The following is a 55,551-nucleotide window of genomic DNA, read 5'->3' on the forward strand; positions in this document are numbered from 1 at the left end:
TGGGCGGTGGGGTCCCATCACGAGTCGCGCCACAGCTCTTGCTGCATGCAGGTAGGGGTGTCAACTCGACACGCCTTTCGTCGAGTTGACACCCCTACCTGCATGTGGCCCGCTCTTGGTGCGACTCGTGATGGGACCCCACCGCCAACGCAACCAAACAACTCAACAGGCAGCCGCTCAAAGCAACAGGCGTGCCATCAACCCGCGAGCAGCGCTGGCCCCCTGATCAGATTGCCGGGGGTCTGGGGGCAGAGCCCCCAGGGAAAGCACTCAAGGCAAAGGTGGCCGCCCGCAAGGTGACCCACGCACAGGTCGCCCCACGCCAAGGCAGCCCACCGCAAAGGTCAGCCCCACGCAGACGTCAGCCCCACGCAGACGTCAGCCCCACGCAGACGTCAGCCCCACGCAGAGGTCGACCGAAGCAAGCTCAGTCCAAGCAGAGGTCGCCCCACGCCAAGCCACCCACCAAGCCCACCCGCCCAGAAAACGCCAAAGGGCCCCGAGGCAAAGCCTCGAGGCCCTTCAGACAGCTAACGCAGAACCGCGTCAGGAAGCCACGGTGGAAGACCCACCAGCGGCAGCCAACTTCTCCACAGCGGTCTTGGAGAACTTGTCAGCCGTGACGTCCAGCTTGACGGAGACGTCTCCGTCGCCCAGAACCTTGACGAGCGAGCCCTTGCGGACCAGCCCGGCCAGGACCAGTGCGGGAACGTCCACCGAGCCGCCCTCCGGGAAGGAGGCAGCGATGGCGGAGACGTTCACGACCTGGTACTCGGTCCGGAACGGGTTCTTGAAGCCCTTGAGCTTCGGGAGCCGCATGTGCAGCGGCATCTGGCCACCTTCGAAGCGCGGCGAGACGTTCTTGCGAGCGCCCGTGCCCTTCGTACCGCGGCCGGCGGTCTTGCCCTTGGAGCCCTCACCACGACCGACGCGGGTCTTGGCGGTCTTGGCGCCGGGGGCCGGACGCAGGTCGTGAATCTTGATGGTCACGACTGGACCTCCTCAACAACCACCAGGTGGCGCACGGCGTTGATCAGGCCGAGAACCTGGGGGGTGTCCTCACGCACGACCGACTGACGGATCTTGCGCAGCCCGAGGGTGCGCATCGACTCGCGGTGGTTGTGCTTGGTACCGATGGTGCTGCGGACCTGGGTGATCTTCAGCTGAGCCATGATCAGACCCCCTGGCCCGCGCGAGCGCGGATCATGCCGGCGGGGGCGACGTCCTCGAGGGGCAGGCCACGACGGGCCGCGACCTCTTCCGGACGCTGCAGACCCTTGAGGGCCGCCACGGTCGCGTGCACGATGTTGATCGCGTTGTCGGAGCCGAGAGACTTCGACAGCACGTCGTGCACGCCGGCGCACTCGAGGACGGCGCGGACAGCGCCACCCGCGATGACACCGGTACCGGCCGAGGCCGGACGCAGCAGGACCACACCAGCGGCCTTCTCACCCTGGACCGGGTGGGGGATGGTGCCGGCGATGCGGGGAACGCGGAAGAAGTTCTTCTTCGCTTCCTCGACACCCTTGGCGATGGCCGCGGGAACTTCCTTGGCCTTGCCGTAACCGACGCCGACCATGCCGTCGCCGTCACCCACCACGACGAGCGCGGTGAAGCTGAAGCGACGACCACCCTTGACCACCTTGGAGACGCGGTTGATCGCAACCACGCGCTCGAGGTGGGGGGTCTTCTCCTGGGCCGCGCCGCCGCGGCCGCCGTCACGACGGTCGCGGCGCTCTCCGCGCTCGCCCCCGCCGCCTTCGCGACGCGTACGTCCTGGCATCAGGCGTCCCTCTCAATTCCAGTGATGATCATTGTCAGAACTCCAGCCCCGCCTCGCGAGCGGCATCCGCCAGAGCAGCGATCCGGCCGTGGTACGCGTTGCCACCGCGGTCGAACACGACCGCCGTGACGCCGGCGTCCTTGGCGCGGGCCGCGGCCAGCTGGCCGACCTTGGCCGCACGGGCCTTCTTGTCGCCGTCCAGGGCACGAACGTCGGCCTCCATGGAGGAGGCGGCCGCGATCGTGTGGCCCTTCAGGTCGTCGATGATCTGCACGGTGATGTGCTTCGACGAACGGTGCACGGCCAGGCGCGGACGCTCGGCGGTGCCGTTGACCTTCTTGCGGAGGCGGAAGTGGCGACGGGCCTTCGCAACACGACGCCTGGTGGAGATGTCCTTGCCCACCGGCTTGCGCTTCGTAACAGTCGACTCGCTCATGTCACTTACCCGTCTTTCCGACCTTGCGACGGATCTTCTCGCCCGAGTAACGGACGCCCTTACCCTTGTACGGGTCGGGCTTGCGCAGCTTGCGGATGTTGGCGGCAACCTCACCGACCAGCTGCTTGTCGATACCCGAGACGGAGAACCGGGTCGGGGTCTCGACCGCGAAGGTGATGCCCGCGGGGGCCTCCACCTTGACGGGGTGCGAGTAACCGAGCGCGAACTCGAGCTCAGAGCCCTTGAGCGCGACGCGGTAACCGACGCCGTGGATTTCCATCTTCTTTTCGTAGCCCTGGGTCACGCCGACGACCATGTTGTGCACGAGCGTGCGCGACAGGCCGTGGAGCGCGCGGTTCCGGCGCTCGTCGTTCGGGCGCTTGACCTCGAGAGTGCCGTCTTCGGCCTTCTCGACGATGATCGGCTCAGCGAGCGTCAGCGTCAGGAGGCCCTTGGGGCCCTTGATGCTGACGTCCTGGCCGGCGATGTTCACGTCGACCCCGGAGGGGACAATGATCGGCTGCTTACCGATGCGCGACATGTCTACTCCCCCTTACCAAACGTAGGCGAGGACTTCTCCGCCCACGCCTGCCTTGTTGGCCTGACGGTCGGTCATGAGACCGCCAGAGGTCGAAATGATCGCCACGCCGAGGCCACCGAGAACTCGGGGCAGGCCAGTGGACTTCGCGTACACGCGCAGACCGGGCTTGGACACGCGGCGGAGGCCGGCGATGCTGCGCTCACGGTTCGGGCCGTACTTCAGCTCGACGACCAAGTTCTTGGCCACCTCGCCGTCCTCGTCGCGGTACGAGGCGATGTAGCCCTCGCGCTTGAGGATCTCGGCGATGTTCGCCTTGATCTTGGAGTGCGGCATCACGACCTTGTCGTGGTAAGCCGAGTTCGCGTTCCGCAGACGAGTGAGCATGTCTGCGATGGGATCGGTCATCGTCATGGTGACCTGGTCAACCTTTCTCGCTGCGGTTCACCGGCTCAGGGTCCAGACCCGCCCTCCCCGTGAAGGGAGGGCAGGACGGTCGTGTGCGGGCCTACAGCGAAGTAATGAAGCTTGGAATTACCAGCTGGACTTGCTCACGCCAGGCAGCTCACCGCGGTGAGCCATCTCGCGCAGGCAGATCCGGCAGAGGCCGAACTTGCGGAACACCGCGTGGGGGCGGCCGCAACGCTGGCACCGGGTGTAACCCCGGACCTTGAACTTCGGCTTCTTCGCGGCCTTGTTGATCAACGCCTTCTTGGCCATCGAGTCAGTTCTCCTTGAACGGGAAGCCCAGGTGCTTCAGCAGCGCCCGGCCCTCCTCGTCGTTCGTGGCGGTGGTGACGACGGTGATGTCCATGCCGCGAGGCCGGTCGATAGCGTCCGGGTCGATCTCGTGGAACATCGACTGCTCGTTCAGACCGAACGTGTAGTTGCCGTTGCCGTCGAACTGCTTGCCCGAGAGGCCGCGGAAGTCGCGGATTCGGGGCAGCGCGATCGTCAGCAGACGGTCGAGGAACTCCCACATGCGGTCGCCGCGCAGCGTGACGCGCGCGCCGATCGGCATGCCCTCGCGCAGCTTGAACTGAGCGATGGACTTGCGGGCCCGGCGGACCTCGGGGCGCTGGCCGGTGATGATCGAGAGGTCCTTGACGGCACCCTCGATCAGCTTGCCGTCACGGGCGGCGTCGCCGACACCCATGTTGACGACGACCTTCACGACGCCCGGGATCTGCATGACGTTGTCGAAGGAGAACTGCTTCTGCAGCTCGCCCTTGACCTCGTCGCGGTAGCGCGTCTTGAGCCGCGGGATGATCTTCTCTGCGGTAGTCATGATCAGATGTCCTTCCCGTTACGACGGGAAATGCGGACCCGCTTGCCCTCGTCGTTCGTCCGGTAACCAACACGGGTCGGCTTGCCGTCCGAGTCGACCACCATCACGTTGGAGACGTTGATCGGGGCTTCCTGGGTCACGATGCCACCAGACTGCGCGCCCCGCTGGGTCTGCGTGATCTTGGTGTGCTTCTTGATCCGGTTGACGCCCTCGACCAGGACCTTGCCGGTCTCCGGGTAGGCCTGGATGACCTTGCCCTTCGCGCCCTTGTCCTTGCCGGCGATAACGACGACCGTGTCGCCCTTCTTCACCTTCATGGTCAGAGCACCTCCGGAGCCAGCGAGATGATCTTCATGAACTTCTTGTCGCGCAGCTCACGGCCGACCGGGCCGAAGATGCGGGTACCGCGGGGCTCGTTGTCGTTCTTGATGAGCACGGCGGCGTTCTCGTCGAAGCGGATGTACGAGCCATCCGGACGACGACGCTCCTTGACGGTGCGGACGATGACGGCCTTGACGACGTCACCCTTCTTCACACCGGCACCGGGGATCGCGTCCTTGACGGTCGCGACGATGATGTCGCCGATGCCCGCGTAGCGGCGGCCGGAGCCACCGAGAACACGGATGCAAAGGATTTCCTTCGCACCAGTGTTGTCGGCGACACGAAGCCGCGACTCCTGCTGAATCACTTAACTTGCTCCTTGACCATTCCTGGCCCGCCGGATTTCCGACCCGACGGGCTCGGTCTGTCTAGAAAGGACTTACTTGGCCTTCTCGAGGATGGCGACGAGACGCCAGCGCTTGGTCGCCGACAGGGGCCGGGTCTCCATGAGCTGGACGCGGTCGCCGATGCCCGCCGCGTTCTCCTCGTCGTGCACCTTCACCTTGGTGGTGGAGCGCATGATCTTGGAGTAACGCGGGTGCTTCTTGCGGTCCTCGAGCGCCACGACGATCGTCTTGTCCATCTTGTCGGACACGACGAGGCCCTCGCGGACCTTGCGGTCGTTGCGCTTCTCGGTCTGGACTTCGTTGCTGTCGGTCATGCCGCACCCTCACCAGTGGAATCCGGCGTGACGGAGAGCCCGAGCTCCCGCTCCCGCATCACGGTGTAGATCCGGGCAATGTCGTGCCGGACCGTGCGCAGACGCCGGTTGTTGTCGAGCTGGCCCGTGGCCATCTGGAAACGAAGGTTGAAGAGCTCTTCCTTCGATTCCTTCAGACGCAGCACGAGCTCTTCCTCGGTGAGCTCACGCAGCTCGGAAGCGGTGGTACCCGCTGCCATCAGAACTCACCACCCTCACGCGTAACGATGCGGCACTTCATCGGGAGCTTGTGGATCGCGCGGCGGAGAGCCTCGCGAGCGACCTGCTCGTTCGGGAACGCCATCTCGAAGAGGACGCGACCCGGCTTGACGTTGGCCACCCACCACTCCGGCGAACCCTTACCGGAACCCATGCGGGTCTCGGCCGGCTTCTTCGTCAGCGGACGGTCCGGGAAGATGTTGATCCAGACCTTGCCGCCACGACGGATGTGGCGCGTGATGGCGATACGAGCGGACTCGATCTGCCTGTTGGTGACGTAGGCGGGCTCGAGAGCCTGGATGCCGTACTCACCGAAGGTGACCTTCGTGCCGCCCTTGGCAGCGCCCGACCGCTTGGGGTGGTGCTGCTTGCGGTGCTTGACCCTACGAGGGATGAGCATTACTCAGCTCTCCGTCTTCTCTGCAGAAGCCGGGGCCTCGGCCGACGCCGAAGCGTCGGCGGCAGCACGGCCGGCCTCGGTGCTCGTCGCCGTGGTGCCGCTGGCACCGGAACGACGGGCACGGTTCGGACGCTCGCCACGGTCGCGGCGCGGGGCGCGGTCAGCCTGCGAAGGCGCAGCCGCGTCGAGCGCGCGCTTGGCGGAGATGCCACCGACGATGTCGCCCTTGTAGATCCACACCTTCACGCCGATACGGCCGAACGTGGTGCGGGCCTCGAAGAAGCCGTAGTCGATGTTCGCGCGGAGCGTGTGCAGCGGCACGCGGCCGTCGCGGTAGTGCTCCGAGCGGGACATCTCGGCGCCGCCGAGACGACCACCGCACTGCACGCGGATGCCCTTGACCTGCGGCGAACGCATGGCCGACTGGATGGCCTTGCGCATCGCGCGCCGGAAGGCGACGCGGTTGGACAGCTGCTCGGCGACACCCTGTGCCACGAGCTGCGCGTCCGACTCGGGGCTCTTGACCTCGAGGATGTTCAGCTGGACCTGCTTCTTGGTGAGCTTCTCCAGCTCACCGCGGATGCGGTCCGCCTCGGCACCACGACGGCCGATGACGATGCCCGGCCGGGCGGTGTGGATGTCGACGCGCACCCGGTCACGGGTCCGCTCGATCTCCACCTTGGAGATGCCGGCACGCTCCATGCCCTTGCTGAGCAGGCGGCGGATCTTGACGTCCTCCGCCACGTACTCGGCGTACTGCTTGTCTGCGTACCAGCGGGACTTCCAGTCGGTGGTGATCCCCAGCCGGAAGCCGTGCGGGTTGATCTTCTGGCCCACTACCGCGTTCCCTTCACGCTGGTCTTCTTGGGACGAGACTCCACCTCGATGGTGATGTGGCTCGTCCGCTTGCGGATCCGGTACGCGCGGCCCTGGGCACGCGGGCGGAAACGCTTGAGGGTCGGACCCTCGTCCACGTAGGCCACCGACACCCAGAGGGTGGAGGGGTCCAGGGACAGGTTGTTCTCGGCGTTGGCCATGGCGCTGGCGAGCACCTTCGCGACCGGCTCAGAGGCGGCCTGGGGCGCGAACTGGAGCACGGCCAGGGCCTCGCTTGCGTTACGACCCTTGATGAGCTCGATGACGCGACGCACCTTCATGGGGGTGTCGCGAACGTAACGAGCCCGAGCCACGGCGCGCGGAAACTCCGCTGCCTCAGCGTCCTTACGGGCGTTCATCGCTGCTGTTCCCTTGCTCTTCTCAGTTCGACGCCTAGCGGCGACGAGACTTCCGGTCGTCCTTGATGTGGCCCTTGAAGGTGCGGGTCGGGGCGAACTCGCCCAACTTGTGCCCGACCATCGCCTCGGTCACGAACACCGGGACGTGCTTGCGACCGTCGTGCACCGCGATGGTGTGGCCGAGCATGTCCGGGATGATCGTGGACCGGCGGGACCACGTCTTGATGACGGTCTTCTTGCCCGCTTCGTTCTGAACGTCCACCTTCTTGAGCAGGTGGTCGTCGACGAAGGGACCCTTCTTAAGGCTGCGAGGCATCCTTCACTCCCTCCCTGCTCAGCGCTTCTTACCGGTGCGACGACGCCGGACGATGAGCTTGTCGCTTGGCTTACGGCGGCGGGTGCGACCCTCGGGCTTACCAGCCGGGTTGACCGGGTGGCGACCACCGGAGGTCTTACCCTCACCACCACCATGCGGGTGGTCAACGGGGTTCATGGCGACACCGCGGACGGTGGGCTTCTTGCCCTTCCACCGCATGCGGCCGGCCTTGCCCCAGTTGATGTTCTGGTGCTCCTTGTTGCCGACCTCGCCGAGCGTGGCGCGGCAGCGCACGTCCACGTTGCGGATCTCGCCCGAAGGCATCCGCAGCTGGGCGTACGGGCCGTCCTTCGCCACGAGCTGCACCGAGGCACCGGCGGAGCGGGCGATCTTCGCGCCGCCGCCGGGGCGGAGCTCGATCGCGTGGATCACGGAACCGACCGGGATGTTGCGCAGCGGCAGGTTGTTACCCGGCTTGATGTCGGCCTTGGGGCCGTTCTCAACCGTGTCACCCTGCTTGAGCTTCTCCGGGGCGATGATGTAGCGCTTCTCGCCGTCCGCGTAGTGCAGCAGCGCGATGCGAGCGGTGCGGTTGGGGTCGTACTCGATGTGAGCGACCTTGGCCGGCACGCCGTCCTTGTCGTTGCGACGGAAGTCGATCAGGCGGTAAGCCCGCTTGTGACCGCCACCCTTGTGCCGCGTGGTGATCTTGCCCGAGGCGTTGCGGCCACCCAGCTTGTGCAGCGGGCGGATCAGCGACTTCTCCGGAGTCGACCGAGTGATCTCGGCGAAGTCGGAGACGCTCGCACCGCGACGACCGGGAGTCGTCGGCTTGTACTTGCGAATGCCCATCTCTACGCAGTCCTCGTCATCAGGCGGCAGGGCCGCCGAAGATCTCGATCGCCTTGCTGTCAGCCGACAGCGTCACGATCGCGCGCTTCGTGTCCTTGCGCTTGCCGAACCCGGTGCGGGTGCGCTTGCGCTTGCCCTGCCGGTTGATGGTGTTGACGCTGACGACCTTCACGCCGAAGACCTTCTCCACGGCGATCTTGATCTGGGTCTTGTTCGAACCCGGCGCCACCAAGAAGGTGTACTTGTTCTCCTCGAGAAGCCCGTAGGACTTCTCGGAGATCACCGGCGCGAGCAAGATGTCCCTGTGGTCGGGGATCACTTCGAGGCCTCCTCGTCCACCACGACCGCCGTGGCCTCAGCCGAGCCAGAACCCTGCTGGGCCTTGCTGGCGAGGAACACGTCGAGCGAGTCCTTGGTGAACACCACGTCGTCGTTGACGAGCACGTCGTAGGTGTTGAGCTGGTCCGGCGCGATCACGTGCACGTGCTGCAGGTTGCGCACGCTGACCCACGCGACCTCGTCGGTGCGGTTGAGCACCACGAGAACGCGACGAGCCTGGGTGACCGACTCCAGGACCTTGCGCGCGGTCTTGGTCGACGGGGTGTCCCCGTCCACCAGGCCGGACACGACGTGCACCTGGTTGGCGCGGGCCCGGTCGGAGAGGGCACCGCGCAGAGCGGCGGCCTTCATCTTCTTGGGCGTCCGCTGCGAGTAGTCGCGCGGCTGCGGGCCGTGGACGACGCCACCGCCGGCGAACTGCGGCGCACGCGTCGAACCCTGGCGGGCACGGCCGGTGCCCTTCTGGCGGTAAGGCTTCTTGCCACCGCCGGACACCTCGCCGCGGGTCTTCGTGGAGTGCGTGCCCTGGCGCGCGGCGGCCTGCTGGGCCACGACGACCTGGTGCAGCAGCGCCACGTTGGCCTGCGCGTCGAAGACGGAAGCCGGCAGCTCGACCGAGCCGGCGGACTTGCCGTCCGGGGTGCGGATCTCAACAGTCGACATCAGGCACCACCCTTCGCTGCAGTCCGGACGAACACCAGACCACCCTTGGGGCCGGGAACCGCGCCCTTGATGAGCAGCAGGCCGTTCTCGGCGTCGATCTTGTGCACCTTCAGGTTCTGGGTCGTGACGCGCTCGTGGCCCATGCGGCCAGCCATGCGCAGACCCTTGAAGACGCGACCCGGAGTGGCACAGCCACCGATGGAACCCGGCGAGCGGTGCTTGCGCTGGGTGCCGTGGCTGGAGCCGAGGCCCCGGAAGTTGTGGCGCTTCATGACACCCGCGGTGCCCTTGCCCTTGCTGGTGCCGGTGATGTCGACAACAGCGCCGGCCTCGAACACCTCAGCGGTGATCTCCTGGCCGACCGTGTACTCGCCGGCGTCCGCCGTGCGCAGCTCCGCCAGGTGGCGACGGGGCGTGACCCCGGCCTTGGCGAAGTGACCCGCGACGGGCTTGTTGACCTTGCGCGGGTCAATCGCGCCGGCCGCCAGCTGGACGGCGGTGTAGCCGTCCTTCTCTTCGGTGCGAACCTGGGTCACGACATTGGGCTCAGCCTTGACGACGGTCACCGGGACGACCCGGTTGTTCTCGTCGAAGACCTGAGTCATGCCGAGCTTGGTGCCCAGGATGCCCTTCATCTGCCTGTCAGACATTGGTCCGTTACTCTCCGCGCCCAACGCTTACTGGATGTTGACGTCGACGCTGGCCGGCAGGTCGATGCGCATGAGCGCGTCAACCGTCTTCGGCGTCGGGTCGAGGATGTCGATCAGCCGCTTGTGCGTGCGCATCTCGAAGTGCTCGCGCGAGTCCTTGTACTTGTGCGGCGAGCGGATGACGCAGTACACGTTCTTCTCAGTGGGCAGCGGCACAGGCCCGACAACCCGAGCGCCGGTGCGCGTCACGGTCTCCACGATCTTGCGCGCAGACGCGTCGATCGCTTCGTGGTCGTAGGCCTTGAGCCGGATGCGGATCTTTTGTCCCGCCATAATGGCTTGCCGTTCCTCTGCTTCTCGTAACCGCTGCGGTGCGGTGCCTCGGATGAGGCCTTTTACAGCCTCTTGGCGCGCTCCGCCCCTGTTGAAGTGTCATGGTGCCCGGTCCACGCGGTCGGGCGTGTCGCGCCCGCTACGCATACCGGTCCCACTCAAGGTCTCCCCGGTGGGATTGGGCCTACCACACAGCCCATGCACCCTGATGCCCATCTCCGCAAGGAGGCGTTCACTAACAGGGCGCGGACGCTCGATCGAAGGACTCAGGCACGCACGAGTGCGACCCGTGCCTTCATCGAGCAACCCGTAAAGGATGCCACACGGGCGTGGGGCACTCCAAATCGGGGTGGGCGACTTGGACCCAGATCACGTGCGGATCTTGGCCGGTGAGCCGCCATGTCCGTCGCATGTGGAGCGACAGCCGTGCCGGTTTCATTGCCCGGCAACGGAATCGCGGCGGCACTCTGTCGCCCGCGCGCCTGCGGCAGCTCGACGTGAGCTGACGCACAGTTCGCTGCTGAACGACGAAAGCCGGGCCAACGAAAGTCGTTGGCCCGGCTTCACGCCGAACTGGTGCAGCTAGATCACTTGATGATCTTGGTGACCGAGCCGGCGCCGACGGTGCGGCCACCCTCGCGGATCGCGAAGCGGAGGCCCTCGTCCATGGCGATCGGCTGGATCAGCTTGACGTCCATACCGGTGGTGTCACCCGGCATGACCATCTCGGTGCCCTCGGGGAGCGTCACAACGCCGGTCACGTCCGTCGTCCGGAAGTAGAACTGGGGACGGTAGTTGTTGAAGAACGGCGTGTGGCGGCCACCCTCGTCCTTGGACAGGATGTAGACCTGCGCCGTGAACTCGGTGTGCGGGGTCGTGGTGCCCGGCTTGACGATGACCATGCCGCGCTCCACCTCCTCGCGCTTGATGCCACGGAGCAGCAGCGCGGCGTTGTCGCCGGCGCGGCCCTCGTCCAGGAACTTCTTGAACATCTCGATCGAGGTGACCGTCGTCTTCTTCGACGTCTCCTTGATACCAACGATCTCGATTTCCGAGTTCACGTTGATGATGCCGCGCTCGATACGACCGGTCACCACGGTGCCGCGGCCGGTGATCGTGAAGACGTCCTCGACGGGCATGAGGAACGGCTTCTCGGTGTCGCGCTCCGGCTCCGGGATCGCCGTGTCAACGGCGGCCATGAGCTCGAGGACGGACTTGCCCCACTGCTCGTCGCCCTCGAGCGCCTTCAGCGCCGAGACGCGCACGACCGGCAGGTCGTCGCCCGGGAACTCGTACTCGGAGAGCAGCTCGCGGACCTCGAGCTCGACGAGCTCCAGGATCTCCTCGTCGTCCACCATGTCGGCCTTGTTCAGGGCGACAACGATGTAGGGGACGCCGACCTGGCGGGCCAGGAGGACGTGCTCCTTCGTCTGCGGCATGGGACCGTCGGTCGCCGCCACAACGAGGATGGCGCCGTCCATCTGCGCCGCACCCGTGATCATGTTCTTGATGTAGTCGGCGTGCCCGGGGCAGTCGACGTGCGCGTAGTGACGGTTCTCCGTCTGGTACTCGATGTGCGCGATCGAGATCGTGATGCCGCGCTGCTTCTCTTCCGGCGCCTTGTCGATCTGGTCGAACGCGAACGAGGCGTTCACATCGGGGTACGCGTCGTGCAGAACCTTGGAGATCGCCGCGGTCAGCGTGGTCTTGCCATGGTCGATGTGACCGATGGTGCCGATGTTGACGTGCGGCTTCGTCCGCTCGAACTTCGCCTTGGCCACTGGATTGTCCTCCTGGACTTCTTTTTGCTGGTCCGGCGGGCATCTGTGGCCACCCGCCGGACTTACACGTCAGGGTCTGAAAGTAGCGGACCCCAGGGATTCACCCCCGGAGAGCCCGCGGTGGAACTGCGGTGCTCCGGTTGGGGAATTACTCCCCGGTCGCCTTCGCGATGATCTCCTTCGAGACGTTCGCGGGAACCTCTGCGTAGGAGTCGAACACCATCGAGTAGTTGGCACGACCCTGGGTCTTGGACCGCAGGTCACCCACGTACCCGAACATTTCCGACAGCGGAACCAGTGCCTTGACGACACGGACGCCGCTGCGCTCCTCCATGGCCTGGATCTGGCCACGGCGGGAGTTCAGGTCGCCGATCACGTCACCCATGTACTCCTCGGGCGTCGTGACCTCGACGGCCATCAGAGGCTCGAGGATCGCGGGAGACGCCTGACGGGCGGCTTCCTTGAGGGCCATCGAACCAGCGATCTTGAACGCCATTTCCGAGGAGTCGACCTCGTGGTAGGCGCCGTCGAGCAGAGTCACCTTCACGCCGACCAGCGGGTAACCCGCCAGCACGCCGTACTGCAGCGCGTCCTGCGCACCCGCGTCGACCGACGGGATGTACTCGCGGGGGATGCGACCACCGGTGACGGCGTTGACGAACTCGTAGAGCGCGCCGTCTTCCTTCTTCTCCAGCGGCTCGACGGTGACGAGCACCTTCGCGAACTGGCCGGAGCCACCGGTCTGCTTCTTGTGGGTGTAGGAGTACTTCTCCACCGCACGGCGGATGGTCTCCCGGTACGCCACCTGAGGCTTGCCGATGTTGGCCTCGACCTTGAACTCGCGGCGCATGCGGTCCACCAGGATGTCCAGGTGGAGCTCGCCCATGCCGGCGATGATGGTCTGGCCCGTCTCCTGGTCGAGGTTGACCCGGAACGTCGGGTCCTCCTCGGCCAGCTTCTGGATCGCGGTGCCGAGCTTCTCCTGGTCCGCCTTCGTCTTGGGCTCGATGGCCACCTGGATGACGGGCTCGGGGAAGGTCATCGACTCGAGCACGATGGGGTGCTGCGGGTCGCACAGGGTCTCACCGGTCGTGGTGTCCTTCAGACCGATCACGGCGTAGATGTGGCCCGCGATGGCCTCGGTGACCGGGTTCTCCTTGTTGGCGTGCATCTGGAAGATCTTCCCGATGCGCTCCTTGCGGTCCTTGGTCGCGTTGACGACCTGGGTGCCCGCGGCGACCTTGCCCGAGTAGACCCGGATGTAGGTCAGCTTGCCGAAGAACGGGTGCACGGCGATCTTGAACGCCAGCGCGGAGAACGGCTCGTCCGTGGACGGGCTGCGCTTCACGATGGTCTCGCCGTCCTGCAGCGTGCCCTCGACCGGCGGGAGGTCGAGCGGCGACGGCAGGTAGTCGATCACCGCGTCGAGCATGGGCTGAACGCCCTTGTTCTTGAACGCGGAGCCGCACAGGATCGGGTACGCGGTACCCGCGGCGACGATCTTGCGGAGGCCGGCCTTGATCTCCTCGACGGACAGGTCGCCCTGCTCGAAGAACTTCTCGGTCAGGTCGTCGTCGGTCTCGGCGACGGCCTCGAGCAGCTGCTCGCGGTACTCCTGCGCCTTCTCGAGCAGATCCGCGGGGATCTCCTCGATCGCGTAGTCCTCGCCCTTCTGGACTTCGCCACGCCACGTGAGAGCACGCATCTCGATCAGGTCGACGACGCCGATGAAGTCGCTCTCGGCACCGATCGGGATCTGGAGCGGCAGCGGCTTGGCGGCCAGCCGGTCCTGGATCGTCTTGATCGTGAAGTAGAAGTCCGCGCCGAGCTTGTCCATCTTGTTGACGAAGCAGATGCGCGGGACGTCGTACTTGGTCGCCTGCCGCCAGACCTGCTCGGACTGCGGCTCGACGCCCTCCTTGCCGTCGAAGACGGCGACGGCGCCGTCGAGGACGCGCAGGTTGCGCTCGACCTCGACGGTGAAGTCGACGTGGCCCGGCGTGTCGATCAGGTTGATCTGGTGGTTCTTCCAGTAGCAGGTCGTCGCGGCCGACGTGATCGTGATGCCGCGCTCCTGCTCCTGCTCCATCCAGTCCATCACGGCCGCGCCGTCGTGAACCTCGCCGATCTTGTAGCTGATCCCCGTGTAGAAGAGGATCCGCTCAGTCGTCGTGGTCTTGCCCGCGTCGATGTGCGCCATGATCCCGATGTTGCGGACCATGGAGAGATCAGTGAGCACGTCCTGTGCCACGGGTCTTTCCCCTGTCTTGAGCTTGTGAGCTCACTAGGGCTGGGAGCGCCCGGCTCCTGGTGAAGCCGGGCGGCACATCACCAGCGGTAGTGGGCGAAGGCCTTGTTGGACTCGGCCATCTTGTGCGTGTCCTCACGGCGCTTGACGCTCGCACCGAGACCGTTGCTCGCATCGAGCAGCTCGTTCATCAGACGCTCGACCATGGTCTTCTCACGGCGCTGCCGGGAGAAGGTGATCAGCCAACGGAGCGCCAGCGTGGTGGAACGACCGGGCTTGACCTCGATCGGCACCTGGTAGGTCGCACCACCGACGCGGCGGCTCTTGACCTCCAGCGACGGCTTCACGTTGTCGAGCGCGCGCTTCAGCGTGACGACCGGGTCGGTGCCGGTCTTCTCGCGAGCACCCTCGAGCGCTTCGTAAACGATCTTCTCGGCCACCGAGCGCTTGCCGTCGACCAGCACCTTGTTGATGAGCTGCGTGACGAGGGGCGAGCTGTAGACCGGGTCAGAGATAAGCGGCCGCTTCGGGGCCGGTCCCTTGCGGGGCATTAGCTCTTCTCCTTCTTCGCGCCGTAGCGGCTGCGAGCCTGCTTGCGGTTCTTGACACCCTGCGTGTCGAGAGAGCCACGGATGATCTTGTAGCGAACACCCGGCAGGTCCTTCACACGACCGCCGCGCACGAGCACCATCGAGTGCTCCTGGAGGTTGTGACCCTCACCGGGGATGTAGGCCGTGACCTCGATACCGCTGGTCAGCTTCACGCGAGCGACCTTGCGCAGTGCGGAGTTCGGCTTCTTGGGGGTGGTGGTGTAAACGCGGGTGCACACACCGCGCCGCTGCGGCGAGCCCTTGAGGGCCGCCGTCTTCTGCTTGGCCACCTTGTCCTGGCGGCCCTTGCGGACCAGCTGCTGGATCGTTGGCATTCGCCGGCTGCTTCTTCCGTCTTTGAGGGTTCGCCTTCCGGTTCACCCTCGTGTTTCTTGATCCCTCTCTGCACCCGAGGTCGGGCGTGTCGCCCGCTCCCAAGGTCCGCAAGCAACAGTTCAACTGCCACTGCGAGTGGAGGACACCGCTGCCTCACGGGCACGCGGAGCGGCCCGACATGGGTCGGGCACAGGTAGCAAAGATACCCGCCCACGTCTACCTGGGTCAAAACGGGGGTACCGCACCCGCGCCTGCAGTAGACATGTCTCCGCAGGTTGCTCCTGGACAGGAGGCTCGGAACGGTGTGGCGGCAGCGAACGACGTGGTCCGGACGCACGGCCGGGCACGTGGCGGGTCTCACAGTCCTCACGGCTCTGACACTGGTGCTGGCCGGGTGCTCCGGCTGGCACGAGCAGGCCGGCGTGGGTGAGTGCGCGAAGCAGGTCGACGTCGCCGACACGAACGTTGACATGGCCGAAGTGGACTGTTCGTCACAGGAAGCCGTGTACCGCGTGTCCTCCCGTGAGCGACGCACGATGTGCCCGACCGGCGACTACCTGACCGAGTCCTCGGGGCGTTCGCGGACGAACGGCAAGACGCGGCTCTGCTATGTCCTCAACGTGCAGGAGGGCGAGTGCCTCAAAGCGGTCAACCAGTACTTCGAACGGGTGGCGTGCGGCACCGGGACGCGCAAGGTCACCAAGGTCGTGGACGGCAAGTCGGACAAAGCGCTGTGCAACGGTGACGACGCGAAGACGTACTCGCAGCCGGTGAGGACGATCTGCATCACCAACTGAGCCGTTCGGCCGACACGAGTTGATCGACTTCGGTACGTTTCCGGGGTGCTCGACGACGATCAGCTAGCAACTCGTAACGCAGAGTTGCGCGGAACCCTCGACAACCTGATGCGGGAGCTCAAGGACCGCACCGACGGGTTGCGGGACGCCCAGGCTGCGATCGCGGCGATGACCGGGGTGGCGTCCTCCCCCGACGGCACCGTCGTGGTGACCGTGGACTCGACGGGTGTGCTGGACCGGCTCGAGCTCGGCTCCCGCGCGTTCGACCGGGTCACCCCCGAACAGCTGGCGCAGACGATCACGCAGGTGACCCGCCGTGCCGCGCAGAACGTGCGCGAGCAGGTCAACGCCCACATGGCTCCGCTGACCTCGGAAGAGGGCACCGTCGACCTGCCGGACGTCGTGCCGGGCGCGCCGTCGATCAGGGACATCTTCCGGGTCGAGCAACGCGAGGAGCCCGCCCCGCCTCCCCCGCCGTCCGATGAGGACTTCGGTTCCTCGGTGCTGCGCAAGGAGGCCCGCCCGGTGCAGCGCGCGACCGGCACCGAGGAGGACGAGGACTTCGGCGGCAACTCGATCATGGGCAGGGGGAACCGCTGGTGAGCGCCGGTGGCCACACGTACATGGAGGCCGCCGGGGTCCGTTCGGCGGCGGCGAAGATGGTGAGCACCGGCGAGGACATGGCGACCAACGCCGCCGCGCTCGCCCGCGGCCTCGACGCCGAGGGCCACTGCTGGGGTGGTGACGAGGCGGGTCAGAAGTTCGGCACCGACTACGCACCCGCGTCCGACGGCGTCCGCAAGGTGATGGCGGAGGTCGCGAAGACGTTGCAGGACATCGGGAAGAACCTCGAGGAGTCCGCGAACCTGATGGAACAGCAGGACGCGTTCAACGCACGCGCCATCAGCGGCTAGCAGTCTGGGGGGATTGCCGCACATGGGCATCGAGATGCCCGCCGAGGTCCGCTGGCTCATCCCGATCGTGGTGGGTGACAGCTGGCCGGAAGGCGACGAGACGGCGCTGCAAAGGCTCGCCGAGGTCTGGAAGCAGGCCGCCACCGACGTCGACGACGCCATGCGCGAGGCCGAGAAGGCGGTCGAGCAGGCGTCGTCCAACATGGACGGTGAAGCGGCCGAGGCGTTCAAGAAGTACTGGGAGAAGTTCGTCAAGGGCGAGGACGCCACCCTCCCGAAGATGAGGGACGTCTCCGACAAGCTGTCGACGGCGTGCCGCAACTGCGCGATGCAGATCGAGTACGCCAAGCTCTCGATCATCATCGCCCTGGTCATCCTGGCCATCCAGATCGCGGTGATGATCGCGTCGGCCGTGGCTTCCTTCGGCGCCTCCACCGCGGGCATCGTCCCGGCCCAGCTGGCCACGCGCGCAGGCGTGCAGATCGTCTTCCGCCAGCTCGTCGGGCAGCTGACGCAGCAGGTGGGCCGCAACCTGATCGGCAAGCTGGCCCTCCAGGTGGGCATCGAGGTGGCCACCTCCGTGGCCACCGACCTGGCCGTCCAGGGCATCCAGCTGGCCAAGGGCACCCGCGACACCCTCGACACGGCCATGACCCTCGACGCGGCCAAGTCGGGCCTGATCTCCGGCGTGGTCGGTGCGGGTGTCGGTGCCGGCACGGGCAAGGCCCTGGGCGACGGCGCAGGCGACTCGATCGGCCGCTCGATCGGCCGCAACGCCGCCGAGGAAGCCGTCATCGGCGCGGGCTCGGCCCTGGCCGAGGGCGCGCTGAGCGAGGAGGGCATCAAGGCCGAGAACGTGCTCTTCGGCGCCACCTCGGGCGCGGCGAGCGGCTCGGTCTCGGGCACGAAGTCGGGCATCGAGGGCTTGAACGCCGACGTAGACGTCCCGAGGGCAGGCGACATGCCCCGCCCCACCTCGGGCGACATGCCCCGCCCGACTTCAGGCGACATGCCCCGCCCGGACGCCGCCCCGCGCCCGGACGGCCCGCCGGCCGACCCCACGCCGGATGCCCCGCCTCGCCGCACCGACGCGACAGCGGCCTCCTACGCGGCCCCGCCGACCGAACAACCGCAACACCGCGCCACCCCGGACTCCGCTCCCACGCCACCGTCTTCCCAGCAACCACAGGGCTTCGGCCAGGCGCCTGGCCAGTCGGCACCGTCGACAGCTCCAGCCGCGGCGAACGCACCGCGGGCCGCGATGCCCACGGGCGGTCCGGCACCGTCGGGCGGAGGCTTCTCGCCGAACGCCGGTGGCCACAGCGGACCGGCACCGAGCGGTCCGTCTCCCGCCGGAAGCGGTGGCGTCGCGCACGGAGGCGGCCCCGCGAGCGGTGGCCCCACGCCGAACCACGGCCCTTCTCCGGCTGGCAACGGTCCCGCTCATGCCGGCACCTCGTCGCCGGCCCACGCGGGCCCGTCGCCCGCAGGCGGCGGCCCTGTCCCTCACAGTCCGACCTCTGGCGGGCCCACGCCCGCCGGCCCCACTCCCAGCGGCCCCACTCCCAGCGGCCCCACTCCCGGCGGGCCCACTCCCGGCGGCCCCGCAGCAGCAGGCCCGCCCTCCGGTGGACCGACGCACAGCGGCCCCGCCCACAACGGCCCCACCCCAGGCGGAGCTGCCCCTGGCGGTCCCACCCACCACGGTCCCGCAGCGGCAGGCCCGCTCCCCAGCGGCCACTCGCCTGCCGGACCGACGCCCAGCGGTCCCCCACCCCTGAGCCACCACCCGGCCGGACCGCACCACCCTCCCGCTCCGAACCCCACGCCTGCGCAGCGGCCGGCGGACGTCGTCCAGCAGGCAGCGACGTCGACGCCGTTCGCGCCGCCCTCAGCTCCTTCGCCGAACCGACCCGGCAACGACGCTCCTCCCGCACACCAGTCGCAGGCGCCCACGCACTTCCCGGCGCAGCAGAGCCACACGTCTGCCGCGCCGCATCAGCCACCACCGCGCCACCAGCAACCTCGGCCGCCCGTCCAGCAGCACCATCCGGCGCCGCCCCGGCAACGCCCGCCACACCAGAGCCCGCCCCACAGCGCTCCGCCGCACAGGGCTCCGCAGCACGGCGCTCCGCAGCACCGTGCGGCCCCTCCGCACCCGGCGCCACCGCAGCGCCCGGCACCACCGCAGCACCCGGCGCCGCCGCAGCACCCCGCCCCCGGCCAGCACCCGCCGGCGGCCGGCCTGCCGCGTCCGCTCGCCGCCACCGACGCACCCACGCCCCACGAGCGCCCGACGCGCACTCCGTGGGAGGAGCGCAAGAGGCTCGACGCTCCGGTCAGGCTGCCGGACGGCCTCCGGCACCTGCAGAACGACGTCAAGCACACCAAGGCCGGCTTGTCGTTGCACGACAACAACTTCAAGGCCTTCCCGCAGTCCGCGGCGATGGTCGCGCCCGACCCCCACCGCTACACCGTCGACCTGCACGGTTCCGCTGACGACGTCCGCGTCGGCGACACGAGGCTGTCCCCGAAGGACCTCGCCGACATCATCCGGTCGAGCGGCGACTGGGACGGCAAGCAGCCGGTGCGGCTGATCTCGTGCCAGACCGGCACGAAGGCGGACGGGTTCGCCGCACAGCTGAGCAAGGAACTCGGCGTCGAGGTCGTCTCTCCCACCAAGGACGCGTGGGTCGACGACATGGGCAACGTCTTCGCGAGCTCGACGGAGTTCGACCACCGGCGAGGCGACTTCTCCCCCGGCTGGCCTCCGAACGGCGACTGGGTCACCTTCAGGCCGGACGGCACCAGCACCAGGCACGACAGGTCCACACCTCCCGGCTCCACGCCGACGTGGGGCGACAGCACGCCGGAGAGCCGTCCGCGAGCCTGGCGCCGCGGCGAGGACGGCACGTGGGTCGCCGACGCCAACGACAACTGGCACTACGTCCCGGCGCGCAACGCACCATCGCCGCATCCGATCCGGGGCAACGACCAACCTCAGTGGACGCCGAACCAGGGCCAGCCCCATCACCGCCAAGGCCCTCCCCCTCCGCAGGGGTGGGTTCCGCAACGACCCCAGCAGGGTCCGCCGCCACGGTTCCCCCAGGGCGGTGCTCCGCGGCCGAACCCGACGAGGCACGACCCCCGGCAGCAGCAACGCATGCCGCAGCCCGATCCGCGCCGCTTCCCGCAGCAGCAGCCGACGGGCCCACGCGGGTTCGACCCCAACCAGAACCGGCAGGTCCCGCCAGGCCAGAACCATCCCCCGCGTCAGGCGCCCGGCTTCGTCCCCAACCAGGACCAGCGACCGCCGGCCCCGCCACGGGGCCCTGACGGTCGTCCGCTGCAGCCCGCACCGCAGTCGTTCGGCCCGGACCCGCGCCACACCGCACCCGACCACCGGCAACAGCCTCTCGGCGACGTCTCGCCGCCGCGGCACGAGCCGGCGCCCGCACACCAGCCCGTCGCTGAGCAGCCGACGGAGACGCGGCGCACGGAGCAGGGCCTCGAGTGGGTGCCGCTCGAAGAGCAGCTCACCGCGACCCGCGATCGCCCGATCACGGAGACCGAGCGCGTGCTCCGCGCTCGGGCGCTCGAGCTGTACGCGATGAAGACCGGGCGCTACCACTTCGGCTACGACCAGGCGAAGTTGAAGGCCGAGGTCGTGCACTACAAGGTCGGCCTCGACGGCAGGTTCATCGAGAAGCCACGCGAGATCCCGACGCTGCAACGCCCGGACAGGCTCACGCCGGAGTACCTGAGGGATCTCGCCGAGCACGTCGCGACGTATGGCCAGCCCCAGACCCCGGCGCACTCGTTCACGCCACGGTCCGATGACCTGCCCCCTGGACGCACCGCGCAGATCCCACCAGGCGCGTACGCGAACACCGTGGTGCCGGTCCACCCCGCGCAGCTGCACTTCAACACCAGCGGCACCGGCGACCGGCTCATCCACCGCAACGAGCCGGACTTCCTGAACAAGAAGAACGCGATGTTCCGCCGGATGGACCACAACATGGCAGGGGTCTACCGCGGTGACGGAATTCCTCCTCGCGGCACCAGTGGCAACGCCGAGGCCCACATCACCGGCACCACCACCGGCAGCATCTACACGTCGTTCACGGACAGCATCGAGCACGCGATCGGCCGCAGTCCGTCGAGCACCCCTCCGTCCGGAACCAAGGGGCGCCACGTCATGACGGACTACGTCGTCGAGGCCTACCACCCGTTCGGCATCGACTCCGACGCCAGCTTCCACGACGCGGGGGCGCGGTCCCCTCACCGGGAGAACGAGTACCTCTTCGCCGGTGGCATGCCCGACGAGAACATCTTCAGGGTGTGGAGACTCGAAGTGACGTTCGAAGGCGACACCGTGATCTCCACCGAAGTCAAGGACGTGGGGATCAACCCCCGGTTCAAGTACCTGGCCCAGATGGGAGACCGCTGATGCACATCACCGAGACGAGCCTCGACGCGCACCTGCCGGTCACCGCTCCGGCCGAGGGCCACCCGGACAAGTACGACTACCCGTTCGACGCGGCGATCTGGAAGACCCTGCACGGCCACGCCCCGCTCTCCGTGCTGATCTCGGCGCTGGGGGCCCACAACCTCTACGCCGCTGCCAATGAACAGCAGGAGCTCGAGATCAGCAGGGACGAGGCCGGGACGCGGACTCTCGACCTGTACACGGACGTGGGTTACAGCCCCTTCACCCGGAGCAGGGACCAGCGCGTCGACATCCGCGGGTGGGACGTGGTCGACTTCGTCTGCGCCGACCCGGAGCTGACCATCCGCTTCAACCGCGGCTCGGACCTGGAGATGACGATCGAGTCGACGCTGCTGCGCCGACTCGGTCAGGAGATGTTGCGCGCCCACACCCAGGTGCCCACCACCACGCACGAGACCACCTCCGTGGGCACCGCGACGAACGAGAACACCGGGGCACAGTCATGAAGGCGGTTCTTCCCGAGGTCCTGCCGCAGGGCTTTCACGCCGTGCACAACGGCGAGGTCGAGCAGACGATGCCGGGCTCCAGGACGTCGAACGGCTGGGGCTACCTGCTGCGCCTGAACGGGGCCGAGAGCCTGACGACGCTGCCCCTCGTGGAGTCGTGCTTCGACCTCCGCGTGGTCGGGATGGCGGGTGAGCAGGCGCTGTACGTGGACGAGGTGCGCGCCGACGGGCTGCTGGTCCGCGCCGCCACGCCGCGGACCGCGAACCTCCCCCGGCACACCATGCCGATCAGCGCGTTCGACCGGATCGGCCTGGTGCGGTTCGACGAGCTGGAGGAGCTGCAGCCCGGAACGGTCCCGTTCCTGGAGGCCACGCCCAGCCCCCACGAGAAGCCGCGCACCTCCGCGGACGAGATCGCGGACAGGATCACCGCGCTGTTGTCCGAGCACGCGCCCGGCGGCTGGGCGGAGATCCGCGTCGAGTGCGACGCACTCGCCGGCTGGCAGCTGCTCACGACGTCCGCGGTCACCGAGGCCGGCGACGAGGTCCACTGGCTGCCGCCCGTGGAGGTCAGCCAGTGGTTCCACCGGCTGCGCTCGGCAGGGTTCCACGCCCCCGGCGGCGCCTGGTACCGGGCGAACTTCGTGCTGGCGCGCGGTGAGTCGCCGACCCTGCGCGTCGACTGGGCGGTGGAGCCCTGCTGGAAGTCGTTCTTCCCCGTGCCCCGGCGCGGTGGTCCCCGCTACCGGCACATCCGCGACGAGCTCGCGTACTTCCCCCGGTCCCTGTCGCAGACGCCGGACTGGCTGGTCCTGGCAGCCGCGCAGGACCACGACATGTGGGGCCCGTTCCACCCGGAGGACCGCGACCCCGAACCGGTCTCGCTGGTGCGCACCTTCGACGGCATCACGGCCGATGGCACGCCCAAGCTGTTCCGCCCGGCCATGTCCGGCTCCGAGTTCACCGCCGTCCTGGCCTACCTCGACAACGCTCCAGTCGTGCTCGCCTCTCGCGAACTCGTGCCCGACCTGCTCGACCCCGCGCGCCCGCGGCAGGTGCCGATGGCCTACCAGACGGACGGTCGCTGGGTGTGGTCCAGCTCGGTCGCCTACTACCTGCGCACTCACCGCGTGTGCCCCGATGTCGCCTTCCTGGCCCACGTCCGGCTGCACCGGTACGAGCTGCCGGCCCGCGTCCCGTCCGCCCTGCGGGCACGGGCGCTGTCCTCGGCCACCGACCAGATCGCGCTCATCGACACGAGCTGGAACCTGCTCGAACTCATGGAGCCCGGACTCGCGGACGAGTTCGAGCAGGCGAGCAAGGCCGTGCTGGCCGTCGCGGAGCACCTGAACCTGGACCCGGCGAGCTACTCGCTGCGGGACAGCGTCGACGGTGCGCTGTGCCTGGTGCGCGAGGGCGACCGGTACGCCGTGTTCTGGCTGCACGACGAGGATCGCCGGTTCTACGCGGAGTTCGACAGCCCCGGTGACGCGGCGACCTACCTGATCGGGTTCTTCTACTCCTACGCCGGGTCGTTGCAGCGAACGTGATCAAGTACCTCGTTGGCCTCGTGCGGATGCACGCCTGATTCACTTGTGCGCGTGGACGACCTGATCGCGGCGATGGCCTCGCTGACCGGCTCTTCCGCCGACCCGGAGGTGCTCGGCGGCGATCGTGGTGACGTCGTGGTCGTGCGCGTCGGCGACGTGGTGGCCAAGGCGTTGCCGGCCGACACCGACGTCGAGGCTCTCGGGCAGCGGCTGGAGATCGCGGCGGCGCACCCCGAGCTGTTCGTGCCGCCGGTGAAGCCCCTGCAGTTCGTGGACGACCGGCCGGTGACGGTGTGGCCGTACGGGACGCCGGTGAGTCAGGAAGACCCGGACAAAGCGCCGTGGGAGGAGAGCGCGGCACTGCTGGCGAAGCTGCACGCATTGCCTGTGCGGGGGCCTGCGGCCGGTACGCCGGAACGGATCGTGCGCGCTATTCAGGCGTTGCCGCCGGATTTGCCGTACGCCGATGTGGTGCTTCGCGCGTATGAGGTCTTGCCGCCGTTGGACATGAACGGACGTGCGCTGATCCACGGCGATTGGCACCTCGGGCAGTTGGTGCACAGGGGGTCGTGGCGGCTCATCGACGTGGACGATCTCGGGGTCGGCGATCCCGTGTGGGACCTGGCGCGACCTGCGGCTTTGTTCGCCGCGGGGGTGCTGCCCGACGACCTGTGGGCGCGGTTCCTCAACACCTACCGTGAAACGGGTGGTGTGGCGCTGCCGACATCTGAATGGGAAGCGCTCAACATCCCGGCTCAGGCGTACGTTGTGCAGATGGCGGCCCGGGCACTCATGTCCGGGTTGCAGGCAGTGGAACCGCTGGTTGAAGCCTGTCGTCGGATCGTCGCGACGCACGAGAGCAGTGACCGCGGCTAATATCGTTTTTGTCCGGTCCCACCGCAGGAGGCTCACCACGATGCAGTGTCCCAAGTGTCATGCGAACATGCGCACGTTCGACCGCATGGGCGTTCACATCGAGCAGTGCGACGGCTGCCGCGGGGTCTTCCTCGACTACGGCGAGCTCGAGTCGATCACCCGCCTCGAGGCCCAGATGCAGGCCCCGCCGCCGCCCGTCGCGCCGCCGCCCGCCGCCTACCCGCAGCCGGCCCAGCCCGCCTGGGGCGCGCAGCCGCAGCAGATCCACCACCACCACGGTGGCGGTCACGCCGGCTACGGCTACGGCCACCGCAAGCACCGCGGCCTCGGCGGACTCTTCTTCTCCTCCTGATCGCGCGCAACGGCCCCGGATCCCTGCTCCGGGGCCGTTGACGACTACCGAAAAAGTAGTGGATAATCGGTAGTCAACGGGAGGAGTAGCCATGTCTGTCGCGACCGAGGCCGCCCACATCCGCGACCTCTTCGACACGATCGAAGAGCTGGAAGCCGTCGCGTCATCCCTGTCAGAAGACGACGAACGCCGCGCCCGCCTCGACGGCGTGGTGGCGAAGACCCTCCGCCAGGCCCCGCCGGTACGTCCCGTGGTGGCAGGCGAGCTCCTCGACCTGACCGAGAAGACCGTGAAGGCCTGGGCCCGCGAGGGCGTGCTGGCCATCCACAGCCAGGAACCGCGCATGCTGCTCGACACCGTGCGCCTGCACGAGGTGCTCCACCTCGTCTCCGACCTCCGCCGCGCCGGCAAGACCCGCGGCCTGATCGACGAAGTCCACCGCCGCCTGAGCGACCAGTCACTGCTGGACCGCCAAGACCTCGCCAACTCCCTGGACGAGATGCGCAGCGGCAGGGGACGCGTGGTCCGCCCGGTTTGATCGAGGTAGTCGAGACCCCCACTGCTCACGCCCAGGCGAACGGCCTGCGCGGCCGGGCCCGCGTGGCCTACGAACGCTTCCTGGACGAGCTCGCCCACTCGGGCTGCGCCGCCCTCGGCTACCGCGTCACCGGCCCGGAACCCCTGCCACGCCTGTGCGTGAAGCACCTGCGCGGCGCCGACCGCGTCGTGGTCGCCTTCCCGTCCCCCGAGGTCGTGTGGGTGCTCCTCGTGGGCCCGCACGACGACGATCCGGGCCTCGACCTCTACGAGGCCCTGTACGAGATGGCCGGCGTGCGTCCTCGCATGTCCGAGAAGCGCACCAAGCCCCGTTGCTGCACGGACGAGAGCGGCATCCCGCCCCTGGTGGACGAACACCTGGTGGACGACCTGGTGATCCGGGCCAGAGCGCTGGCCCGCGCCCGCCGCCGTTAGCCGGGCTCCCGGTCGAGCACGAACCCGTCTTCGACCCTCGCCGACAAATTTTCTTGTCAAGACAGGGATACTTGTCCTAGGCTCTGGTTCACCAGACGAACGGAGAGCGCGATGTCCTTCCAGGCCTACCTCGACGGCGCGGAGAAGAAGACCGGCAAGACCCCGGCCGAACTGCTGACGGCGGCCCGCGAGCAGGGTTACGATGCCACGACGAAGGCGGGTGTGTTCCTGGAGTGGCTGAAGACGGACTACGACCTGGGCCGCGGGCACGGGATGGCGTTGTTCCACGTGCTGAAGAACGGCGCACAGATCAGCGACAAGCACGTCGGCACCACGGGCAGTCACCGCGACGACTCGGCCACACTTCGCCTCGACGGAATCGCAAACCGCTGAATCCGAAGCTTCGTTCCCGCATATTCCCAGGTCAGCACCTTGCTGGTGCTGTTGACCCTGGGGACTCGGATGCACACGGTGAGCAAGCGGTCGCTGGCGCCTGATCTGGCGCGCGGCTTGATGTTGATGCTGATCGCGCTCTCACACGCGCATCAGTTCATCCGCGGGCACCCGACCACCCACCGCAACTACCCCACCGACGGCAGCACGCTCGACCTCGCCGTCGCCGGGGTGCAGATGGTCTTCGTCGACGGACAGCCGCTGCCGCTGTTCGCGGCCCTGTTCGGCTACGGGCTGGTCCAGATGGCGGGCCGCCAGCCCACGTGGCCCGCGGCGCGCTGGGCCGTCATCAAGCGCTGCTTCTGGATGATCGTGCTCGGCGGCCTCCACGCGCACTTCCTGTTCGAGGCCGACATCCTCGGCACCTACGGCCTGCTCGGGCTGATCCTGGTCGGCACGATGGTGTGGCGCGACCAGTCGCTGCTGGCGCTCGCCGGTGGCTGGATGGTCGTCTACCTGACCTACGTGATCCTGTCCGCGTTCCAGGTCATCAAGGACGACGGGGTGTTCCCCGAGGGCATCGAGACGTGGGCTCTGCACTCCGTGCTGTGGCCCGTGAAGGTGCTGGTCCCGGTGGTGCTGGGCATGTGGGCCGCACGCCACAAGATGCTCATGGAACCGGAGAAGCACGTGCGCTTCCTGCGCAACGTCGCGGTCTGGGGCATCGGGTTCATGATCGTCGGCAGCCTGCCGCTCGCCCTGGTCGTCGCGCAGGTGATCCCCGGCGTGCCGATGCCGTTGATCATCTTGCACTCCGTCAGCGTGCTTCCCGGTGGCCTCGGCTACGCGGCCCTGATGGGCTGGATCTCGGCCCTTGTGAAGAAGCCGAACCTGCTGATGGAGGCGATCGCCGCGACAGGTGAGCGGTCGCTGACCAATTACGTCCTGCAGTCCGTGTCGTGGCTGCTGGTGTTCACCATCGGCGGCCTCGGCTACCAGATCGGCGTCGCGCAGGCGTCGCTCGTCGGCCTGCTCACGTGGCTCGCCACCGTCGTGCTGTCGTTCGGCATGCACCTCGCGGGCATCCGCGGCCCGCTGGAAGTGCTGCTGCGCTTCCTCACGTACGGACGGCGCAAGAAGAAGCCGGCGCCTCCCGTGGCTCCGCCGCCGCCACCCGTGATGGCCGAGCAGTACCGCTAGAGCCCCAGCGCGGGCAACAGTGCCTCGTTCACGATCGCCGCGAACCTCCTCCACCGGGTGCGCGGCGGCCTCCGGTATCGCGCCGTGCTCACCTGGCTGGCCACGGCGGTGTTCGCGGAAGTGTTGCGGCGCAACGACGTACAAGGTCCGGCGGAGACGCTGCTGCGCAGGCTCACCTACCGCTGAAACGCCGAACGGCCCCCGGAGCGCGAAGCTCCGGGGGCCGTTCGAAGACACCGACTAGCGGTAGTCGCGACCGAAGTCGTAGTCGTCCAGCGGCACCGCGGCACCAGTGCCCGTGCCGAAGACGTCGGGGGTGTAGTACCCGTCGTCGTACGAGGGGATCGCGTACGCAGCGGCACGCGCCTCCTCGGTCGGCTGGACCTGGATGTTGCGGTAGCGGTTGATGCCCGTACCAGCCGGGATCAACTTACCGATGATCACGTTCTCCTTCAGACCGATGAGCTTGTCCGAACGCCCGTTGATGGCGGCGTCGGTCAGCACACGAGTGGTCTCCTGGAACGACGCCGCGGACAGCCACGAGTCGGTCGCCAGCGAGGCCTTCGTGATACCCATCAGCACCGGACGGCCGGCGGCCGGCTCGCCACCCTCGGCGACGACCGCGCGGTTGCCCGACTCGAAGTCGGCACGCTCGACCAGCGAACCCGGCAGGAACTCGGTCGCGCCGGAGTCGATGATCGTCACCCGGCGGAGCATCTGCCGGACGATGACCTCGATGTGCTTGTCGTGGATCGCCACACCCTGGGCGCGGTAGACCTTCTGCACTTCCTGGACGAGGTGCAGCTGCGCCTCGCGCGGGCCCATGACACGCAGGACCTCGTGCGGGTCGGGAGTACCTTCCAGCAGCTGCTGGCCGACGGACACGTGGTCGCCGTCCTGCAGCGGGCCGGTGGCCGTGTTGGCGAGACGCTGACGCTTGGACAGCTTCTCGAACACGATCTCCTCGGAGCCGTCGTCCGGGATGAGCGTGATCTTCCAGAAGCGGTCGCCGTCCTCGATGCGCACGCGGCCATCGACGTCGGCGATCGGCGCCTTGCCCTTCGGGACGCGGGCCTCGAAGAGCTCCTGGACACGGGGCAGACCGGTCGTGATGTCGTCACCGGCCACACCACCCTGGTGGAACGTACGCATCGTCAGCTGCGTGCCGGGCTCACCGATCGACTGGGCGGCGACGATGCCAACGGCCTCGCCGACGTCGACCAGCTGGCCGGTGGCCATCGAGCGGCCGTAGCAGGACGCGCACACACCGACCGCGGACTCACAGGTCAGCACGGAGCGGACCTTGACGCGGACGATGCCGGCCTCGACCAGCGACACGAGTGCCGGGTCGCCGAGGTCGTCGCCGCGGTTCAGGACCAGGTTGCCCTGCGCGTCCGTGATGTCGTCCGCGACCGTGCGGGCGTAGACCGACGTCTGCGCGAACTCGTGCAGGCCGACCTTGTCGCCCAGCTGCTCGCCGACGGTCATCTGCACACCACGGGTGGTGCCGCAGTCGACCTCGCGGATGATGACGTCCTGCGAGACGTCCACCAGACGACGGGTCAGGTAACCCGAGTCGGCGGTACGAAGCGCCGTGTCGGCCAGACCCTTGCGGGCACCGTGCGTCGCGATGAAGTACTCGAGCACCGACAAGCCCTCGCGGAACGAGTTCTTGATCGGGCGCGGGATGTACTCACCCTTCGGGTTGGTGACGAGACCACGCATACCCGCGAGCGAACGGACCTGCGTCATGTTGCCGGCGGCGCCGGACTGCACGATGACGCGGATCGAGTTGTCCTCGGGGAAGTTGTCTTCCATGATCTCGTGGACCTGCTCGGTGGCCTTCGTCCACACCTTGACCAGCTCGGAGTTGCGCTCCTCATGGGAGAGCTGACCGCGCTGGTAGCGCTTCTCGACGGCGTCCGCGAGGCGCTCGTGCTCCTCGAGGATGTCCTGCTTCGCCGCCGGGACGAGGACGTCCGAGATCGCGACCGTGACACCGGAGCGGGTGGCCCAGTGGAAACCGGCGTCCTTCAGCTTGTCCAGCGTCCGGGCGACGGTGACCATCGGGTAGCGCTCGGCCAGGTCGTTGATGATCACGGCCTGCCGCTTCTTGGGCATGACCTCGTTGATGAAGGCGTAGTCCTGCGGCAGGATCTCGTTGAACAGCACGCGACCCAGCGTGGTCTCCGCGAGCCACGGCTGACCGGGCTCCCAGCCCTCGGGCTCCTGGCCCTTGGGCGGGTTCTTGTCGGAGACGCGGATCTTCACCATCGACTGCAGGCCCAGGACCTTGCGGTCGAACGCCATCAGCGCCTCGGCGGGCGACGAGTACGAGTGGCCCTCGCCCAGGTCGCCGACCTTGTGCCGGGTCAGGTGGTACAGGCCCGTGACCATGTCCAGACGCGGCATGGCCAACGGCTTGCCGGACGCCGGCGACAGGATGTTGTTCGACGACAGCATCAGGACGCGGGCCTCGGCCTGCGCCTCGGCGGACAGCGGCAGGTGGACTGCCATCTGGTCACCGTCGAAGTCGGCGTTGAACGCTTCACAGACCAGCGGGTGCAGCTGGATGGCCTTGCCCTCGACCAGCTGGGGCTCGAAGGCCTGGATGCCGAGGCGGTGCAGCGTGGGTGCGCGGTTCAGCAGCACCGGGTGCTCGGTGATGACCTCTTCCAGCACGTCCCACACGGCCGGGCGCGCACGCTCGACCATCCGCTTGGCGGACTTGATGTTCTGCGCGTGGTTGAGGTCCACGAGCCGCTTCATCACGAACGGCTTGAAGAGCTCCAGGGCCATCTGCTTGGGCAGACCGCACTGGTGCAGCTTGAGCTGCGGGCCGACCACGATGACCGAACGGCCGGAGTAGTCGACGCGCTTGCCGAGCAGGTTCTGGCGGAACCGGCCCTGCTTGCCCTTCAGCAGGTCGGACAGCGACTTCAGCGGGCGGTTACCGGGACCGGTGACCGGGCGACCGCGGCGGCCGTTGTCGAACAGCGCGTCGACGGCCTCCTGCAGCATCCGCTTCTCGTTGTTGACGATGATCTCGGGCGCGCCGAGGTCGATCAGTCGCTTGAGGCGGTTGTTGCGGTTGATCACGCGGCGGTACAGGTCGTTCAGGTCGGACGTCGCGAAACGGCCACCGTCGAGCTGCACCATCGGGCGCAGGTCCGGCGGGATGACCGGGACGCAGTCCAGCACCATGCCCTGCGGGTTGTTGCGGGTCGCCTGGAAGGCGGCAACGACCTTGAGGCGCTTGAGCGCACGGAGCTTCTTCTGGCCCTTGCCGCTGCGAATGGTCTCGCGCAGGATCTCGGACTCGGCGTCGACGTCGTAGTCACCCAGGAGCTTCTGGATGGCCTCCGCGCCCATGGCACCGGTGAAGTAGTCGCCGTAGCGGTCGTACAGCTCGCGGTAGAGCAGCTCGTCCGCGATCAGCTGAGCGCGCTCGAGCTTGGTGAACGTGGACCAGATCTCGTCGAGGCGGTCCAGCTCGCGCTGGGCGCGGTCGCGGAGCTGGCGCATCTCACGTTCGCCACCCTCCTTGACCTTGCGGCGCACGTCGGACTTGGCACCCTCGGCCTCGAGCTCGGCCAGGTCGGCCTCGAGCTTCTGGGCGCGGGCCTCCACGTCGGCGTCGCGACGGTTCTCGACGCGCTTGCGCTCGACCTGCATCTCGCTCTCGAGCGTCGGCAGGTCGTTGTGGCGCAGCTCCGCGTTCACGCCCACGATGACGTAGGCGGCGAAGTAAATGATCTTCTCGAGGTCCTTGGGGGCCAGGTCGAGCAGGTAGCCCAACCGGCTGGGGACGCCCTTGAAGTACCAGATGTGCGTGACCGGAGCGGCGAGCTCGATGTGGCCCATGCGCTCACGACGCACCTTCGCACGGGTCACCTCGACGCCGCAGCGCTCACAGATGATGCCCTTGAAGCGCACGCGCTTGTACTTGCCGCAGTAGCACTCCCAGTCCCGGGTGGGACCGAAGATCTTCTCGCAGAACAAGCCGTCCTTCTCAGGCTTGAGCGTGCGGTAGTTGATGGTCTCGGGCTTCTTGACCTCGCCGAAGGACCACTGGCGGATGTCGTCCGCCGTCGCGAGTCCGATGCGGAGCTCATCGAAGAAGTTGACGTCGAGCACGTCTACTCTCTTCCCCTTTTTAGATCGGTGGCAAAGGAGCTGGTCGGAGGGCCGGTGAAGGGGACGCGGGAGGCATCCCCTTCACCGACCGGCGAGGTGACTAGTTGACGACGTCGTCCACGGAGGGCGACTCGGACCTCGACAGGTTGATGCCGAGGTTCGCGGCCGCGCGCTCCAGGTCCTCGTCGTCGCCGTCGCGCATCTCGATCGCGGCACCGTCCGAAGACAGGACCTCGACGTTGAGGCAGAGCGACTGCAGCTCCTTGAGCAGCACCTTGAAGGACTCCGGGATACCGGGTTCCGGGATGTTCTCGCCCTTGACGATGGCCTCGTAGACCTTCACGCGGCCGAGCACGTCGTCGGACTTGATGGTGAGAAGCTCCTGCAGGGTGTATGCGGCGCCGTACGCCTGCATCGCCCAGCACTCCATCTCACCGAAGCGCTGACCACCGAACTGCGCCTTACCACCCAGCGGCTGCTGCGTGATCATCGAGTACGGGCCGGTCGAACGCGCGTGGATCTTGTCGTCGACCAGGTGCAGCAGCTTCAGGATGTACATGTAGCCGACGGACACCGGGAACGGGTACGGCTCGCCGGAGCGGCCGTCGAAGAGCTGCGCCTTCCCGTTCTCCTTGACCATGCGCTCGCCGTCGCGGTTCGGGATCGTCGAGCCGAGCAGGCCCGTGATCTCCTCTTCCTTCGCGCCGTCGAACACGGGGGTCGCGGTCTTGGTGCCGGGCTCGACCTCCAACAGGTCCTCGGACAGGTTCTTCGCCCAGTCCGGGTCCCCGTTGATGCTCCAGCCCTGCTTGGCGATCCACCCGAGGTGGGTCTCCAGCACCTGGCCGATGTTCATACGACGCGGCACACCGTGGGTGTTCAGGATGATGTCGACCGGCGTGCCGTCCTCGAGGAACGGCATGTCCTCCGCGGGGAGGATCTTGCCGATGACGCCCTTGTTGCCGTGGCGGCCGGCGAGCTTGTCACCGTCCTGGATCTTGCGCTTCTGGGCCACGTAGACGCGGACGAGCTCGTTCACGCCCGGAGGCAGCTCGTCGTCGTCCTCACGCGAGAAGACGCGGATGCCGATGACCTTGCCGTACTCACCGTGCGGCACCTTCAGCGACGTGTCGCGGACCTCGCGCGCCTTCTCACCGAAGATCGCGCGGAGCAGGCGCTCCTCCGGCGTCAGCTCGGTCTCGCCCTTGGGCGTGACCTTGCCGACGAGGATGTCGCCAGGCTGGACCTCGGCACCGATGCGGATGATGCCGCGCTCGTCCAGGTCGGCCAGGACCTCTTCGGAGACGTTCGGGATGTCCCGGGTGATCTCCTCGGCGCCGAGCTTCGTGTCGCGGGCGTCGATCTCGTGCTCCTCGATGTGGATCGAGGTGAGAACGTCGTCCTGCACGAGGCGCTGCGACAGGATGATCGCGTCCTCGTAGTTGTGGCCTTCCCACGGCATGATCGCCACGAGCAGGTTCTTGCCGAGCGCCATCTCGGCGTTCTCGGTGCAAGGACCGTCGGCCAGGACCTGACCCGCCTCGATCCGGTCGCCCTCGTTGACGATGGGCTTCTGGTTGATGCAGGTGCCCTGGTTCGAGCGACGGAACTTGTGCAGCGCGTAGGTGTTGCGCGCACCGTCGTCGGCCATGACGGTGATGTAGTCGGCGGAGACCTCCTCGACGACACCCGTCTTCTTCGCGACGACGACGTCACCGGCGTCGACCGCGGCACGCAGCTCCATGCCGGTGCCGACGAGCGGCGACTCGGAGCGGAGCAGCGGCACGGCCTGACGCTGCATGTTCGCACCCATCAGGGCGCGGTTCGCGTCGTCGTGCTCGAGGAACGGGATCATGGCCGTCGCGGCCGACACCATCTGGCGCGGCGAGACGTCCATGTAGTCGACGTCGGTCGGGTCGATGAACTCGACCTCGCCGCCCTTCTTGCGGACCAGGACGCGGTCGTCGGTGAAGTTGCCCTCGTCGTCGGTCGGCGAGTTCGCCTGCGCCTTGACGTAGCGGTCTTCCTCGTCCGCGGTCAGGTAGTCGATCTGGTCGGTGACCCGGCCGTCGGTGACCTTGCGGTACGGCGTCTCGATGAAGCCGAACGGGTTGACCCGCGCGTAGCTCGAGAGCGAACCGATCAGACCGATGTTCGGGCCTTCCGGCGTCTCGATCGGGCACATGCGGCCGTAGTGCGACGGGTGGACGTCGCGGACCTCCATGCCGGCGCGCTCACGGGACAGACCGCCCGGACCCAGTGCCGACAGGCGGCGCTTGTGGGTCAGACCCGCGAGCGGGTTGGTCTGGTCCATGAACTGCGAGAGCTGCGAGGTGCCGAAGAACTCCTTGATCGCCGCCACGACGGGACGGATGTTGATCAGGGTCTGCGGCGTGATGGCCTCGACGTCCTGCGTGGTCATGCGCTCGCGGACGACGCGCTCCATGCGGGACAGACCGACGCGGATCTGGTTCTGGATCAGCTCGCCGACCGTGCGGAGACGACGGTTGCCGAAGTGGTCGATGTCGTCGACCTCGACGGGCACGTCGCCACCGGCGGCAGCGTCCATCACCGTCTCACCGGCGTGCAGACGGACGAGGTACTCGATCGTCGTGACGATGTCGTCCTCGGTGAGGACACCGGTGTTGATCTCGGTGTCCAGGCCCAGCTTCTTGTTGACCTTGTAACGGCCAACCTTCGCCAGGTCGTAGCGCTTGTCCTTGAAGAACAGGTTCTCCAGCAGGGCCTGCGCCGACTCCTTCGTCGGCGGCTCGCCCGGACGCAGCTTGCGGTAGATGTCGAGCAACGCCTCGTCGGTACCCGCGGTGTGGTCCTTCTCGAGCGTGGTCAGCAACGTCTCGCTGAACGCGAACCGCTCGCGAATCTGCTCCGTGCTCCAGCCCAGAGCCTTCAACAGCACCGTCACCGGCTGGCGACGCTTCCGGTCGATGCGGACACCGACGGTGTCGCGCTTGTCGACGTCGAACTCGAGCCAAGCACCCCGGGACGGGATGATCTTGACGCTGAAGACGTCCTTGTCGGTCGTCTTGTCGACCGCGGTGTCGTAGTACACACCGGGCGAACGCACGAGCTGAGAGACCACCACGCGCTCAGTGCCGTTGATGATGAACGTGCCCTTGTTCGTCATCATCGGGAAGTCACCCATGAACACCGTCTGGCTCTTGATCTCGCCAGTGGTGTGGTTGGTGAACTCCGCCGTGACGAACAACGGTGCCGCGTACGTCATGTCCTTGTCCTTGCACTCTTCGGTCGAGGCCTTGACCTCGTCGAAGCGCGGGTCGGAGAAGGACAGTGACATGGAGCCGGAGAAGTCCTCGATCGGCGAGATCTCGTTGAGGACCTCTTCGAGGCCGCCCGTCGGAGTCTCGTCGCCGGCATCGACGCGGCGCTGGAACCACGCCTCGTCGCCGGTGAGCCATTCAAAGGACTGGATCTGCAGGTCAAGCAGGTTGGGCGTCGAAAGCGGCTCGTGAATCTTCGCGAACGAGACCCGCTTCGGCGCTCCAGGGATCCCCGACGTGGAGTTGGTCGCAGCAGTGGCCTTGGTCGCGCGAGAGATCGCCAAGATGCGTCCTTCCAGGGACAGGTAGCTGGCTAGAGCGAACTAGCACGGCTGTCAAGGGTGCGGCGATGCCCGCATAATCCACGCTCTCGGCGAAGGGCAAGCGGAAAATGGGCAGCGCAAAGGGGCAGTCTAGCCACGCGCACGGCGACTGTCGAGAGGCACCTGGAAGGACCCTCCTCTTGCTCACCGACAGAGTGACCCTGCATGAGCGCGCAGTCAAGATGTTGCGGGCCGATCCACCCTCTGGATGGAGCGCCGTTTACTGCAAGTCACCCATTTGACCTGGGGAAACACGTGTACGGCCGTTTTGGTGGGAAGTTGACGGCCTCAAGTGGACTTACAGAGCGCCACAAGATTTGTGTGACTGAGGTCACGCGTGTCGGGGCTGGCGGAGAGCGTCTCGTCGGTGCTTCTGGGGCTCCTGGGGCGTCCTCGCAGCGGAGTTGATCTTAAGGGACGGTGATCACTTACCCCGCACCGGCCCGCCCCAAACGACCCGCTGCTCGGCGGGGTGCCGGAAAGCGGTGAGCGGGGTTCTCAGGCGGGGTTCTCAGGCGGGGTGCTCGGGTGGGGCGCTCGGGGGGCGCTCGGGGGGGCGCTCGGGGGGTGCGTGAGGGCTGGACCGTGACTGGGTGGCCTGCCGTAGGCGGTCGACCGGACCCGCTCGAATGCACGCGCGTGCGCGCGTGAGAGGGCTGTGCGCGAGAGCGGAGCCGTGAGTGAAAGCAGAGCCGTGAGTGAGTGGCCGCGCCGTGCGCGAGGGCAGAGCCGTGTGCGAGAGCGGAGCCGTGCACGAGAGCGGAGCCGTGCGCGAGAGGCCGCGCCATGCGCGAGAGCGGAGCCGTGCGCGAGAGCAGAGCCGTGCGCGAGAGCAGAGCCGTGCGCGGGGGGCAGAGCCGTGCGCGGGGGGGGGGGGGGCAGAGCCGTGCGCGGGGGCAGGCCGCACTCAAATGCGGACTCGTGCGTGAATGGCCGCGCCATGCGCGCGAGCAGAGCCGTGCGGGTAGCGGGCCGTGCGCGAACGCCGGGACCCGCCTGCGGTCAGCAGCCCTGGAGCTGGCGGTTCTGCTCCGCCGTCGCCCCGAACATCTCCATGTTGTCGACCTTCCACCGGCCGCCGTCGTCGACCGCGCTCACGCGGAGCATGGCGGTGCCGCCTCCCGACTGGTTGTCGGTGGTGCGGGTGGTGACCTGGTCGGCGAACACGAGCACGGTGGCGTGGTCGTCCTTGAGAGAGGACACGGCCGACGACACGACGCGGACGGTCACGACCAGCTTCTGCTGCGGCGCGACCTCCTTCACCGGGCCGAACACGGCGTTGTACTGGCACAGGGCCTTGCCGGTGAGCAGTTCCTTGGCGGCCTTCTCGGTGGACTCGACGTCGGCGAAGTTGTACGAGAACGACTTCTCGACGGCCTCGCGGATCTGGCCGTTCACCTCAGAGGTGGTCGCTGAGTCGACCAGGGCCGAGTCGTAGGACACCGAGCGCGACTTCACCAGGAAGAACGTGCCCAGCGCGCCCAACAGGACCGCGACCACCAGCAGCGCCGCGGGGAGCACCCAGCCGCCCTTGGACGGGGCCTCGGGCTCGGCCGGCTCGACGGGCTCGGCCTTCTCGGCCTTCTCGGCCTTCTCGGCCTTCTTCGCCTTGAGCTTCGGCTTGGCCGGCGGGGTCCAGTCGAGCGGTTCCGGAGCCTTGAGGTCTGCCTCTTCGGGCACCGGCTCGCCAGCCGGCTCCACCGCGGGGGCGACGGACTCGGCGGGCGACACCGCCGGCGACGCCCCGGCAGAAGCGACCTCAGGCGACACCGGCGACGCCCCGGCAGAGACCTCAGGCGACTCGGCAGGCGCGGCCACCGGCTCCGCCGACGTGCGGCGGTTCAGACCGGCGACCTTCGGGCGGCCTCCGGCGGGCGGCGTGGGAATGGGGCGGCGGCGGGAAGGGGGCACGTCCACTCGTTCCAATCAGCTCTGGCCGGATCAGACGCCCGCCCGCAGGGGGCCGAGCTGCGAGAGCTTCCAGCCGTCCTCGGTGCGGGTGAGCTTGGTCAGGTACCGGTTGATCTTGGTGACCTGCTGGCCGCCGTCGGGCGTCACGGTGCTCTCGACCACGGCGATCATCGACGCGCTGCCGGCGCGGTCGTCCAGCTCGGTGATCGCGGCGTCGAGGACCTTCGACGTCGTCACGGACTTGGCGTCGACCAGCTGCTTCTTGCGCGAGTCCTTGTCCTTGTCGATCTCGGCGCGCAGGTCGCCGGTCGACGAGTTGAGCCAGCGCTGCAGGTCCTCGTCGACCTTCTTGTAGTCGAGCGTCAGGAAGTTCGTGACGCCCACCTGGCCGGAGCGCAGGGCCTCGTCGCGCACGGAGGCGAACGACGACTCCGACGAGTGCGACGCCGAGTACCAGGCCACGCCGAAGAAAGCCGCGTAGCCGAACGTCAGCACCGCCAGGACCGCGGCGACCACCGTGAAGATCCGCACTACTTCTTCCCCTCCGAAGGCAGGCCGAGCAGCTGGCCCAGCGACGTCAGCAACGGCGCCTCGGGAGCAGCGGCCTGCCCCGTCGGCTCCTGGCCGGGCTGCGTCGTCGCGTTGCCGACCGGCGTGGTCGGCGTGCCGCCGTACGGCGCGTTCTGCGAGCCTCGCACCGACGTCGCCGACCCGCGCGCGAGAGCGCAGTAGGCCTGCGTGTTCAGCGGCGCGGCCGACGTGTCCGCACCAGTGCGGATGGTCGTGCCCTCGTAGCCGACGGTGCACGGCATCGGGTCGAACACGTTCAGCGCCAGCCCGAAGTGCGCCGACCCGTCGCCCGGCGCCACGGAGAACCCGCCGCCGACGGCGATGGGGTACGTCACCGCGATCTGTTCCAAACCATCACGCCTGGTCACGAGGATGTTCGACGTCGTCAGCAGGTTCGCGAAGACCACCCCGAGGTTCGGCCCGCTCTCCTTCAGCAACGCCGACACCTGCTCGGACGCCGGCGGCACCGCCACGATCAACCGCCGCAGGTCGCCGTCGGACGCCTTGAGCTGCTCGGCGAGCAACCGCAGGTCCCCGCTGAACGACCTGATGGCACCACCGGACGCGGCCTGCGTGGCCAGCACGATCCGCCCGTCCTGCAACAACCGCGTCGTCTGCGGCAGGTGCTCTTTGGCGGCCGCCGTGAACGCCGCGGTGTTGTCGATCAACACCTGCAGGTCCCCGCCGGTGCCGCTGAACGCCGTGTGCAGCTCGTCGACCACGGTCCGAAGGGAGTCCGTCGGCACCGACGAGGCAAAAGCGTCCAAATTGGACAGCAGCCCGTCCACCGGCGGAGGCGTCTTCGTGGACGACCGCGGAATGACCGACCCGGCCTCCAGGTACGGACCGCCGTCGGCCTTCGGGCGCAGATCGACGTACTGCTCACCCACGGCCGACCGGTTCGCCACCACGGCCTCGAGAGAGGACGGCACGCGCGGTGCGTCGGCGTCCAGCTCCAGGTCGGCCTCGATGCCGTCGGACGTCAGCCGCAGCTGCCCGACCCGCCCGATCGTCACGCCGCGATAGGTCACCTCGGCGTTGGTGAAGATGCCGCCCGAGTCGGCGAGCTGCATCGTCACGACCGTCGACGACGACTTGAACAGCCCGACGTACGTGGCGCTGACGTAAGAGATGCCCAGCAACGCGACCAGCACGAACGCGCCGATCTTGAGCTTGGTCCCCCGCGTGATCACTTGCGACCACCTCCCAGCAGCCCGCCGAGCAGGTCGCCCAGCCCGGACCCGGTGCCCTGCCCGAGGTTCGGCAGCGGGATGTTCGGCATCGGCAACGGCGTTCCCTGCGACGGGATCAGCGAGTCGATCGGCGACTGCCGCGACCGTCCGAGGTTGTCGAGCACGGTGCCGAGGTTCAGGTCGAGGTCGATGAACGCGTTGGTGTAGTCGCCCTTGATGCCGTCGAGCGCCTCGTCCGGGAACGGGTAGGTCAGCAGCAGCTCCAGCGACTTCGGCAGGTTCTGCCCCGACTCGACCAGCTTGGTGAGCGTCGGCTGCAACGCCTTCAGGTCCGCCACGATGTCGTCGCGGCTCCGGTTGATCGTGTCCGTCGCGACGCCGGAGAGCTTGTTCAACGAGTTCAGCAGCGTCACGAGCTGCGTGCGCTGCTCGGCCAGCACCTGGAGGCCGGGCTGCAGGTCCGTCAGCGCGACCGCGATCTTGTCCCGCTGCTGTGCCAGCGTCCCGGCCAGCCGGTTCATCGAGTCGAGCGCGCGGACGATCTCCGCCTTGTGCTTGTCGAGCTCCCCGACGAACGTGTTGAGGTTGCCCAGCAACGAGCGGATCTCGGCCTCGTTGCCCTCCATCGCCGCGTTGAGCTCCTTGGTGATGTTCTGCAGCTGCGCCACACCACCACCGTTGAGCAGCATCGACAACGCGCCGAAGACCTCTTCGACCTCGGGGTTGCGGTTGGTCCGGTCCACCGGGATCACGGCGTTGTCGGCCAGCGAGCCGACCGCGTCCTTCGGCTTGCCGAGCTCGACGAACTTCTCGCCCAGCAGCGCGGACTGGCGCAGCTTCGCGAACGCGTTGGCCGGCAGCCGGACGTCGCCGTTGACCAGCAACGTCACCTCGGCGGTCCAGCCGTCGGCGCCCAGGTCGATCTTCTCGACCCGCCCGACCGGCACGTCGTTGACCTTCACGCCCGCCTGCGGCACCAGGTCCAGCACGTCCTTGAACTGCGCCTTGACCCGGTACGGGTGGTCACCGACGTCGGCACCGCCGGGCAACGGCAGGTTGTAGACGCCGTCGAACCCGCCCGAGCCGCAGCCCGAGACGAGCAACAACGCCGTCAGCCCCACGACCAGCTTCCTCACTGGGGCACCCCCGCGAGCGGCAGGGGCAACGGCAGCTTGCCCGCGTTGAGGTCGCTGAGGATCTCGGCCGGCGGCTTCAGCGGGACCACCCCGGTCAGGATCGGCTCCAGCTGCTTGCACGTCTGCGAGAGCACCGGCGGCACGTTGTTCGGCGTCGCCTGCTGGATCAGCTTGCAGATCAGCACGATCGGCGGCTGGTTCAGCTCGTTGATGTTCGCGCGGGTGTCGAGCGTGCCGGACGCCGCGTTGTAGGAGTTCTGCAGGTTGCCCAGGGCCAGCGGTGCCACGTCCAGCGTCTCGGCGAGCGCCGCCCGCTGGTTCACCAGCACCTGCGTGATCGAGGCGAGCTTGTCCACGTTGGACTTGAGCACCTCGCGGTTGTCCTTGATGAACCCCTGCACCATGCCCAGCGCGGTCGCGAGCTCGTTCAACGCCGCCCCGAGGTCACCACGTTCGTCGGCGAGCATCTTCGACACGTCCGCGAGCTGGGAGTTGAAGTCGCGCACCTGGCTGTCGTTCGCGGCCAGCATGGCCGTGAACTTCTGCAGGTTGTCGACGGTCGCGAAGAGGTCCTCCTTGGACCCCGACAGCGTGCGCGTGGCCTGGCCGAGGTTCTTCAACGTGTCGTTGAGCGCCTGGCCGTTGCCTTCGAGGTTGCGGGCCGCGGAGTTCAGCAGGTCCGCCAACGCCCCGTCGGCGTTCGCGCCGTTGGGTCCCAACGCCGTCGTGAGCTTGTCGAGCGACGAGTACAGCTCGTCCAGCTCCACCGGCGTCGCGGTGCGCTCGCGCGGGATCACGGCGTTGTCCCCCAACACGGGCCCGCCGGTGTAGGCGGGCGCGAGCTGCACGTACCGGTCGGAGACGACGCTCGGCGAGACCACGACGGCCTGCGCGTTCTCCGGCACCCGCACGTCGCGGTCGACGGTGAACACGACCTTCACGGTCTTGCCCTCGGGCGTGACCTCGTCGATCGTGCCGACCTTCACGCCGAGGACCCGCACGTCACCGCCGGGGTAGACGCCGACGGCCGCCGCGAAGTGCGCGGTGACCTTGCGTCCGTTCATCCCGGCGAACACCCACCACAGCGCGGCCGTCACGACCAGCGCCAGCACGCACGCGATCGCGATGAACCGGCCTGTCTTCGAATGCGCCACTTCAGTCATCGCTGCACCCCCGGCGGCAGGCAGCCTTCCTCGTTGAATCCGACGACGCCGAGGTTCACCGAGGGCGGCAGCAGACCGCAGATGTAGGTGTCGAACCACCGGCCGTTGCCCAGGGTGTTCGCGAACACCCGGTAGAACGGCGCCATCAGCGCCAGGCTGCGGTCGAGGTTGTCCTGGTTGCGCTGCAGGATCGTGGTGACCCGGCCGAGCTGCTCCAGCGCGGGCTTGAGCTGGTTCTGGTTGTCCGTCACCAGCCCGCTCAGCTCGCGCGAGAGGTCCCGCGTGCCGGTCAGCAGCGCGCTGATCGCCTCACGACGCTTGCGCAGCTCGCCGAGCAGCAGGTTGCCGTCCGACAGCAGCTTCTCGAACTCGGCGTTGCGGTCGGCCAGCGTCTTGGTCAGCTGCCGGGTGTTGTCCAGGAGCTTCGCCAGCTGCTCGTCGCGCGAGGAGATCGTCTTCGACAACGCGGACAGGCCGTCCAGCGCGCCGCGGACGTGCTCCGGCGAGTTCTTGAAGGTGTCGGACAGGACCGTGAAGCTGTCCGCGAGCTGCTTGGTGTCGATCTGCCCGACGGTGGTCGCGAGCCCGTTGAACGCCTCGTTCACGTCGTACGGCGCGAGCGTGCGTTCCTTCGGGATCGGGTCGCCGGGCGAGAGCGGCTCGGTGCCCTGCGGGTCGAGCGCCACGAACTTCTGCCCCAGCAAAGTCTTGATGCGGATCATCGCGGTCGTCCGGTCGCCCACCCAGGCGTCCTTGACCTTGAACGTGACCCGCACGCGGTCGCCGTTGAGCTTGACCTTGGTGACCTTGCCGACCTTCACGCCGGCGACGCGGACCTCGTTGCCCGGCACCAGCCCCGCGGCCTCGCTGAAGTCCGCGGCGTACGAGGTGCCGCCGCCGACGATCGGCAGGTCGTCGGAGTAGAACGCGGCCAGCAGCAGCAGGGCGATCAGCGTCAGGCTGATCGCGCCGGTCCGGATCGGGTTCGAGGTCTTCATCGGCGGCACCTCTGCTGGGTCACCGGCAACGCCGTGATCGGGATCGGGTTGGTGATGACCGGCGGCACGGCGATCTGGCCGCTGGCCTCGCACAGGTAGAAGTTGAACCACGAGCCGTAGGTCGCGGTCCGGGTGATCGTCTCCAGCTTGTTCGGCAGGCGCTGCAGCATCCGGTCGACGAGCACCTCGTTGTCGCCCAGCGTCTTCGACACGATGCCGAGCTGCGCGATGTCGTTCTTCAACGGCTCGCGGCCCTGCTCCAGCAGCCTGGAGGTGGCCTGCGTCAGGTCGCCGAGCGCGGTGATCGCGTCCCCGATCGGCTGGCGGTCCTGCGCGAGCCCGGAGACCAGCGACTGCAGGGTGATCACGAGCTTGTTGAAGTCCTCGTCGCGCGAGTTCACGGTCGCCAGCGCGGTGTTGAGGTTGTCGACGACCTCGCCGATCACCTTGTCCTTGCTCGCCAAGGTGCTGGTCAGCGAGGCCGTGTGCTGCAACAGGCTGTCGATCGTGCTGCCTTCTCCCTGCAGCACCTGGATGATCTCGAACGACAGCTTGTTCACGTCGTCGGGCGACAGGGCCTGGAAGAGCGGCTTGAAGCCGTTGAACAGCACCGTCAGGTCCAGCGCGGCCTTCGTGCGCTCCAACGGGATCGTGCCGCCCTCGGCCAGCACGGCCGAGGTGTCACCGGTGCCGGACTCCAGCGCGATGTACCGCTGCCCCACCAGGTTGCGGTACTTGATCGTCGCGGTGACGGCCTCGGGCAGCCTGCGGTCGCCGTCGATCGAGAACTCGACCTCGGCGGTCTTGCGGTCGACGACCTTGATCCCGTCGACCTGCCCGACGCGGACGCCGGCGATGCGGATGTCGTCACCCTCGTTGAGCGCCGTGACGTCGGTGAACCGCGCCTTGTACTCGGTGGCGCTCGACAGGTTGACGTTGGCGATGGTGACCGCGAGCAACGACGTGGCGAGGATCGTGACCACGGCGAAGGCGATCAGCTTGAGCAGCGGGGCGAGCAGTCCCTTCACTTGACGGTCACCTCCGTCCCGCGCACGAGCGGTCCGAGCAGCAGGCTCGACCAGCCGGGCATGTCCTGCGGGTCGACGCCGATGCGCGGCCCGAAGAGCGCGGAGATCAGCCTGGCCTCCTCCGGCGAGTTCGCGAGCCGCAGCACGTCCGCGGACTGCGGCATGGTCGCGCCGGGCGGGATGACGCCGTCGTTCGCGACGCGGGCGGGCGGCGGCGAGCTGGAGCCGTCCTGCACCGGCCCCTCCGGCGGGTACTGCGGGAACGGGTTCGGCCGCGGGACCAGGTCGTAGCAGCGGGGCCCGCGCTTGTCCCGGTACTCGGGCTCGTCGAGGTTCGGCTTGTACTTGCCGCGGTTCTGCGTGATCTCCAGCGTGATGTGCAGGCCGGGCTCGTTGGTGCCCTCGCCGAACGCCTTGCTGATCACCGGTTCGAACTCCGCGAGCCCCTTGAGCAGGCACGGGTACTCGGGCGCGTACTTCGCGAGCAGCTCCAGCGTCGGACGGCTGGTGTCGGCGAGCGCGATGATGTTGTTCTTGTTGACCGTGACGAAGCTGGTGACGTCCTGCGACGTCGTGGTCAGCGAGCCGTAGAGCGAGAGCAGGTTCTCGCGCTGGTCGACGACGGTCTTGGTCGTCGTGGTCATGTCGTTGAGGGCCTGCAGCAGGTCCGGCGCGGCGTCGGAGTAGACGTTCGCGACGTCCGCGAGCCTGGAGATGTTCTCCTTCAGCGCGGGCAGCTGCGGGTTGAGCTCACCGAGGTAGGAGTCGAGCGACACCAGCGTCTCGCCGAGCGGCTTGCCCCGTCCGTCGAGCGCCTGCGACAACGCCGTCAGCGTCGTGGCGAGCTTCTCCGGCTGGATCGCTTGCAGCACCGGCATCAGGTTGTCGAGCACGCGTTCGAGCTCGATCGCGCTGCTCGTGCGGTCCTGCGAGATGACCGCGCCCGGCTGGATCGCCGCGCTCTTCTGCTGCGGCAGCACGAGGTTCACGTACCGCTCACCGAACAACGTCTTGGGCAGCAACCGCGCGCTGACGTTGCCGGGGATCTGCTCGACCTTGTCCGGCAGCAGCGCGAGCTCCAGCTCCGCGCCGTCCCCGCTGGTGCGGACGGCCTTCACCGACCCGACGATGAGCCCGCGCACCTTGACGTCGCTCGCGGTCTGCAGCTGGTTGCCGATGTGGTCGGTCTTGAGGGTGACCTTCACGTAGTCGCTGAAGGCGTCCTTGTAGAGCGCCACCGTGAGCGACAGGAACATGGCGATCGCGAGGAGAAAGGCGATGCCCAGCACGCGTTTCCTCATCCGGCGATCCTCACCGTCGTCGTCGCGCCCCAGATCGCGAGGCTCAGGAAGAAGTCGAGCAGCGCCGTCGTGACGATCGCGGTCCGCACCGCGCGCCCGACCGCGACACCGACACCGGCCGGACCACCGGACGCGCGGTAGCCGTAGTAGCAGTGGGTCATGATGATCACGACCGCGAAGACCAGCACCTTGCCGAACGACCAGAGCACGTCGATCGGAGGTAGGAACAGGTTGAAGTAGTGGTCGTACGTACCCGCCGACTGCCCGTAGAACTCCACGGTGATCGTGCGAGCAGCCAGATAACTCGTCAGCAGCCCGATCACGTACAGCGGGATGATCGCGACGAACCCGGCGATGATCCGCGTGGTCACCAGGAACGGCAGGCTGGGAATTCCCATGACCTCGAGCGCGTCGATCTCCTCGGAGATCCGCATAGCGCCCAACTGAGCCGTGAACCCAGACCCGACCGTCGCCGACAGCGCCAACCCAGCGACCAAAGGCGCGATCTCACGGGTGTTGAAGTAGGCGGAGACGAACCCGGCGAAGGCGGACGTACCGATCTGGTTGAGCGCCGTAAAACCTTGCAACCCGACCACCGTGCCGGTGAACACGGACAGCCCGACCATCACGCCGATCGTGCCGCCGATGACCGCGAGGGCCCCGCTGCCGAAGCTGACCTCGGCCAGCAGCCGCAACGTCTCCTTGGAGTACCGCTTGAGCGCGCGGGGCGTCCAGGCCAGCGCCTTGATGTAGAACGACAGCTGGTCGCCGAACCCGTCCAGGGTGGAGAGCACCTTGTTCGCCATCAGCTCCCCTTCGCGGGCACGACCTGCAGGTAGATCGTGGTGAGGACGAAGTTGACGAAGAACAACAACAGGAACGTGATGACCACGGCCTGGTTCACCGCGTCACCGACGCCCTTGGGCCCGCCGGCGGGATTCAACCCCCGGTAGGCGGCCACGATGCCGGCGATGAACCCGAAGATCAGGGCCTTCAGCTCGCTGATCCACAGGTCGGGCAACTGCGCCAGCGCCGAGAAGCTCGCCAGGTACGCACCAGGCGTGCCGTCCTGCATGACCACGTTGAAGAAGTAGCCACCCATCACACCGACGACGCTGACCATGCCGTTGAGCAGCACGGACACCAACATCGCGGCAAGCACCCGTGGCACCACCAGCCGATGGATCGGCGACACCCCGAGCACTTCCATCGCGTCGATCTCTTCACGAATCTTGCGCGACCCGAGATCGGCACAGATGGCAGAGCCACCGGCTCCAGCGATCAACAGGGCCGTCACGATCGGACTGGCCTGCTGAATGATCGCGAGCACGCTGGCCGCACCCGTGAACGACTGCGCACCGATCTGCCTGGTGAGGCTTCCCAGCTGCAACGCGATGACAGCACCGAACGGAATCGACACCAGCGCCGTCGGCAACACCGTCACGCTGACGATGAACCAGCTCTGCTGGATGAACTCCCGCAACTGGAACGGCCGCCGGAACGCGGTGCGCACGACGTCGATCCCGAGCTGGCAGAGCTTCCCGGTCTCCCGCAACGCCCCAGCACCGGGGAACGAGGCCTGAGTGGTCACAGAACACCACCCTGCCGAGGCCAAGGACTGGGCGTGGGCGCCGACACAGCAGTCCCGGCGTGCACGCCGTACCGAACCTGCTCCTCGGACGAAAGGCTCTCGATGATCCCCTGCTGAGCCTGGTGAGGCAGCTGGTGAATGATCGACATGACCCGGTCCTTGCGCCGCCGGACAGCGTCCCGGAACGGCAACCCGGGAGTCGGCTCGATCTGCGGGATGATCCCCCGCACGTCCTCGGACGTGGACCCGTCCGAGTGCCCGGCGTCGGCATGGGCCTGCTCAGCGGCCATGGTGGCCGTGTCCTTCTCCTCGGACATGCCGATGGGCCCCAGCCGCCGCCCGTTCAGGAACTGCTCGACGACAGGCTCGTCGCTGGTCAGCAACACCTCACGAGGCCCGAACATGACGAGCTCGCGCCGGAACAACATCCCCAGGTTGTCCGGCACGGTACGAGCAATGTTGATGTTGTGCGTGACGATCAGAATGGTCGCGTCGATCTGGGCGTTGAGATCGATCAGCAACTGGCTCAGGTAGGCGGTGCGAACAGGGTCCAACCCGGAGTCGGGCTCGTCGCACAGAATGATCTCGGGATCGAGCACCAACGCACGAGCGAGCCCAGCCCGCTTGCGCATACCGCCGGAGATCTCACCGGGAAGCTTCTTCTCGGCCCCGACGAGACCGACCATCTCCATCTTCTCGAGAACGATCCGCCGAACCTCGGCCTCGGTCTTGCGAGTGTGCTCCCGCAACGGAAAGGCGATGTTGTCGTAGAGGTCCATGGACCCGAACAACGCGCCGTCCTGGAACAGCACGCCGAACATCTTCCGAATCTCGTACAGCCGGTGCTCAGAGCACCGCACGAGATCGGTCCCGTTGATGACGATCTTGCCCTGCTCGGGCTTGAGCAACCCGACCAACGACTTCAGGAACACGCTCTTGCCCGTACCAGAAGGCCCGAGCATCACGCTGACCTCACCCGGCGGCAACGTGAGCGTGACGTCCTGCCAGATGGTCTGCTTGCCGAAGGACTTGGTCAGACCCTCGACGACCACCTCGACGCCCATCCGCACCTCCGCACACGCCCGAGGACGCCGCAGCGATCGGCGTCACATCTGGGCAACGAGTTCGTTCGCGGCAGGTTACTCACCAGTTGGCCTAACGGCGGTTGCGTTCAGATAACGCCACAGAGCGTGACCTCGCAAAACGGTCACCACCACCTAGACCACTGCCAGACAACCGGGAATTCAACCGAAGGTGTGAGCCCAACCACATCACAAGAGACCAAAGGCGAGCACTCCTCAAGCGACGCCGAAGGCGAGCAGTCTTTCCATAAGGGCTCGGCTCGTGATGGGACCCCACCGCCAACGCAACCAAACAAAGCAACAGGCAGCCGCTCAAAGCAACAGGCGTGCCATCTACCTGCTCATGGCGCTGGCCCCCTGATCAGATTGCCGGGGTCTGGGGCAGAGCCCCAGGGGAAGCACTCAACGCAACCTGGCCGCCCGCAAGGTGACCACCGTCTTGGCTCGCCCCACGCACAGCTCGCCCCCACGCACAGCTCGCCCCCACGCACAGGTCGCCCCACAAACGGCCAGCTCCACGCAACGGTTCAGGCCCGGCAAAGGTCAGCTCCGGCAAGGGTCAGCCCACGCCAGCTCAGCCCCACGCCAGCTCAGCCCCACCCAAGCTCAGCACCACGCCAGCTCAACCCCACGCAGAGGTCGCGCCCCCACTCTGCCCGCCCCACCCCACCCGCCCCCAAACAGCAAAACGGGCGCACACCCCCAAAGGGGTGCACGCCCGTCCAAAGCGCAAAACGCCAGCCCCCGAAGGGGCAGGGATCACTTGACGGTGATCTTGGCGCCCGCAGCCTCGAGCTTCTCCTTGGCGGCGTCGGCGACGTCCTTCGCCACGCCCTCGAGGATCGCCTTCGGAGCCGACTCGACGAGCTCCTTGGCCTCCTTCAGGCCCAGGCCCGAGACGACCTCGCGGACGACCTTGATGACCTGGATCTTCTTGTCGCCAGCCGACTCGAGAACGACGTTGAACTCGCTCTGCTCCTCGGCCTCGTCAGCGCCACCCGCGGCGGGGCCGGCAGCGGCGGCAACGGCGACGGGCGCCGCGGCGGTGACCTCGAAGGTCGTCTCGAACTGCTTCACGAACTCGGACAGCTCGAGGAGGGTCATCTCCTTGAACGCGTCGAGCAGCTCTTCGGTGCTGAGCTTCGCCATGATCGGCGGTCCTTTCTAATTTCCCGCGCGAAAGCGTCGGGCGTGTCTTTGGGTGATCAGCTTTCGGCGGGAGCGTCGGCTTCGGCGGCGGGAGCCGCAGCGGCCTTCTTCTCCTGCAGGGCAGCAGCCAGGCGAGCGACCTGGGAAGCCGGGGCGTTGAACAGACCCGCGGCCTTGGCCAGGTTGCCCTTCATCGCGCCCGCGAGCTTCGCGAGCAGCACCTCACGGGTTTCGAGGTCCGCGATGGCGGTGACCTCGTCGACCGAGAGCGGGCGGCCATCCATGTAGCCGCCCTTGATGATCAGGGCCTTGTTGTCCTTCGCGAAGTCGCGGATCGCCTTGGCGGCGTCGACGGGCTCGCCCTCGACGAACGCGATGGCGGTCGGACCGGACAGAAGGGCCTCGAGGCCCTCCACACCGGCGTCCGCAGCAGCGAGCTTGACGAGAGTGTTCTTCGCGACGGTGTACTTGGTGCCCGCGCCGAGAGCGCGACGCAGCGTGGTGAGCTGCGCCATGGAGAGGCCACGGTACTCAGTGACAACCGCTGCCGAGCTGGTGCGGAAGGAATCCGCAAGCTCAGCGACCGCCGTAACCTTCGTGGGCTTCGCCATGATCGCCTCCTCTCTGGGCTGGGTTAGACCGCCGGCCTGGAGAAGGTCCCGAAACAACAAAAACGCCCTCGCGCACAAGCAGCACGGGGCGTCACACAAGAACTTGAGCCTCGTCCTCCCTGCGCGGGCCGCCCGTGTTGCAACGGGGCCTTCGATCTCCTCGCGGAGACAACCTGCGGTCTTCGGTAGAACCGTGAAAAGACTAGCCGACTGGGTACCGGCCATCCAAATCGGCACAATGTGACGTGTGACCGACGAGCCCGGCAAGGACCTCGCGCCCCGCCAGCCGCAGCCGCCCCAGCCGCAGCCGCCCGAGCCGCCCGCCCCGCAGGTGGACCCGGAGCAGATGCGGCAGTTCCAGGAGTTCCAGCGCTTCCAGGAGTTCCAGCGCTACCAGGAGGCGACCGGCCAGGCACCCCAGCCGCCGAAGCAACCCGGCGGCAAGCGCTGGTGGCTCGTCGTGCTCGGCAGCGGGATCTTCTGGCGCGCGCTGTTCTTCCTGCTCGTCGTCTTCTCCGCCGTGTGGGCCTACAACCACTTCTTCGGCGTCGACGACCCCGGCGACGTCGCGCAGGACAGCGGCGGCGTGACCGGTGCGGCGCAGGGTCTGTCCGCACCGGCCGGGCTGCAGGGCACCGTCGGCATGTTCTACAAGCACGTGTCGTTCGCCGACACGACCCGCGCCTGCACGTTGTTCCTGCGCGACGACACCCGTCAGAAGTTCGCGAACGCCTACGGCGCAAGCGATTGCGCCGCCGCGGTCAAGGACCTGAAGACCAAGGTCACCAGCGTCGACAGGTACCAGCAGGTCATGTTCCCGCCGGACATGCTCAAGACCCCGACCACCACCAAGGTCACCATCGACTCGTGCGCCCTGACCGTCGAGGGCGGCCCGCGGCTCGGCACGTTCGTCGTGGAGAAGGTCGGTGCCGGCTGGGTCATCACCGACTGGACCGAGAGCACCTGCGGCTAGAACGACTCGACGGCGCGGGCGAAGCTCTCCTGTCCGCGACCGCCGTCGACCTGCCGGTCCACCAACGCCTTCACCGCCTCGAGCCCGGCGAACGGCACGCCCTGCGCCTCAGCCGCGCGGATCAGCGTCGCCAGCCCGGACTGGTTCATCGCGAGGCTCGACTCACCACCGGCGTAGTCGGACGCGTCGATCTCCTCCGCGAACGTCCCCAGCGCGGGCTGGAGATCCGTCAGCCACGACAGCAACATCGGCGTGAGCTCACCGGCCTTGATCCCGTTGGCCCGAGCCAGCGCCGCCGCGTGCAGGAACCCGCCGAGCAGCCCGTACATCCCGGACAGGATCGCCACGTCGTACCCGGACGCTCGCCCGGCGTCGTCCCCCAGAAAAGTGGTCTTCCCCAGTAGCGCCAACGCCTTCTGCCAGCGTTCGTACACTCCCGGCGAACCGCTGTAGATGATCGACGACGCCTCGGTGCCGATCGTCTGAGGCACCGCGTACACCGCGCCGTGCAGGTACTCGGCCCCGTTGTCCGCAGCCCACCCGGCCAGTTCCCGAGCCTCGTCGGGAGTGCCGGAGGTCAGGTTCACCAACGCCTTCCCGCGCACGTCCACCCCGCTCAGAACCCGTTGCGCCGCTTGATGATCGAGCAGAGCGACGACCACGAGCCCACCGGCCGCCACGGCCTCCGCCGGACTGCTCGCGACGGACGCCACAAGCCCCGTGGCCTTCCCCTCGGACCGGTTCCAGACCACGACGGACCGGCCGTTCCGCACGAACTCCTCCGCCAGCGCGCGTCCGAGATTTCCCAGCCCCAGCACGGTGATCGCTTCAGTTGTCATGCCTTCAGCCTCGCCTCGGATGATCATCTCAACCAGTGACCGGAATGACCCCTTTCACCAAATTCCTGCCATAGGCTGGGTCGCATGAGCGCTGGATCCGTCGCCCTGGTCGTGCCCGGCGACTTCGGCGTCGCGGACCTCTACGAGCTGGGCATTCCCGCCGCCGTCTTCGGCACCCCGCAGCCCGACCTGGCCGACCCCTGGTACGAGTTGTGGTTGTGCAGCACCGGAAACCGCACGCGTGACACCACTCCGGGCTTCACCCTGCACAGCACCCACAAGCTCGATGACATCGTGCGCGCGGACACCGTCATCGTGTCGTGGGTGCCGGACGAGGTCATCGAGGACAACGCGCCTGTCCCGCCGGAGCTCGTCACGGCTCTACGAGACGCCCACGACAACGGCGCGCGAATCGTGTCGGCGTGCGTAGGTGCGTACGCACTGGCCGAAGCCGGCCTGCTGGACGGCAAGAGGGCCACCGCGCACTGGATGCACACCGCCCTGCTGGCCGAGCGCTACCCGAAGGTCCGGGTCGACGACTCGCAGCTCTACGTCGACGAGGGTGACGTGCTGACCAGCGCGGGCATGTCCGCGGGCCTCGACGTCTGCCTGCACCTGGTGCGCCGCGACCTGGGCGCCCACGTCGCGAACCAGCTCGCCCGCCGGATGGTGGTGCCGGGACACCGGCCAGGTCACCTGGGCCAGTACGTGGACCTGTCGGTCCCCGCGAGCGACGAGCAGGGCCTCGCGCCGGTGCTCGACTGGGCCCGCGCCCGCCTGGACGAGCCGTTGACGATCGAGGACCTGGCCCGCAGGGCCGCGATGAGCCCGCGCACCTTCTACCGCAGGCTTCACGCCACGACCGGCACGACGCCGTTGCAGTGGCTGCTCACCGAACGCATCACCAGGGCGCAGGTGCTGCTGGAGTCGACCGACCTGCCGATGGAGAAGATCGCTGCTCTGAGCGGCATCGGCACCGCGAACAACCTGCGCCACCACTTCCTGAAGCAGGTCGGCAAGTCCCCCACCGACTACCGCAGGGACCGGGCCTGAACAGCAGAAAGGCCCCCGGCGAACCGGGGGCCTTTCTCAGCTAGCTGTGAACCGGGAGGCTCAGGCCTCGTCCACCAGCATGTTGCGGGTGCGGCTCGGGTCGACCGGGATGCCAGGGCCCATCGTCGTGGAGACGGTGACCTTCTTGACGTACCGGCCCTTGGCCGCGGACGGCTTCGCGCGGAGGATCTCGTCCAGCGCGGCCGCGTAGTTCTCGACCAGCTTCTCGGAGTCGAACGAGACCTTGCCGATGACGAAGTGCAGGTTGGCCTGCTTGTCAACGCGGAAGTTGATCTTTCCGCCCTTGATCTCGTTGACGGCCTTGGCGACCTCGGGGGTCACGGTGCCGGTCTTGGGGTTCGGCATCAGGCCGCGCGGGCCCAGGATGCGAGCGATGCGACCGACCTTGGCCATCTGGTCGGGGGTCGCGATCGCGGCGTCGAAGTCGAGCCAGCCACCCTGGATGCGCTCGATCAGGTCCTCGGAGCCAACGGCGTCCGCACCGGCGGCCTCGGCCTCAGCGGCCTTGTCGCCGACTGCGAAGACGATCACGCGGGCGGTCTTGCCCGTACCGTGCGGCAGATTCACGGTGCCGCGGACCATCTGGTCGGCCTTGCGGGGGTCGACACCCAGGCAGATCGCGACCTCGACGGTGGCGTCCAGCTTGACCTTCGACGTTTCCTTGGCGAGCTTGGCAGCCTCGAGCGGCGAGTACAGCCGCTCCCGGTCAACCAGCTCTGCGGCGGCCTTGTAGGCCTTGCTGCGCTTCATAACTCTGTCCTTCGTGGATCAGGTCGTGGTGAATGAGCCGCGCTCGGCTCTCCCACGCTTGCTAAAAGAGGGTGTGGTCAGCCTTCGACCGTGATGCCCATGGAACGGGCGGTGCCGGCGATGATCTTCGCGGCCTGGTCGATGTCGTTCGCGTTGAGGTCGACCATCTTGACCTGCGCGATGCTGCGGACCTGCTCCATGGTCACCTTGGCGACCTTGACGCGGTGCGGCTCGCCGCTGCCCTTGTCGACACCAGCGGCGGCGAGGATGAGTCGCGCGGCCGGCGGCGTCTTCAGCTTGAAGTCGAACGAGCGGTCTTCGTACACGGAGATCTCAACCGGCACGACCTGACCGCGCTGCGACTCGGTCGCGGCGTTGTAGGCCTTGCAGAACTCCATGATGTTGACGCCGTGCTGACCCAGCGCGGGACCAACGGGCGGCGCCGGGTTGGCGGCACCAGCCTTGATCTGCAGCTTGATGATCGCTGACAGCTTCTTCTTCTTGGGAGGCATTGTCCGTACTTCCTGTTATTGCAGTGTCCGCGCGCGGCTCTGCCAGCCGCAGCGTGGCCGATCGGTCTTCCGGTGAGGAGACCGCTCAGATCTTGGAGACCTGGCTGAACGACAGCTCGACCGGCGTCTCCCGGCCGAAGATCGACACCAGGACCTTCAGCTTCTGGCCGTCCGCGTTGACCTCGCTGATCGTGGCGGGCAACGTCGCGAACGGGCCGTCCATGACGGTGACCGACTCGCCGACCTCGAAGTCGACCTCGATCGTCGGCTTCGACACGGTGGTGGAAGCGGCCTTCTTGCCCTCGGCCGGCTTCTGCTCCTGCTGCGGGAGCAGGAACTTCAGCACCTCGTCGATCGTGAGGGGCGAGGGCTTGGAGGTGGCTCCGACGAACCCGGTGACGCCCGGCGTGTTGCGGACGGCGCTCCAGGACGCGTCGGTGAGCTCCATGCGGACCAGGATGTAGCCGGGCAGCACCTTGCGCTGCACCAGCTTGCGCTGGCCGTTCTTGATCTCGGTGACCTCTTCGGTCGGCACCTCGACCTGGAAGATGTAGTCCTCCATGTCGAGCGTGTGGATACGAGTCTCGAGGTTCGCCTTCACCTTGTTCTCGTAACCGGCGTACGAGTGCACGACGTACCAGTCGCCGGGCGCGTGGCGCAGGGCCTGACGCAGCTCTTCGGCGGGGTCGGCGATCTCTTCGTCGATCGGAGTCTCGTCGATGGCGAGAACATCGACGTCCTCTTCGGACTCGTCGCTCTCGTCGGCGGAGTCCACAGCCTCCGACTCGACCGTCTCGTCGGCCGCGGTGTCCTCGGACACCTCGTCGTCGATGAGGTCGGTCTTCTCCTGGGCGTCAACGCCGTTGTCGGAGCTCACTGTGGATCTCGCTTCCTGGTTGCAGCGGCAGCTGTCCGGCTCAGCCGAACAACTCGAAAACAGCCGCGCCGAAGCCGAGGTCGAGAGCCCACACCAGCGCCACCATGAAGACCACGAACACCAGCACGACGCCGGTGTAGGTGACCAACTGCTTGCGCGTCGGCCAGATCACCTTGCGGAGTTCGCCGACGACCTCGCGGATGTAGCGGAAACCCCGCCCGATCAGCGAGGGACGCTTCTCCTGCCCGTCACGGGCCTTGGTCGGGCGACTCTTCTTCGCGTCCTCGTCCGACTCGTCGGACTTGGCGACGCTCTTCTTCGACTCAGCGCTGCTGCCGTCCTTGCGGGCGGCCGGGCGAGAGGAGGCACGACGTTCACGTCGCGCCGCAGCAGTGGACGGCCGGACAGCGCCTTCGCGCTCCTCCGGCTGGTCCTGCTCGCGGCCCTCGCTCATGCCGTGCCTCCACTCCACCCATGACGCGCTTCGACAGCAGGGGCGACAGGACTTGAACCTGCAACCTGCGGTTTTGGAGACCGCTGCTCTGCCAGTTGAGCTACACCCCTTTGAGATCCCGAACCGAGATCCCCTGGCCAAGCAGGAAGTGTACGGGAGCCTGTCCCGTCCATTCCAACCAGACCGCTCAAGCACTTGCCGAGCGGCCTGTCGCACAGCCTACCCACACGCAGGCCGAGAACACGAATCAGGGTCGTGCAACTGAAGCACGGACCCGGCCCGAATCTCGCGTGAGCACCGCAAACACCACCGGACCGGGTTGTCCGGTGGTGTTCTTGATCACAAGATCAGCTCACGCGGACGCGGGCGAAGGCGCCCGTCAACACCGACTTGCCGTCAAAAGCCGCGTTGATGTTGACCTTCACAGTTCCGTCGTCGAAGGCCTTGGTGACCTTCGCGGTGACCTCGACCAGCGCACCCTCGCCGTCGTTGGGCACCACCACGGGCCGCCCGAACCGGCAGCCGTACTCGACGATGGCGCCGGGGTCGCCGATCCACTCCGCGACGATCCGCGAGGCCACGGCCATGGTCAGCATGCCGTGCGCGATGACGTCCGGGAGGCCGACCTCCTTGGCCGTCTTCTCGTTCCAGTGGATCGGGTTGAAGTCCAGCGAGGCGCCCGCGTAGCGGACCAGGTCGTCGCGCTTGAGGCGCACGGACAGCGCCGGCAGTTCAGTGCCCACCTCGTGGCTCACGCGTCTTCTCCCCTCACGACGAGCATCGACTTGGCGGTGGCGACAGGCTCGCCGTCGACCGTGCTGATCTCCGTCCGCACGGTCACCATGTCGTTGCCCATGCGCGACGTGATGGCGTCGATGTGCGCGGTGCTGACGAGCTGGTCGCCCGCGGTGATGGGGCGGTGGTGCGTGAAGTTCTGGTCGCCGTGCACGACGCGGCTGTAGTCGAGCTGCAGCTCCGGGTCGAACATGACCGTCTCGTTGGTCTTCATCGCCACGACGATCGCGAACGTCGGCGGCGCGATGACGTCCCCGTGCCCCAGCGCCTTCGCGGCTTCGGCGTCGCGGTAGGCCGGGCTGGTCGCGCCGATGGCCTCGGCGAACTCGCGGATCTTCTCGCGGCTCACGTCGTAGGGCTGCGACGGCGGATAACTACGTCCGATGAAAGCGGGGTCGAGAGGCACCGAAGGAGCCTATATGCGACGAGGCCCGCCCCACGTGTGGGACGGGCCTCGGTCGAAAGCTGCTACGCGCTCAGCGGGTTTCCTTGTGCGCGCGGTGCGTCTTGCAGTTCGGGCAGAACTTCTTGATCTCCAGGCGGTCCGGGTCGTTGCGACGGTTCTTCCTGGTGATGTAGTTCCGGTGCTTGCACTCCTCGCACGCGAGGGTGATCTTCGGGCGTACGTCGGTTGCAGCCACGGTCCTTGCCTTCCTGAGAGCACACGATCCCCGACCTCGGAAG

63 protein-coding genes and 1 tRNA gene are annotated in these 55,551 nt (G+C 67.5%); 15 read left to right on the top strand and 49 right to left on the bottom strand.

What is annotated here, in order from left to right; all coding sequences use genetic code 11:
• Nucleotides 1-546 precede the first annotated feature (546 nt).
• From rplO to rpsL, 25 genes are all read right to left on the bottom strand, one after another.
• Entirely contained in the window at nt 547-990 is a 444-nt protein-coding gene (gene rplO, locus ACWF7A_RS40475; protein WP_086669037.1) for a 50S ribosomal protein L15, read from the bottom strand.
• Entirely contained in the window at nt 987-1,172 is a 186-nt protein-coding gene (gene rpmD, locus ACWF7A_RS40480) for a 50S ribosomal protein L30 (RefSeq protein WP_090094710.1), read from the bottom strand. Before rpmD ends, rplO begins: the two co-directional genes overlap by 4 nt.
• A 2-nt stretch (nt 1,173-1,174) precedes the next feature.
• Complete coding sequence (rpsE, locus tag ACWF7A_RS40485) at nt 1,175-1,783, bottom strand: 30S ribosomal protein S5 (protein WP_030473451.1); 609 nt, start codon at nt 1,781-1,783, stop codon at nt 1,175-1,177.
• Nucleotides 1,784-1,817: 34 nt separating this feature from the next.
• Nucleotides 1,818-2,219, bottom strand: a complete 402-nt coding sequence (rplR, locus tag ACWF7A_RS40490; RefSeq protein ID WP_030478311.1) for a 50S ribosomal protein L18 — start codon at nt 2,217-2,219, stop codon at nt 1,818-1,820.
• 1 nt (nt 2,220) lies between these two features.
• Nucleotides 2,221-2,760: a 50S ribosomal protein L6 gene (gene rplF, locus ACWF7A_RS40495; protein WP_045309814.1), complete on the bottom strand. Its 540-nt coding sequence runs from the start codon at nt 2,758-2,760 to the stop codon at nt 2,221-2,223.
• A gap of 12 nt (nt 2,761-2,772) precedes the next feature.
• Complete coding sequence (rpsH, locus tag ACWF7A_RS40500) at nt 2,773-3,171, bottom strand: 30S ribosomal protein S8 (protein ID WP_030478309.1); 399 nt, start codon at nt 3,169-3,171, stop codon at nt 2,773-2,775.
• A 120-nt stretch (nt 3,172-3,291) separates the two neighbouring features.
• Complete coding sequence (locus ACWF7A_RS40505; RefSeq protein WP_030473455.1) at nt 3,292-3,477, bottom strand: type Z 30S ribosomal protein S14; 186 nt, start codon at nt 3,475-3,477, stop codon at nt 3,292-3,294.
• A 4-nt stretch (nt 3,478-3,481) separates the two neighbouring features.
• Nucleotides 3,482-4,045: a 50S ribosomal protein L5 gene (rplE, locus tag ACWF7A_RS40510; RefSeq protein WP_452255794.1), complete on the bottom strand. Its 564-nt coding sequence runs from the start codon at nt 4,043-4,045 to the stop codon at nt 3,482-3,484.
• Nucleotides 4,046-4,047: 2 nt separating this feature from the next.
• The gene (gene rplX / locus ACWF7A_RS40515; protein ID WP_045309812.1) at nt 4,048-4,362 is read right to left on the bottom strand and encodes a 50S ribosomal protein L24; all 315 of its coding nucleotides are present in this window, start codon (nt 4,360-4,362) and stop codon (nt 4,048-4,050) included.
• A gap of 2 nt (nt 4,363-4,364) precedes the next feature.
• Nucleotides 4,365-4,733 carry a 50S ribosomal protein L14 gene (gene rplN / locus ACWF7A_RS40520; protein WP_030478306.1) on the bottom strand — a complete coding sequence of 123 codons (369 nt, stop codon included), beginning with the start codon at nt 4,731-4,733 and terminating at the stop codon, nt 4,365-4,367.
• Nucleotides 4,734-4,805: 72 nt separating this feature from the next.
• The gene (rpsQ, locus tag ACWF7A_RS40525) at nt 4,806-5,087 is read right to left on the bottom strand and encodes a 30S ribosomal protein S17 (protein ID WP_452255795.1); all 282 of its coding nucleotides are present in this window, start codon (nt 5,085-5,087) and stop codon (nt 4,806-4,808) included.
• The gene (gene rpmC, locus ACWF7A_RS40530) at nt 5,084-5,326 is read right to left on the bottom strand and encodes a 50S ribosomal protein L29 (protein WP_030478304.1); all 243 of its coding nucleotides are present in this window, start codon (nt 5,324-5,326) and stop codon (nt 5,084-5,086) included. The genes rpsQ and rpmC overlap by 4 nt, the downstream gene beginning before the upstream one ends.
• Nucleotides 5,326-5,745: a 50S ribosomal protein L16 gene (rplP, locus tag ACWF7A_RS40535; protein ID WP_030473461.1), complete on the bottom strand. Its 420-nt coding sequence runs from the start codon at nt 5,743-5,745 to the stop codon at nt 5,326-5,328. Before rplP ends, rpmC begins: the two co-directional genes overlap by 1 nt.
• Before the next feature lie 3 nt (nt 5,746-5,748).
• Nucleotides 5,749-6,582 carry a 30S ribosomal protein S3 gene (rpsC, locus tag ACWF7A_RS40540; RefSeq protein ID WP_089915292.1) on the bottom strand — a complete coding sequence of 278 codons (834 nt, stop codon included), beginning with the start codon at nt 6,580-6,582 and terminating at the stop codon, nt 5,749-5,751.
• Entirely contained in the window at nt 6,582-6,980 is a 399-nt protein-coding gene (gene rplV / locus ACWF7A_RS40545; RefSeq protein WP_360049052.1) for a 50S ribosomal protein L22, read from the bottom strand. The genes rpsC and rplV overlap by 1 nt, the downstream gene beginning before the upstream one ends.
• A 34-nt stretch (nt 6,981-7,014) precedes the next feature.
• On the bottom strand, nt 7,015-7,296 hold the full coding sequence (gene rpsS / locus ACWF7A_RS40550) for a 30S ribosomal protein S19 (protein WP_030478300.1): 282 nt from the start codon (nt 7,294-7,296) through the stop codon (nt 7,015-7,017).
• 18 nt (nt 7,297-7,314) lie between these two features.
• On the bottom strand, nt 7,315-8,148 hold the full coding sequence (gene rplB / locus ACWF7A_RS40555) for a 50S ribosomal protein L2 (RefSeq protein WP_089949047.1): 834 nt from the start codon (nt 8,146-8,148) through the stop codon (nt 7,315-7,317).
• Between the two features lie 19 nt (nt 8,149-8,167).
• The gene (gene rplW / locus ACWF7A_RS40560) at nt 8,168-8,467 is read right to left on the bottom strand and encodes a 50S ribosomal protein L23 (protein WP_065915972.1); all 300 of its coding nucleotides are present in this window, start codon (nt 8,465-8,467) and stop codon (nt 8,168-8,170) included.
• Nucleotides 8,464-9,150 carry a 50S ribosomal protein L4 gene (rplD, locus tag ACWF7A_RS40565; RefSeq protein ID WP_452255796.1) on the bottom strand — a complete coding sequence of 229 codons (687 nt, stop codon included), beginning with the start codon at nt 9,148-9,150 and terminating at the stop codon, nt 8,464-8,466. The genes rplW and rplD overlap by 4 nt, the downstream gene beginning before the upstream one ends.
• Nucleotides 9,150-9,800 (bottom strand): 50S ribosomal protein L3, encoded by a 651-nt coding sequence (rplC, locus tag ACWF7A_RS40570; RefSeq protein ID WP_452255797.1) that lies wholly within the window; start codon nt 9,798-9,800, stop codon nt 9,150-9,152. The genes rplD and rplC overlap by 1 nt, the downstream gene beginning before the upstream one ends.
• Nucleotides 9,801-9,827: 27 nt before the next feature.
• Entirely contained in the window at nt 9,828-10,133 is a 306-nt protein-coding gene (gene rpsJ / locus ACWF7A_RS40575; protein WP_003938093.1) for a 30S ribosomal protein S10, read from the bottom strand.
• Between the two features lie 587 nt (nt 10,134-10,720).
• Entirely contained in the window at nt 10,721-11,914 is a 1,194-nt protein-coding gene (gene tuf, locus ACWF7A_RS40580; RefSeq protein WP_086669027.1) for an elongation factor Tu, read from the bottom strand.
• Between the two features lie 148 nt (nt 11,915-12,062).
• Nucleotides 12,063-14,165, bottom strand: a complete 2,103-nt coding sequence (gene fusA / locus ACWF7A_RS40585) for an elongation factor G (RefSeq protein WP_452255798.1) — start codon at nt 14,163-14,165, stop codon at nt 12,063-12,065.
• A 77-nt stretch (nt 14,166-14,242) separates the two neighbouring features.
• On the bottom strand, nt 14,243-14,713 hold the full coding sequence (rpsG, locus tag ACWF7A_RS40590) for a 30S ribosomal protein S7 (RefSeq protein WP_030478293.1): 471 nt from the start codon (nt 14,711-14,713) through the stop codon (nt 14,243-14,245).
• Nucleotides 14,713-15,087, bottom strand: a complete 375-nt coding sequence (gene rpsL / locus ACWF7A_RS40595) for a 30S ribosomal protein S12 (RefSeq protein ID WP_030473471.1) — start codon at nt 15,085-15,087, stop codon at nt 14,713-14,715. Before rpsL ends, rpsG begins: the two co-directional genes overlap by 1 nt.
• Before the next feature lie 303 nt (nt 15,088-15,390).
• On the opposite strand from rpsL, the gene ACWF7A_RS40600 reads away from it, so the two are divergent.
• The 13 genes from ACWF7A_RS40600 (at nt 15,391) to ACWF7A_RS40660 (ending at nt 27,284) form a co-directional block, all read left to right on the top strand.
• Nucleotides 15,391-15,885 (top strand): LppU/SCO3897 family protein, encoded by a 495-nt coding sequence (locus ACWF7A_RS40600; protein WP_452255799.1) that lies wholly within the window; start codon nt 15,391-15,393, stop codon nt 15,883-15,885.
• A gap of 45 nt (nt 15,886-15,930) precedes the next feature.
• Nucleotides 15,931-16,488 carry a YbaB/EbfC family nucleoid-associated protein gene (locus ACWF7A_RS40605; RefSeq protein WP_452255800.1) on the top strand — a complete coding sequence of 186 codons (558 nt, stop codon included), beginning with the start codon at nt 15,931-15,933 and terminating at the stop codon, nt 16,486-16,488.
• Nucleotides 16,485-16,799, top strand: a complete 315-nt coding sequence (locus ACWF7A_RS40610; RefSeq protein WP_452255801.1) for a WXG100 family type VII secretion target — start codon at nt 16,485-16,487, stop codon at nt 16,797-16,799. The genes ACWF7A_RS40605 and ACWF7A_RS40610 overlap by 4 nt, the downstream gene beginning before the upstream one ends.
• A 22-nt stretch (nt 16,800-16,821) precedes the next feature.
• Nucleotides 16,822-21,249, top strand: a complete 4,428-nt coding sequence (locus tag ACWF7A_RS40615) for a WXG100-like domain-containing protein (RefSeq protein WP_452255802.1) — start codon at nt 16,822-16,824, stop codon at nt 21,247-21,249.
• The gene (locus tag ACWF7A_RS40620) at nt 21,249-21,755 is read left to right on the top strand and encodes a hypothetical protein (protein WP_452255803.1); all 507 of its coding nucleotides are present in this window, start codon (nt 21,249-21,251) and stop codon (nt 21,753-21,755) included. The genes ACWF7A_RS40615 and ACWF7A_RS40620 overlap by 1 nt, the downstream gene beginning before the upstream one ends.
• Nucleotides 21,752-23,305 (top strand): hypothetical protein, encoded by a 1,554-nt coding sequence (locus tag ACWF7A_RS40625; RefSeq protein ID WP_452255804.1) that lies wholly within the window; start codon nt 21,752-21,754, stop codon nt 23,303-23,305. The genes ACWF7A_RS40620 and ACWF7A_RS40625 overlap by 4 nt, the downstream gene beginning before the upstream one ends.
• A gap of 51 nt (nt 23,306-23,356) precedes the next feature.
• Nucleotides 23,357-24,181 carry a phosphotransferase family protein gene (locus ACWF7A_RS40630; RefSeq protein ID WP_452255805.1) on the top strand — a complete coding sequence of 275 codons (825 nt, stop codon included), beginning with the start codon at nt 23,357-23,359 and terminating at the stop codon, nt 24,179-24,181.
• Between the two features lie 67 nt (nt 24,182-24,248).
• Complete coding sequence (locus ACWF7A_RS40635; RefSeq protein ID WP_452255806.1) at nt 24,249-24,533, top strand: TFIIB-type zinc ribbon-containing protein; 285 nt, start codon at nt 24,249-24,251, stop codon at nt 24,531-24,533.
• Nucleotides 24,534-24,624: 91 nt separating this feature from the next.
• Nucleotides 24,625-25,071 (top strand): hypothetical protein, encoded by a 447-nt coding sequence (locus ACWF7A_RS40640; protein WP_452255807.1) that lies wholly within the window; start codon nt 24,625-24,627, stop codon nt 25,069-25,071.
• Nucleotides 25,068-25,505: a hypothetical protein gene (locus tag ACWF7A_RS40645; protein ID WP_452255808.1), complete on the top strand. Its 438-nt coding sequence runs from the start codon at nt 25,068-25,070 to the stop codon at nt 25,503-25,505. The genes ACWF7A_RS40640 and ACWF7A_RS40645 overlap by 4 nt, the downstream gene beginning before the upstream one ends.
• Before the next feature lie 111 nt (nt 25,506-25,616).
• A complete protein-coding gene (locus tag ACWF7A_RS40650; RefSeq protein ID WP_452255809.1) occupies nt 25,617-25,898 on the top strand; it encodes a DUF4287 domain-containing protein in 282 nt (93 codons plus the stop codon).
• A gap of 45 nt (nt 25,899-25,943) precedes the next feature.
• Entirely contained in the window at nt 25,944-27,098 is a 1,155-nt protein-coding gene (locus ACWF7A_RS40655) for a DUF418 domain-containing protein (protein WP_452255869.1), read from the top strand.
• 57 nt (nt 27,099-27,155) lie between these two features.
• Nucleotides 27,156-27,284 carry a hypothetical protein gene (locus ACWF7A_RS40660; RefSeq protein ID WP_452255810.1) on the top strand — a complete coding sequence of 43 codons (129 nt, stop codon included), beginning with the start codon at nt 27,156-27,158 and terminating at the stop codon, nt 27,282-27,284.
• A gap of 54 nt (nt 27,285-27,338) precedes the next feature.
• On the opposite strand, the gene ACWF7A_RS40665 is transcribed toward ACWF7A_RS40660, so the two are convergent.
• From ACWF7A_RS40665 to rplJ, 15 genes are all read right to left on the bottom strand, one after another.
• On the bottom strand, nt 27,339-31,235 hold the full coding sequence (locus tag ACWF7A_RS40665) for a DNA-directed RNA polymerase subunit beta' (RefSeq protein ID WP_452255811.1): 3,897 nt from the start codon (nt 31,233-31,235) through the stop codon (nt 27,339-27,341).
• Between the two features lie 100 nt (nt 31,236-31,335).
• Nucleotides 31,336-34,821, bottom strand: a complete 3,486-nt coding sequence (rpoB, locus tag ACWF7A_RS40670; RefSeq protein ID WP_452255812.1) for a DNA-directed RNA polymerase subunit beta — start codon at nt 34,819-34,821, stop codon at nt 31,336-31,338.
• A 1,041-nt stretch (nt 34,822-35,862) separates the two neighbouring features.
• Nucleotides 35,863-36,771, bottom strand: coding sequence for a hypothetical protein (locus tag ACWF7A_RS40675; RefSeq protein ID WP_452255813.1), 909 nt, complete (start codon nt 36,769-36,771; stop codon nt 35,863-35,865).
• A 30-nt stretch (nt 36,772-36,801) separates the two neighbouring features.
• Complete coding sequence (locus tag ACWF7A_RS40680; protein ID WP_452255814.1) at nt 36,802-37,302, bottom strand: hypothetical protein; 501 nt, start codon at nt 37,300-37,302, stop codon at nt 36,802-36,804.
• Nucleotides 37,302-38,534, bottom strand: coding sequence for an MCE family protein (locus ACWF7A_RS40685; protein ID WP_452255815.1), 1,233 nt, complete (start codon nt 38,532-38,534; stop codon nt 37,302-37,304). Before ACWF7A_RS40685 ends, ACWF7A_RS40680 begins: the two co-directional genes overlap by 1 nt.
• A complete protein-coding gene (locus tag ACWF7A_RS40690; RefSeq protein ID WP_452255816.1) occupies nt 38,531-39,670 on the bottom strand; it encodes an MCE family protein in 1,140 nt (379 codons plus the stop codon). The genes ACWF7A_RS40685 and ACWF7A_RS40690 overlap by 4 nt, the downstream gene beginning before the upstream one ends.
• Nucleotides 39,667-40,833, bottom strand: coding sequence for an MCE family protein (locus ACWF7A_RS40695; protein ID WP_452255817.1), 1,167 nt, complete (start codon nt 40,831-40,833; stop codon nt 39,667-39,669). Before ACWF7A_RS40695 ends, ACWF7A_RS40690 begins: the two co-directional genes overlap by 4 nt.
• On the bottom strand, nt 40,830-41,831 hold the full coding sequence (locus ACWF7A_RS40700; RefSeq protein ID WP_452255818.1) for an MCE family protein: 1,002 nt from the start codon (nt 41,829-41,831) through the stop codon (nt 40,830-40,832). The genes ACWF7A_RS40695 and ACWF7A_RS40700 overlap by 4 nt, the downstream gene beginning before the upstream one ends.
• On the bottom strand, nt 41,828-42,859 hold the full coding sequence (locus ACWF7A_RS40705) for an MCE family protein (protein WP_452255819.1): 1,032 nt from the start codon (nt 42,857-42,859) through the stop codon (nt 41,828-41,830). Before ACWF7A_RS40705 ends, ACWF7A_RS40700 begins: the two co-directional genes overlap by 4 nt.
• Nucleotides 42,856-44,160 carry an MCE family protein gene (locus ACWF7A_RS40710; protein ID WP_452255820.1) on the bottom strand — a complete coding sequence of 435 codons (1,305 nt, stop codon included), beginning with the start codon at nt 44,158-44,160 and terminating at the stop codon, nt 42,856-42,858. Before ACWF7A_RS40710 ends, ACWF7A_RS40705 begins: the two co-directional genes overlap by 4 nt.
• Nucleotides 44,157-44,966, bottom strand: a complete 810-nt coding sequence (locus ACWF7A_RS40715; RefSeq protein WP_090065886.1) for an MlaE family ABC transporter permease — start codon at nt 44,964-44,966, stop codon at nt 44,157-44,159. The genes ACWF7A_RS40710 and ACWF7A_RS40715 overlap by 4 nt, the downstream gene beginning before the upstream one ends.
• Entirely contained in the window at nt 44,966-45,751 is a 786-nt protein-coding gene (locus ACWF7A_RS40720) for an MlaE family ABC transporter permease (RefSeq protein WP_452255821.1), read from the bottom strand. The genes ACWF7A_RS40715 and ACWF7A_RS40720 overlap by 1 nt, the downstream gene beginning before the upstream one ends.
• The gene (locus ACWF7A_RS40725) at nt 45,748-46,815 is read right to left on the bottom strand and encodes an ABC transporter ATP-binding protein (RefSeq protein WP_452255822.1); all 1,068 of its coding nucleotides are present in this window, start codon (nt 46,813-46,815) and stop codon (nt 45,748-45,750) included. Before ACWF7A_RS40725 ends, ACWF7A_RS40720 begins: the two co-directional genes overlap by 4 nt.
• A 777-nt stretch (nt 46,816-47,592) precedes the next feature.
• Entirely contained in the window at nt 47,593-47,982 is a 390-nt protein-coding gene (gene rplL / locus ACWF7A_RS40730) for a 50S ribosomal protein L7/L12 (protein ID WP_189160134.1), read from the bottom strand.
• Between the two features lie 56 nt (nt 47,983-48,038).
• Complete coding sequence (gene rplJ, locus ACWF7A_RS40735) at nt 48,039-48,593, bottom strand: 50S ribosomal protein L10 (protein WP_093606340.1); 555 nt, start codon at nt 48,591-48,593, stop codon at nt 48,039-48,041.
• Between the two features lie 247 nt (nt 48,594-48,840).
• On the opposite strand from rplJ, the gene ACWF7A_RS40740 reads away from it, so the two are divergent.
• Nucleotides 48,841-49,566 carry a hypothetical protein gene (locus ACWF7A_RS40740; RefSeq protein ID WP_452255823.1) on the top strand — a complete coding sequence of 242 codons (726 nt, stop codon included), beginning with the start codon at nt 48,841-48,843 and terminating at the stop codon, nt 49,564-49,566.
• On the opposite strand, the gene ACWF7A_RS40745 is transcribed toward ACWF7A_RS40740, so the two are convergent.
• A complete protein-coding gene (locus tag ACWF7A_RS40745) occupies nt 49,563-50,405 on the bottom strand; it encodes an NAD(P)-dependent oxidoreductase (protein ID WP_452255824.1) in 843 nt (280 codons plus the stop codon). The two genes, ACWF7A_RS40740 and ACWF7A_RS40745, sit on opposite strands and share 4 nt — an antisense overlap.
• Nucleotides 50,406-50,489: 84 nt before the next feature.
• On the opposite strand from ACWF7A_RS40745, the gene ACWF7A_RS40750 reads away from it, so the two are divergent.
• A complete protein-coding gene (locus ACWF7A_RS40750; protein ID WP_452255825.1) occupies nt 50,490-51,458 on the top strand; it encodes a GlxA family transcriptional regulator in 969 nt (322 codons plus the stop codon).
• A 60-nt stretch (nt 51,459-51,518) separates the two neighbouring features.
• Here the strand turns inward: ACWF7A_RS40750 and rplA are convergent, their stop codons facing one another.
• The 8 genes from rplA to rpmG form a co-directional block, all read right to left on the bottom strand.
• Nucleotides 51,519-52,229 (bottom strand): 50S ribosomal protein L1, encoded by a 711-nt coding sequence (rplA, locus tag ACWF7A_RS40755; RefSeq protein WP_452255826.1) that lies wholly within the window; start codon nt 52,227-52,229, stop codon nt 51,519-51,521.
• Between the two features lie 77 nt (nt 52,230-52,306).
• On the bottom strand, nt 52,307-52,741 hold the full coding sequence (rplK, locus tag ACWF7A_RS40760; RefSeq protein WP_030478269.1) for a 50S ribosomal protein L11: 435 nt from the start codon (nt 52,739-52,741) through the stop codon (nt 52,307-52,309).
• Nucleotides 52,742-52,826: 85 nt separating this feature from the next.
• A complete protein-coding gene (nusG, locus tag ACWF7A_RS40765; RefSeq protein WP_452255827.1) occupies nt 52,827-53,618 on the bottom strand; it encodes a transcription termination/antitermination protein NusG in 792 nt (263 codons plus the stop codon).
• Nucleotides 53,619-53,658: 40 nt separating this feature from the next.
• Nucleotides 53,659-54,072 carry a preprotein translocase subunit SecE gene (gene secE / locus ACWF7A_RS40770; protein WP_452255828.1) on the bottom strand — a complete coding sequence of 138 codons (414 nt, stop codon included), beginning with the start codon at nt 54,070-54,072 and terminating at the stop codon, nt 53,659-53,661.
• Nucleotides 54,073-54,109: 37 nt separating this feature from the next.
• A tRNA-Trp gene (locus ACWF7A_RS40775) sits at nt 54,110-54,182 on the bottom strand.
• Between the two features lie 237 nt (nt 54,183-54,419).
• On the bottom strand, nt 54,420-54,827 hold the full coding sequence (locus tag ACWF7A_RS40780; protein ID WP_452255829.1) for a MaoC/PaaZ C-terminal domain-containing protein: 408 nt from the start codon (nt 54,825-54,827) through the stop codon (nt 54,420-54,422).
• Nucleotides 54,824-55,273: a MaoC family dehydratase N-terminal domain-containing protein gene (locus tag ACWF7A_RS40785; RefSeq protein WP_452255830.1), complete on the bottom strand. Its 450-nt coding sequence runs from the start codon at nt 55,271-55,273 to the stop codon at nt 54,824-54,826. The genes ACWF7A_RS40780 and ACWF7A_RS40785 overlap by 4 nt, the downstream gene beginning before the upstream one ends.
• Before the next feature lie 70 nt (nt 55,274-55,343).
• The gene (gene rpmG / locus ACWF7A_RS40790; RefSeq protein WP_015105301.1) at nt 55,344-55,508 is read right to left on the bottom strand and encodes a 50S ribosomal protein L33; all 165 of its coding nucleotides are present in this window, start codon (nt 55,506-55,508) and stop codon (nt 55,344-55,346) included.
• Between the last annotated feature and the right edge of the window lie 43 nt (nt 55,509-55,551).

This window comes from Lentzea sp. NPDC055074 (assembly GCF_053608005.1).

Excerpts from the sequence above, each read along its gene's own strand:
- rpmD (WP_090094710.1), bottom strand. The coding sequence starts at position 1,172 with ATGGCTCAGCTGAAGATCACCCAGGTCCGCAGCACCATCGGTACCAAG.
- rpsE (WP_030473451.1), bottom strand. The coding sequence starts at position 1,783 with ATGCCAGGACGTACGCGTCGCGAAGGCGGCGGGGGCGAGCGCGGAGAG.
- rplR (WP_030478311.1), bottom strand. The coding sequence starts at position 2,219 with ATGAGCGAGTCGACTGTTACGAAGCGCAAGCCGGTGGGCAAGGACATC.
- rplF (WP_045309814.1), bottom strand. The coding sequence starts at position 2,760 with ATGTCGCGCATCGGTAAGCAGCCGATCATTGTCCCCTCCGGGGTCGAC.
- rpsH (WP_030478309.1), bottom strand. The coding sequence starts at position 3,171 with ATGACGATGACCGATCCCATCGCAGACATGCTCACTCGTCTGCGGAAC.
- ACWF7A_RS40505 (WP_030473455.1), bottom strand. The coding sequence starts at position 3,477 with ATGGCCAAGAAGGCGTTGATCAACAAGGCCGCGAAGAAGCCGAAGTTC.
- rplE (WP_452255794.1), bottom strand. The coding sequence starts at position 4,045 with ATGACTACCGCAGAGAAGATCATCCCGCGGCTCAAGACGCGCTACCGC.
- rplX (WP_045309812.1), bottom strand. The coding sequence starts at position 4,362 with ATGAAGGTGAAGAAGGGCGACACGGTCGTCGTTATCGCCGGCAAGGAC.
- rpsQ (WP_452255795.1), bottom strand. The coding sequence starts at position 5,087 with ATGACCGACAGCAACGAAGTCCAGACCGAGAAGCGCAACGACCGCAAG.
- rpmC (WP_030478304.1), bottom strand. The coding sequence starts at position 5,326 with ATGGCAGCGGGTACCACCGCTTCCGAGCTGCGTGAGCTCACCGAGGAA.
- rplP (WP_030473461.1), bottom strand. The coding sequence starts at position 5,745 with ATGCTCATCCCTCGTAGGGTCAAGCACCGCAAGCAGCACCACCCCAAG.
- rplV (WP_360049052.1), bottom strand. The coding sequence starts at position 6,980 with ATGAACGCCCGTAAGGACGCTGAGGCAGCGGAGTTTCCGCGCGCCGTG.
- rpsS (WP_030478300.1), bottom strand. The coding sequence starts at position 7,296 with ATGCCTCGCAGCCTTAAGAAGGGTCCCTTCGTCGACGACCACCTGCTC.
- rplB (WP_089949047.1), bottom strand. The coding sequence starts at position 8,148 with ATGGGCATTCGCAAGTACAAGCCGACGACTCCCGGTCGTCGCGGTGCG.
- rplD (WP_452255796.1), bottom strand. The coding sequence starts at position 9,150 with ATGTCGACTGTTGAGATCCGCACCCCGGACGGCAAGTCCGCCGGCTCG.
- rplC (WP_452255797.1), bottom strand. The coding sequence starts at position 9,800 with ATGTCTGACAGGCAGATGAAGGGCATCCTGGGCACCAAGCTCGGCATG.
- rpsJ (WP_003938093.1), bottom strand. The coding sequence starts at position 10,133 with ATGGCGGGACAAAAGATCCGCATCCGGCTCAAGGCCTACGACCACGAA.
- rpsG (WP_030478293.1), bottom strand. The coding sequence starts at position 14,713 with ATGCCCCGCAAGGGACCGGCCCCGAAGCGGCCGCTTATCTCTGACCCG.
- rpsL (WP_030473471.1), bottom strand. The coding sequence starts at position 15,087 with ATGCCAACGATCCAGCAGCTGGTCCGCAAGGGCCGCCAGGACAAGGTG.
- ACWF7A_RS40615 (WP_452255802.1), top strand. The coding sequence starts at position 16,822 with ATGGGCATCGAGATGCCCGCCGAGGTCCGCTGGCTCATCCCGATCGTG.
- ACWF7A_RS40620 (WP_452255803.1), top strand. The coding sequence starts at position 21,249 with ATGCACATCACCGAGACGAGCCTCGACGCGCACCTGCCGGTCACCGCT.
- ACWF7A_RS40625 (WP_452255804.1), top strand. The coding sequence starts at position 21,752 with ATGAAGGCGGTTCTTCCCGAGGTCCTGCCGCAGGGCTTTCACGCCGTG.
- ACWF7A_RS40635 (WP_452255806.1), top strand. The coding sequence starts at position 24,249 with ATGCGCACGTTCGACCGCATGGGCGTTCACATCGAGCAGTGCGACGGC.
- ACWF7A_RS40640 (WP_452255807.1), top strand. The coding sequence starts at position 24,625 with ATGTCTGTCGCGACCGAGGCCGCCCACATCCGCGACCTCTTCGACACG.
- ACWF7A_RS40650 (WP_452255809.1), top strand. The coding sequence starts at position 25,617 with ATGTCCTTCCAGGCCTACCTCGACGGCGCGGAGAAGAAGACCGGCAAG.
- ACWF7A_RS40695 (WP_452255817.1), bottom strand. The coding sequence starts at position 40,833 with ATGACTGAAGTGGCGCATTCGAAGACAGGCCGGTTCATCGCGATCGCG.
- ACWF7A_RS40700 (WP_452255818.1), bottom strand. The coding sequence starts at position 41,831 with ATGAAGACCTCGAACCCGATCCGGACCGGCGCGATCAGCCTGACGCTG.
- ACWF7A_RS40710 (WP_452255820.1), bottom strand. The coding sequence starts at position 44,160 with ATGAGGAAACGCGTGCTGGGCATCGCCTTTCTCCTCGCGATCGCCATG.
- ACWF7A_RS40715 (WP_090065886.1), bottom strand. The coding sequence starts at position 44,966 with ATGGCGAACAAGGTGCTCTCCACCCTGGACGGGTTCGGCGACCAGCTG.
- ACWF7A_RS40725 (WP_452255822.1), bottom strand. The coding sequence starts at position 46,815 with ATGGGCGTCGAGGTGGTCGTCGAGGGTCTGACCAAGTCCTTCGGCAAG.
- rplL (WP_189160134.1), bottom strand. The coding sequence starts at position 47,982 with ATGGCGAAGCTCAGCACCGAAGAGCTGCTCGACGCGTTCAAGGAGATG.
- rplJ (WP_093606340.1), bottom strand. The coding sequence starts at position 48,593 with ATGGCGAAGCCCACGAAGGTTACGGCGGTCGCTGAGCTTGCGGATTCC.
- ACWF7A_RS40745 (WP_452255824.1), bottom strand. The coding sequence starts at position 50,405 with ATGACAACTGAAGCGATCACCGTGCTGGGGCTGGGAAATCTCGGACGC.
- ACWF7A_RS40750 (WP_452255825.1), top strand. The coding sequence starts at position 50,490 with ATGAGCGCTGGATCCGTCGCCCTGGTCGTGCCCGGCGACTTCGGCGTC.
- rplA (WP_452255826.1), bottom strand. The coding sequence starts at position 52,229 with ATGAAGCGCAGCAAGGCCTACAAGGCCGCCGCAGAGCTGGTTGACCGG.
- rplK (WP_030478269.1), bottom strand. The coding sequence starts at position 52,741 with ATGCCTCCCAAGAAGAAGAAGCTGTCAGCGATCATCAAGCTGCAGATC.
- secE (WP_452255828.1), bottom strand. The coding sequence starts at position 54,072 with ATGAGCGAGGGCCGCGAGCAGGACCAGCCGGAGGAGCGCGAAGGCGCT.